The sequence below is a fragment of the Pseudomonas sp. 22072 genome, from assembly GCF_052046095.1.
GTDB lineage: Bacteria > Pseudomonadota > Gammaproteobacteria > Pseudomonadales > Pseudomonadaceae > Aquipseudomonas > Aquipseudomonas paracarnis.
On record NZ_JBQEQE010000004.1, the window covers coordinates 218,775 to 274,897 of the forward strand.

General features: G+C 61.3%; 58 protein-coding genes (1 of these 58 only partly in view). 30 read left to right on the top strand and 28 right to left on the bottom strand.

Annotated elements, in window-relative coordinates; all coding sequences use genetic code 11:
- Positions 1-132: 132 nt before the first annotated feature.
- From eat to ycaC, 9 genes are all read left to right on the top strand, one after another.
- Positions 133-1,566, top strand: coding sequence for an ethanolamine permease (gene eat, locus ACTJLA_RS06145; protein WP_003194515.1), 1,434 nt, complete (start codon positions 133-135; stop codon positions 1,564-1,566).
- 63 nt (positions 1,567-1,629) lie between these two features.
- Positions 1,630-3,024 carry an ethanolamine ammonia-lyase subunit EutB gene (locus ACTJLA_RS06150; protein WP_440840826.1) on the top strand — a complete coding sequence of 465 codons (1,395 nt, stop codon included), beginning with the start codon at positions 1,630-1,632 and terminating at the stop codon, positions 3,022-3,024.
- Positions 3,021-3,857 (top strand): ethanolamine ammonia-lyase subunit EutC, encoded by an 837-nt coding sequence (gene eutC / locus ACTJLA_RS06155; protein WP_034126894.1) that lies wholly within the window; start codon positions 3,021-3,023, stop codon positions 3,855-3,857. Before ACTJLA_RS06150 ends, eutC begins: the two co-directional genes overlap by 4 nt.
- An 89-nt stretch (positions 3,858-3,946) precedes the next feature.
- A complete protein-coding gene (locus ACTJLA_RS06160; protein WP_014720105.1) occupies positions 3,947-4,405 on the top strand; it encodes a GNAT family N-acetyltransferase in 459 nt (152 codons plus the stop codon).
- 321 nt (positions 4,406-4,726) lie between these two features.
- Positions 4,727-5,383 (top strand): DedA family protein, encoded by a 657-nt coding sequence (locus tag ACTJLA_RS06165; RefSeq protein WP_003194521.1) that lies wholly within the window; start codon positions 4,727-4,729, stop codon positions 5,381-5,383.
- A 6-nt stretch (positions 5,384-5,389) separates the two neighbouring features.
- On the top strand, positions 5,390-6,205 hold the full coding sequence (locus ACTJLA_RS06170) for a zinc-dependent peptidase (protein ID WP_054918139.1): 816 nt from the start codon (positions 5,390-5,392) through the stop codon (positions 6,203-6,205).
- 109 nt (positions 6,206-6,314) lie between these two features.
- The gene (gene ppa, locus ACTJLA_RS06175) at positions 6,315-6,842 is read left to right on the top strand and encodes an inorganic diphosphatase (RefSeq protein ID WP_003176323.1); all 528 of its coding nucleotides are present in this window, start codon (positions 6,315-6,317) and stop codon (positions 6,840-6,842) included.
- Positions 6,843-7,053: 211 nt separating this feature from the next.
- The gene (locus ACTJLA_RS06180; RefSeq protein ID WP_034126892.1) at positions 7,054-7,824 is read left to right on the top strand and encodes a LexA family transcriptional regulator; all 771 of its coding nucleotides are present in this window, start codon (positions 7,054-7,056) and stop codon (positions 7,822-7,824) included.
- A 448-nt stretch (positions 7,825-8,272) separates the two neighbouring features.
- On the top strand, positions 8,273-8,905 hold the full coding sequence (gene ycaC / locus ACTJLA_RS06185) for an isochorismate family cysteine hydrolase YcaC (protein ID WP_014720109.1): 633 nt from the start codon (positions 8,273-8,275) through the stop codon (positions 8,903-8,905).
- A 152-nt stretch (positions 8,906-9,057) separates the two neighbouring features.
- Here ycaC and ACTJLA_RS06190 read toward each other — a convergent pair whose 3' ends face one another.
- The 8 genes from ACTJLA_RS06190 to ACTJLA_RS06225 form a co-directional block, all read right to left on the bottom strand.
- Complete coding sequence (locus tag ACTJLA_RS06190; RefSeq protein WP_440840830.1) at positions 9,058-10,215, bottom strand: glutathionylspermidine synthase family protein; 1,158 nt, start codon at positions 10,213-10,215, stop codon at positions 9,058-9,060.
- A gap of 11 nt (positions 10,216-10,226) precedes the next feature.
- A complete protein-coding gene (locus tag ACTJLA_RS06195; RefSeq protein WP_032895116.1) occupies positions 10,227-10,937 on the bottom strand; it encodes a DUF1190 domain-containing protein in 711 nt (236 codons plus the stop codon).
- Positions 10,938-10,955: 18 nt separating this feature from the next.
- The gene (locus ACTJLA_RS06200) at positions 10,956-11,384 is read right to left on the bottom strand and encodes a DUF350 domain-containing protein (protein ID WP_003194539.1); all 429 of its coding nucleotides are present in this window, start codon (positions 11,382-11,384) and stop codon (positions 10,956-10,958) included.
- 15 nt (positions 11,385-11,399) lie between these two features.
- The gene (locus ACTJLA_RS06205) at positions 11,400-12,074 is read right to left on the bottom strand and encodes a DUF2491 family protein (protein ID WP_054918144.1); all 675 of its coding nucleotides are present in this window, start codon (positions 12,072-12,074) and stop codon (positions 11,400-11,402) included.
- A complete protein-coding gene (locus ACTJLA_RS06210) occupies positions 12,061-13,095 on the bottom strand; it encodes an ion channel (RefSeq protein WP_054918146.1) in 1,035 nt (344 codons plus the stop codon). The genes ACTJLA_RS06205 and ACTJLA_RS06210 overlap by 14 nt, the downstream gene beginning before the upstream one ends.
- Before the next feature lie 72 nt (positions 13,096-13,167).
- The gene (locus tag ACTJLA_RS06215) at positions 13,168-13,728 is read right to left on the bottom strand and encodes a rhomboid family intramembrane serine protease (RefSeq protein WP_054918148.1); all 561 of its coding nucleotides are present in this window, start codon (positions 13,726-13,728) and stop codon (positions 13,168-13,170) included.
- 156 nt (positions 13,729-13,884) lie between these two features.
- Positions 13,885-14,583 carry a PspA/IM30 family protein gene (locus tag ACTJLA_RS06220; protein WP_057975573.1) on the bottom strand — a complete coding sequence of 233 codons (699 nt, stop codon included), beginning with the start codon at positions 14,581-14,583 and terminating at the stop codon, positions 13,885-13,887.
- A 17-nt stretch (positions 14,584-14,600) separates the two neighbouring features.
- Complete coding sequence (locus tag ACTJLA_RS06225; protein WP_034126864.1) at positions 14,601-15,182, bottom strand: YjfI family protein; 582 nt, start codon at positions 15,180-15,182, stop codon at positions 14,601-14,603.
- Between the two features lie 560 nt (positions 15,183-15,742).
- Between ACTJLA_RS06225 and ACTJLA_RS06230 the strand changes: the two genes are divergently transcribed.
- From ACTJLA_RS06230 to ACTJLA_RS06255, 6 genes are all read left to right on the top strand, one after another.
- Entirely contained in the window at positions 15,743-16,387 is a 645-nt protein-coding gene (locus ACTJLA_RS06230) for an NAD(P)H-dependent oxidoreductase (protein ID WP_127881474.1), read from the top strand.
- Entirely contained in the window at positions 16,326-16,703 is a 378-nt protein-coding gene (locus tag ACTJLA_RS06235; RefSeq protein ID WP_089042523.1) for a MerR family transcriptional regulator, read from the top strand. Before ACTJLA_RS06230 ends, ACTJLA_RS06235 begins: the two co-directional genes overlap by 62 nt.
- A gap of 122 nt (positions 16,704-16,825) precedes the next feature.
- Positions 16,826-17,068, top strand: coding sequence for an exodeoxyribonuclease VII small subunit (locus tag ACTJLA_RS06240; protein WP_003194556.1), 243 nt, complete (start codon positions 16,826-16,828; stop codon positions 17,066-17,068).
- Positions 17,065-17,952: a (2E,6E)-farnesyl diphosphate synthase gene (gene ispA, locus ACTJLA_RS06245; protein WP_054918156.1), complete on the top strand. Its 888-nt coding sequence runs from the start codon at positions 17,065-17,067 to the stop codon at positions 17,950-17,952. Before ACTJLA_RS06240 ends, ispA begins: the two co-directional genes overlap by 4 nt.
- Positions 17,953-18,062: 110 nt before the next feature.
- Complete coding sequence (gene dxs, locus ACTJLA_RS06250) at positions 18,063-19,961, top strand: 1-deoxy-D-xylulose-5-phosphate synthase (RefSeq protein WP_057975577.1); 1,899 nt, start codon at positions 18,063-18,065, stop codon at positions 19,959-19,961.
- Between the two features lie 106 nt (positions 19,962-20,067).
- Positions 20,068-21,942: a TonB-dependent receptor domain-containing protein gene (locus tag ACTJLA_RS06255; protein ID WP_314550151.1), complete on the top strand. Its 1,875-nt coding sequence runs from the start codon at positions 20,068-20,070 to the stop codon at positions 21,940-21,942.
- Between the two features lie 90 nt (positions 21,943-22,032).
- Here the strand turns inward: ACTJLA_RS06255 and ACTJLA_RS06260 are convergent, their stop codons facing one another.
- The 11 genes from ACTJLA_RS06260 to nrdR all read right to left on the bottom strand — a co-directional run bounded on the left by ACTJLA_RS06260 (position 22,033) and on the right by nrdR (position 30,208).
- Positions 22,033-22,818, bottom strand: coding sequence for a cobalamin-binding protein (locus ACTJLA_RS06260; protein ID WP_314550148.1), 786 nt, complete (start codon positions 22,816-22,818; stop codon positions 22,033-22,035).
- Positions 22,815-23,234, bottom strand: a complete 420-nt coding sequence (locus ACTJLA_RS06265) for a hypothetical protein (RefSeq protein ID WP_034126857.1) — start codon at positions 23,232-23,234, stop codon at positions 22,815-22,817. The genes ACTJLA_RS06260 and ACTJLA_RS06265 overlap by 4 nt, the downstream gene beginning before the upstream one ends.
- Entirely contained in the window at positions 23,231-23,848 is a 618-nt protein-coding gene (gene ribA / locus ACTJLA_RS06270; protein WP_005791841.1) for a GTP cyclohydrolase II, read from the bottom strand. Before ribA ends, ACTJLA_RS06265 begins: the two co-directional genes overlap by 4 nt.
- Before the next feature lie 120 nt (positions 23,849-23,968).
- A complete protein-coding gene (locus ACTJLA_RS06275; RefSeq protein WP_262019944.1) occupies positions 23,969-24,700 on the bottom strand; it encodes a substrate-binding periplasmic protein in 732 nt (243 codons plus the stop codon).
- 54 nt (positions 24,701-24,754) lie between these two features.
- Entirely contained in the window at positions 24,755-25,720 is a 966-nt protein-coding gene (thiL, locus tag ACTJLA_RS06280; RefSeq protein ID WP_186527205.1) for a thiamine-phosphate kinase, read from the bottom strand.
- Positions 25,721-25,738: 18 nt separating this feature from the next.
- Positions 25,739-26,239, bottom strand: coding sequence for a transcription antitermination factor NusB (nusB, locus tag ACTJLA_RS06285; protein WP_044269051.1), 501 nt, complete (start codon positions 26,237-26,239; stop codon positions 25,739-25,741).
- Positions 26,236-26,712 carry a 6,7-dimethyl-8-ribityllumazine synthase gene (ribH, locus tag ACTJLA_RS06290; RefSeq protein WP_003194576.1) on the bottom strand — a complete coding sequence of 159 codons (477 nt, stop codon included), beginning with the start codon at positions 26,710-26,712 and terminating at the stop codon, positions 26,236-26,238. The genes nusB and ribH overlap by 4 nt, the downstream gene beginning before the upstream one ends.
- Positions 26,713-26,800: 88 nt before the next feature.
- Positions 26,801-27,892: a bifunctional 3,4-dihydroxy-2-butanone-4-phosphate synthase/GTP cyclohydrolase II gene (gene ribBA, locus ACTJLA_RS06295; RefSeq protein ID WP_314550128.1), complete on the bottom strand. Its 1,092-nt coding sequence runs from the start codon at positions 27,890-27,892 to the stop codon at positions 26,801-26,803.
- Positions 27,893-27,907: 15 nt separating this feature from the next.
- Positions 27,908-28,570, bottom strand: coding sequence for a riboflavin synthase (locus ACTJLA_RS06300; protein ID WP_014720128.1), 663 nt, complete (start codon positions 28,568-28,570; stop codon positions 27,908-27,910).
- Positions 28,571-28,619: 49 nt separating this feature from the next.
- The gene (gene ribD, locus ACTJLA_RS06305) at positions 28,620-29,747 is read right to left on the bottom strand and encodes a bifunctional diaminohydroxyphosphoribosylaminopyrimidine deaminase/5-amino-6-(5-phosphoribosylamino)uracil reductase RibD (RefSeq protein ID WP_019818853.1); all 1,128 of its coding nucleotides are present in this window, start codon (positions 29,745-29,747) and stop codon (positions 28,620-28,622) included.
- A complete protein-coding gene (gene nrdR / locus ACTJLA_RS06310; RefSeq protein WP_019818855.1) occupies positions 29,744-30,208 on the bottom strand; it encodes a transcriptional regulator NrdR in 465 nt (154 codons plus the stop codon). Before nrdR ends, ribD begins: the two co-directional genes overlap by 4 nt.
- Before the next feature lie 139 nt (positions 30,209-30,347).
- Between nrdR and ACTJLA_RS06315 the strand changes: the two genes are divergently transcribed.
- The 3 genes from ACTJLA_RS06315 (at position 30,348) to trxA (ending at position 32,480) form a co-directional block, all read left to right on the top strand.
- A complete protein-coding gene (locus ACTJLA_RS06315) occupies positions 30,348-30,803 on the top strand; it encodes a YbaY family lipoprotein (protein ID WP_003194586.1) in 456 nt (151 codons plus the stop codon).
- A complete protein-coding gene (locus ACTJLA_RS06320; RefSeq protein ID WP_034126854.1) occupies positions 30,800-31,456 on the top strand; it encodes a class I SAM-dependent methyltransferase in 657 nt (218 codons plus the stop codon). Before ACTJLA_RS06315 ends, ACTJLA_RS06320 begins: the two co-directional genes overlap by 4 nt.
- Positions 31,457-31,607: 151 nt before the next feature.
- Positions 31,608-32,480 (top strand): thioredoxin, encoded by an 873-nt coding sequence (trxA, locus tag ACTJLA_RS06325; protein ID WP_019818859.1) that lies wholly within the window; start codon positions 31,608-31,610, stop codon positions 32,478-32,480.
- A gap of 103 nt (positions 32,481-32,583) precedes the next feature.
- On the opposite strand, the gene ACTJLA_RS06330 is transcribed toward trxA, so the two are convergent.
- Positions 32,584-32,928, bottom strand: a complete 345-nt coding sequence (locus ACTJLA_RS06330; protein WP_054896938.1) for a hypothetical protein — start codon at positions 32,926-32,928, stop codon at positions 32,584-32,586.
- A 129-nt stretch (positions 32,929-33,057) separates the two neighbouring features.
- On the opposite strand from ACTJLA_RS06330, the gene ACTJLA_RS06335 reads away from it, so the two are divergent.
- The 5 genes from ACTJLA_RS06335 to ACTJLA_RS06355 all read left to right on the top strand — a co-directional run bounded on the left by ACTJLA_RS06335 (position 33,058) and on the right by ACTJLA_RS06355 (position 37,142).
- Positions 33,058-33,657: a DUF2796 domain-containing protein gene (locus ACTJLA_RS06335; RefSeq protein ID WP_054896939.1), complete on the top strand. Its 600-nt coding sequence runs from the start codon at positions 33,058-33,060 to the stop codon at positions 33,655-33,657.
- Between the two features lie 136 nt (positions 33,658-33,793).
- A complete protein-coding gene (locus ACTJLA_RS06340) occupies positions 33,794-34,504 on the top strand; it encodes an ABC transporter ATP-binding protein (protein WP_054896940.1) in 711 nt (236 codons plus the stop codon).
- 1 nt (position 34,505) lies between these two features.
- Entirely contained in the window at positions 34,506-35,771 is a 1,266-nt protein-coding gene (locus ACTJLA_RS06345) for an ABC transporter permease (protein ID WP_072448218.1), read from the top strand.
- A gap of 11 nt (positions 35,772-35,782) precedes the next feature.
- Positions 35,783-36,304: a DUF3299 domain-containing protein gene (locus ACTJLA_RS06350; RefSeq protein ID WP_072448216.1), complete on the top strand. Its 522-nt coding sequence runs from the start codon at positions 35,783-35,785 to the stop codon at positions 36,302-36,304.
- Between the two features lie 139 nt (positions 36,305-36,443).
- Positions 36,444-37,142, top strand: a complete 699-nt coding sequence (locus ACTJLA_RS06355) for an OmpW/AlkL family protein (RefSeq protein WP_014720136.1) — start codon at positions 36,444-36,446, stop codon at positions 37,140-37,142.
- Between the two features lie 166 nt (positions 37,143-37,308).
- Here the strand turns inward: ACTJLA_RS06355 and ACTJLA_RS06360 are convergent, their stop codons facing one another.
- On the bottom strand, positions 37,309-38,193 hold the full coding sequence (locus ACTJLA_RS06360; RefSeq protein WP_054896955.1) for a sugar nucleotide-binding protein: 885 nt from the start codon (positions 38,191-38,193) through the stop codon (positions 37,309-37,311).
- A gap of 166 nt (positions 38,194-38,359) precedes the next feature.
- Here ACTJLA_RS06360 and ACTJLA_RS06365 point away from each other — a divergent pair, with 166 nt between their 5' ends.
- On the top strand, positions 38,360-42,607 hold the full coding sequence (locus tag ACTJLA_RS06365) for a DEAD/DEAH box helicase (RefSeq protein WP_314550102.1): 4,248 nt from the start codon (positions 38,360-38,362) through the stop codon (positions 42,605-42,607).
- A 107-nt stretch (positions 42,608-42,714) separates the two neighbouring features.
- On the opposite strand, the gene ACTJLA_RS06370 is transcribed toward ACTJLA_RS06365, so the two are convergent.
- Complete coding sequence (locus tag ACTJLA_RS06370) at positions 42,715-44,805, bottom strand: mechanosensitive ion channel family protein (RefSeq protein WP_314550099.1); 2,091 nt, start codon at positions 44,803-44,805, stop codon at positions 42,715-42,717.
- Positions 44,806-44,993: 188 nt separating this feature from the next.
- Between ACTJLA_RS06370 and ACTJLA_RS06375 the strand changes: the two genes are divergently transcribed.
- Genes ACTJLA_RS06375 through ACTJLA_RS06390 form a run of 4 tightly spaced genes read left to right on the top strand, consistent with a single transcriptional unit; the run spans position 44,994 to position 48,907 of the window.
- Positions 44,994-45,920: a DUF72 domain-containing protein gene (locus tag ACTJLA_RS06375; protein WP_314550097.1), complete on the top strand. Its 927-nt coding sequence runs from the start codon at positions 44,994-44,996 to the stop codon at positions 45,918-45,920.
- Positions 45,917-46,693, top strand: a complete 777-nt coding sequence (locus tag ACTJLA_RS06380; RefSeq protein WP_314550094.1) for an endonuclease/exonuclease/phosphatase family protein — start codon at positions 45,917-45,919, stop codon at positions 46,691-46,693. The genes ACTJLA_RS06375 and ACTJLA_RS06380 overlap by 4 nt, the downstream gene beginning before the upstream one ends.
- Positions 46,690-47,952, top strand: coding sequence for a cardiolipin synthase ClsB (gene clsB / locus ACTJLA_RS06385; protein ID WP_314550091.1), 1,263 nt, complete (start codon positions 46,690-46,692; stop codon positions 47,950-47,952). Before ACTJLA_RS06380 ends, clsB begins: the two co-directional genes overlap by 4 nt.
- Positions 47,942-48,907 (top strand): lysylphosphatidylglycerol synthase domain-containing protein, encoded by a 966-nt coding sequence (locus tag ACTJLA_RS06390; protein ID WP_089042534.1) that lies wholly within the window; start codon positions 47,942-47,944, stop codon positions 48,905-48,907. The genes clsB and ACTJLA_RS06390 overlap by 11 nt, the downstream gene beginning before the upstream one ends.
- An 88-nt stretch (positions 48,908-48,995) precedes the next feature.
- Here ACTJLA_RS06390 and ACTJLA_RS06395 read toward each other — a convergent pair whose 3' ends face one another.
- From ACTJLA_RS06395 to ACTJLA_RS06405, 3 genes are all read right to left on the bottom strand, one after another.
- Entirely contained in the window at positions 48,996-49,751 is a 756-nt protein-coding gene (locus ACTJLA_RS06395; RefSeq protein ID WP_019818878.1) for an alpha/beta hydrolase family protein, read from the bottom strand.
- Positions 49,741-50,850, bottom strand: a complete 1,110-nt coding sequence (locus ACTJLA_RS06400) for a DUF3182 family protein (protein ID WP_054918189.1) — start codon at positions 50,848-50,850, stop codon at positions 49,741-49,743. The genes ACTJLA_RS06395 and ACTJLA_RS06400 overlap by 11 nt, the downstream gene beginning before the upstream one ends.
- A gap of 169 nt (positions 50,851-51,019) precedes the next feature.
- Entirely contained in the window at positions 51,020-51,991 is a 972-nt protein-coding gene (locus ACTJLA_RS06405; protein WP_054918190.1) for a GlxA family transcriptional regulator, read from the bottom strand.
- A 96-nt stretch (positions 51,992-52,087) separates the two neighbouring features.
- Here ACTJLA_RS06405 and ACTJLA_RS06410 point away from each other — a divergent pair, with 96 nt between their 5' ends.
- Positions 52,088-52,651, top strand: coding sequence for a cysteine hydrolase family protein (locus tag ACTJLA_RS06410; protein ID WP_057975594.1), 564 nt, complete (start codon positions 52,088-52,090; stop codon positions 52,649-52,651).
- 21 nt (positions 52,652-52,672) lie between these two features.
- Here ACTJLA_RS06410 and tam read toward each other — a convergent pair whose 3' ends face one another.
- The 3 genes from tam to ACTJLA_RS06425 all read right to left on the bottom strand — a co-directional run bounded on the left by tam (position 52,673) and on the right by ACTJLA_RS06425 (position 55,539).
- A complete protein-coding gene (gene tam / locus ACTJLA_RS06415; RefSeq protein WP_054896951.1) occupies positions 52,673-53,434 on the bottom strand; it encodes a trans-aconitate 2-methyltransferase in 762 nt (253 codons plus the stop codon).
- Positions 53,435-53,619: 185 nt separating this feature from the next.
- Entirely contained in the window at positions 53,620-54,135 is a 516-nt protein-coding gene (locus ACTJLA_RS06420; protein WP_003232445.1) for a single-stranded DNA-binding protein, read from the bottom strand.
- A 9-nt stretch (positions 54,136-54,144) separates the two neighbouring features.
- Positions 54,145-55,539: an MFS transporter gene (locus ACTJLA_RS06425; protein ID WP_314550073.1), complete on the bottom strand. Its 1,395-nt coding sequence runs from the start codon at positions 55,537-55,539 to the stop codon at positions 54,145-54,147.
- A gap of 178 nt (positions 55,540-55,717) precedes the next feature.
- Between ACTJLA_RS06425 and uvrA the strand changes: the two genes are divergently transcribed.
- Positions 55,718-56,123, top strand: partial view of an excinuclease ABC subunit UvrA gene (gene uvrA, locus ACTJLA_RS06430; RefSeq protein ID WP_003194630.1) — the 5' end (the start) only. It continues 2,429 nt past the right edge of the window; only the first 406 of its 2,835 coding nucleotides appear in the window; its start codon is at positions 55,718-55,720; the stop codon falls past the right edge of the window.

Sequence of the window (56,123 nt, forward strand, 5' to 3'; positions counted from 1 at the left end):
GCCAAATAAGGGGTAGCAGACAGGCCGCTATCGCAGGCAAGCCAGCTCCCACATTTGATATCACGCGCAATTGCTACCTCGTTCGGCACACAGACGCCGAGTCAAAAACAATAAGAATGGAAGGTACTTCCCATGCCTAGCGAACCCACTGGTTCTTCTGTCGACTTCGAAAAAGTCGGCACCGATTATTTTCAACAACGCGAACTGAAAAAAGGCGCCGCCGGCTGGGTACTACTGGTTGGCCTTGGCGTCGCCTATGTTATTTCCGGCGATTACGCCGGCTGGAACTTCGGCCTGGCCCAAGGCGGCTGGGGCGGCATGTTCCTCGCCACTTTGCTGATGGCCACCATGTACCTGTGCATGTGCTTTTCCCTGGCCGAGCTGTCCTCCATGATCCCCACTGCTGGCGGTGGCTACGGTTTTGCCCGCAGCGCATTCGGCCCTTGGGGCGGGTTCCTCACGGGTACTGCCATCCTTATCGAATACGCCATCGCCCCCGCCGCCATCGCGGTGTTTATCGGCGCCTATTGCGAGTCGTTGTTCGGCATTGGCGGCTGGATGATCTACCTGGCGTTCTACATCATCTTTATCGGCATCCACATCTTTGGTGTGGGCGAAGCCTTGAAGCTGATGTTCGTGATCACCGCTGTCGCCGCGATTGCCCTGGGCGTGTTCCTGGTGTCGATGGTGCCGCATTTCAACGTCGCCAATCTGCTGGATATACCCGTGACCGAGGCCAAGGGCGCCAGCAGCTTCCTGCCGTTCGGCTACGTCGGCGTGTGGGCCGCGATCCCTTATGCCATCTGGTTTTTCCTGGCGGTGGAAGGCGTGCCGCTGGCCGCTGAAGAAACCAAGAACCCCAAGCGCGACCTCCCTCGCGGGCTGATCGGCGCGATTGTGGTGCTGACCAGTTTTGCCCTGCTGATCCTGGTGATCGCGCCGGGTGGTGCAGGGACTTACGCGCTGATCAAATCCGGCAACCCGCTGGTTGAAGCCTTGGCGTTGTCCTACGGCGGTTCCACCTGGATGGGCAGCTTCGTCAACCTGGTCGGCCTGGCCGGTTTGATCGCGAGCTTTTTCTCGATTATCTACGCCTATTCGCGGCAGATCTTTGCCTTGTCCCGTGCCGGTTACCTGCCGCGCAAATTGTCCGAGACTAACAAGAGCAAGGCGCCAGTATTGGCACTGGTGATCCCCGGGATTATCGGCTTTGGCCTGTCGCTGACCGGCCAGGGTGACTTGCTGATCCTGGTGGCGGTGTTTGGCGCCACGATTTCCTACGTATTGATGATGGCCGCCCACATCACCCTGCGCATCCGTCGCCCTAAAATGGAGCGGCCATACCGCACGCCGGGGGGCATTTTCACTTCAGGCGTGGCACTGGTACTGGCTTGCGTGGCCGTGGTGGCGGGCTTTCTGGTGGACCCGCGCGTGGTGATTGGCGCGGCGATCATCTATGGAGTATTAATTGCTTACTTTGCTTTCTACAGCCGGCATCACTTGGTAGCGGGCACGCCGGAAGAGGAATTCGCGGCGATCCAGGCCGCAGAGGCCGCTCTGCACTAACTGCCGAAAACCTCGACGCGGCGCCTTGCCCACGCCAGGCCCGCGTCATCAAGGAGACACTGTATGGCAAGCTTTTCCCACGCGGTGGGTGCTCAAACCTACCGCTTCGACAGCCTCAAGGACGTGATGGCCAGGGCCAGCCCCGCACGCTCCGGGGACTTCCTCGCCGGTGTCGCCGCCCAGAATGACGGCGAACGTGTGGCGGCGCAGATGGCGCTGGCGAATATCCCGCTCAAGCACTTCCTGCAAGAAGCACTGATTCCTTATGAAAGCGATGAAGTCACCCGGCTGATCATCGACACCCACGATAAACAGGCGTTTGCAGCGGTCAGCCACCTCACCGTCGGCGGCCTGCGCGACTGGCTGCTCAGCGATGCGGCTGATGAACATACCCTACGCGCATTGGCGCCAGGGCTGACACCGGAAATGGCCGCGGCCGTGTCCAAGATCATGCGCGTGCAAGACCTGGTGCTGGTGGCGCAGAAGATCCGCGTGGTCACCCAGTTTCGCGGCACCCTTGGCCTGCGCGGGCGCTTGTCCACGCGCTTGCAGCCCAACCACCCCACCGACGAACCGGCCGGCATCGCCGCGAGCATTCTCGACGGTCTGCTATATGGCAACGGCGACGCCATGATCGGCATCAACCCGGCCACCGACAGCATCGCCTCAATCTGCGCCATGCTGGAGATGCTGGACGCGATCATCCAGCGCTACGAAATCCCCACCCAGGCCTGCGTGCTCACCCACGTCACCACCTCCATCGAAGCGATCAACCGCGGCGTACCGCTGGACCTGGTGTTTCAGTCAATTGCCGGTACCGAAGCGGCCAATGCCAGTTTCGGGATCAACCTGAACGTGCTGCAGGAAGGTTACGACGCTGGCTTGAGCCTCAAGCGCGGCACCCTGGGCCAGAACCTGATGTACTTCGAAACCGGCCAGGGCAGCGCCTTGTCGGCCAATGCGCACTTTGGCGTCGACCAGCAAACCTGTGAAACCCGTGCCTACGCCGTGGCGCGGCACTTCAAGCCGTTTCTGGTGAACACCGTGGTCGGTTTTATCGGCCCGGAGTACCTGTACAACGGCAAGCAGATTATCCGCGCCGGCCTGGAAGACCACTTCTGCGGCAAACTGCTCGGCGTACCCATGGGTTGCGATATCTGCTACACCAACCACGCCGAAGCCGACCAGGACGACATGGACACCCTGCTGACCCTGCTCGGTGTGGCCGGCATCAACTTCATCATGGGCATCCCCGGCTCCGACGACATCATGCTCAACTACCAGACCACCTCGTTCCACGACGCTCTGTACGCGCGGCAAACATTGGGTTTAAAACCGGCGCCGGAGTTCGAGCAGTGGCTGGCGAAAATGGGCATCTTCACGCAGGCCGATGGCAAGGTGCACTTTGGCAACAGCCTGCCACCGGCCTTTCGTCACGCCTTGGCGCAATTGGGATGAAGGAGCCGACTGTGCAACCAGAATTGCCTGACAACCCGTGGCTGGAACTGCGCCGCCTGACCCCGGCGCGTATTGCCCTGGGCCGCACCGGCACCAGCCTTCCCACCAGCGCCCAACTGGACTTCCAGTTTGCCCACGCCCAGGCGCGGGACGCGGTGCACCTGCCCTTCGATCACGCCGGGCTCAGCCACCAACTGGCCGAACGTGGCCGAGACAGCCTGTTGTTGCACAGCGCCGCCACGGACCGGCACATCTACCTGCAACGCCCGGACCTTGGGCGACGCCTGAGCGATGAGTCGGCGCAAACGCTGCGCGACTACGCCCTGGCCCAGCCCGGTGGTGTGGACTTGGCCATCGTGGTGGCCGATGGTCTGTCGGCACTGGCCGTGCATAAACATACAGCACCGTTTCTGGCGCGCCTGGAAGAACAGACCCACGCCGAAGGCTGGTCCTTGTCACCGGTGATCCTGGTGGAGCAAGGCCGCGTGGCGGTGGCCGATGAAATCGGGCAGCTACTGGGCGCCAAGATGGTGGTGATCCTGATCGGCGAACGGCCGGGGCTCAGCTCGCCGGACAGCCTGGGCCTGTATTTCACCTACAACCCCAAGGTCGGCCTCACCGATGCCTATCGCAACTGCATCTCCAATGTGCGGCTGGAGGGCTTGAGTTATGGCATGGCGGCCCATCGCCTGCTGTACTTGATGCGAGAAGCGTGTCGCCGGCAGTTGTCGGGGGTCAATCTCAAAGATGAGGCGCAGGTTCAGACCCTCGAATCCGACGACCCGGACCTGATGAAAGGCAATTTCCTGCTCAGCCCGGCGGATGACCGATAGCGGCACGATTGCGCTTTTTGGCGTCATTAGGCAGCATCGAGTCACGGCCGCTCGTGTGGTCATACCCCATTTGGAAGTTGAGGCCTGGCATGCGGATTACTCAAGCGACCCTGGAACACCTGGACCTGTTGACCCCGTTGTTCGTCAAATACCGCGAGTTCTACGGGGCCTTGCCGTTCCCGGACTCGTCACGGGCCTTCCTGGAGAAGCGCCTGCGACGCAAGGAGTCGGTGATCTACCTGGCCCTGGCCGACGATGACGACAAGCGGCTGCTGGGGTTTTGCCAGCTGTACCCGAGCTTTTCTTCGCTGTCGCTCAAGCGGGTGTGGATCCTCAACGACATCTATGTGGCCGAGGATGCGCGCCGGCAACTGGTGGCGGACAACCTGATGCGCACGGCCAAGAAAATGGCCAAGGACACCCACGCGGTGCGCCTGCGGGTATCGACCAGCAGCGATAACGACGTGGCGCAGAAGACCTACGAGTCGATTGGGTTTCGCGAAGACACCGAATTCAAAAACTACGTGTTGCCGATCAACGAAGACTGAAAACCGGTAAGCCAAACACCGCAATATCCTTGTGGGAGCTGGCTTGCCTGCGATGGCGGAGTGTCAGCGAGCACTTCTCATACTGACCCACCGCTATCGCAGGCAAGCCAGCTCCCACATTGGATCCGGCGACTGGCTTGAAGCCTCACCCCTTCACAATTTCGCGACACTCCCCGCTACAAAAGCCACACGCTTTTCACCTCTCAATCCGTATAATGCCGACCTTTCAGGGTTGTAAGAACCGCGACAATTACTTGTAGCCTTATTGCCCGAGCTTCCGCACAAGCCCGCTGAGTCGGACTATTCACACAGGTGCCATCCATGGATTTCAACCCGCTCGACCTTATCCTGCATCTCGACGTCTACCTCGACATGCTGGTAACCAATTACGGTCCGTGGATCTACGCCATTCTGTTCCTGGTGATTTTTTGCGAAACCGGCCTGGTGGTCATGCCTTTCCTGCCGGGCGACTCCTTGCTGTTCATCGCCGGTGCTGTAGCGGCTGGCGGCGGTATGGACCCAGTCCTGCTGGCCGGCCTGCTGATGCTGGCGGCCATCCTCGGCGATAGCACCAACTACGTGATCGGACGAACGGCGGGCGAGCGCTTGTTCAGCAACCCGAACTCCAAGATCTTCCGCCGCGACTACCTGCAAAAAACCCACGACTTCTACGACAAGCACGGCGGCAAGACCGTGACCCTGGCGCGCTTCCTGCCGATCCTGCGCACCTTCGCGCCGTTCGTCGCGGGCGTGGCCAAGATGCCGTATCCGCGCTTCTTCGGCTTCAGCGTACTGGGCACCATCCTGTGGGTCGGTGGCCTGGTGACCTTGGGTTACTTCTTCGGCAACGTGCCTTTTATCAAGAAGAACCTGTCGCTGCTGGTGGTGTTCATCATCCTGCTGTCACTGGTGCCGATGATTATTGGCGTAGTGCGCAGCCGCTTTGGCCGCACGTCCTCCGAAGCCAACCCGCACTGACCCCCCGTGTGGTCCCTCAGCGCCTGGCGTCGCCGGCGCCTGCTGGCCAAGCACCCGATTGCCGATGACACCTGGCAACGGGTGCGCCACCACCTGACCTTCCTCGACGGCATCACGCCGGAGCAAGACCAGTGGCTGCGCGAAGCCTGCGTGGTGTTCCTCAGCGAAAAACACCTCACCGCCCTGCCCGGCGTCGAACTGCACCAGGAACAACGCCTGGTGCTCGCCGCCCAGGCGCAATTGCCGCTGATGAACCTGGGCGACCTCGACTGGTACCAGGGTTTCCATGAGATCGTGCTGTACCCCGACGACTTCCTCAGCCCGCAACGCCATCGCGATGCCAGTGGCGTGGAGCACGAATGGGACGGCGAACACAGCGGCGAAGCCTGGCAACAGGGCCCGGTGATTCTCGCCTGGCCTGGTGTGCTCGCCAGCGGCCAATGGGAAGGCTACAACCTGGTCATCCACGAACTGGCGCACAAGCTGGACATGCTCAACGGCGACGCCAACGGCTTGCCGCCTCTGCACCATGACATGCGCGTGAAGGACTGGGCCAGCGTCATGCAAGGCGCCTTCGATGACCTCAACCGCCAGTTGGACGCCAACCCGGACGCCGAGACCGAGATAGACCCTTACGCTGCGGAAAACCCGGCGGAGTTCTTTGCCGTCACCAGCGAGTATTTCTTCAGCGCCCCGGATTTACTGGTCAACAGTTATCCACAGGTGTACGCCCAACTCAGCCGCTTTTATCGCCAGGATCCCCTGGCCCGCCTGACTCAACTGCAAGCCAGCGACCCACGTTATCAGCCACAAGGCGAATGACCGTACGACGCTTGGCGCATGGCATCGGCGTCAGAATATGCCTATAATCGCCGCCACTTTTAGGCCAATCCGGCCATGTCATATGGCCAACTAACGGGGGCAACGCCCAATGAGCTACAGCAAGATTCCGGCTGGCAAAGACCTGCCGAACGACATCTACGTCGCCATCGAAATTCCGGCCAACCACGCGCCGATCAAATACGAAATCGACAAAGACAGCGACTGCCTGTTCGTTGACCGTTTCATGGCCACCCCGATGTTCTACCCGGCCAACTACGGTTTCATCCCCAACACCCTGGCTGACGACGGTGACCCGCTCGACGTGCTGGTCGTGACCCCTTACCCGGTCACCCCAGGCTCGGTTATCCGCGCCCGCCCAGTCGGCATCCTGAACATGACCGACGACGGCGGCGGCGATGCCAAAGTCATCGCAGTGCCACACGACAAGCTGTCCCAGCTGTATGTGGACGTGAAGGAATACACCGACCTGCCGCCACTGCTGCTGGAACAGATCAAGCACTTCTTCGAGAACTACAAAGACCTCGAAAAAGGCAAATGGGTGAAGATCGACGGTTGGGGCAACGCAGACGCCGCCCGCGCCGAGATCATGAAGTCGGTTGCTGCCTACAAAGGCTGACACCCGCACCTCATTGCCACGGCAAATAAAAAGCCCCGTTAATTCGGGGCTTTTTTATGGGCCAGACTAAACATCAAGTTCAATGTTTAGTTGCAGCGTTTAACCAAGTTGCACATATGAAAGATCAAGCCATAACTAAGCCAGATCCTACAACTGCAAATCAACGCATGGTTTATTTGATGGGACTTTCCGGCCAGTAAACTCTGCGTTTATGAATACATCAGGTGATCGTTTAAAAGCACTACTACGGGAAGTTCATCTTTCCGCCTCCGACTTCGCCAAGAACCGCGGCGTCACGCCTCAGCACGTGAACAACTGGTTCAAACGCGGCGTCCCCATGGGCCGACTCAACGAGATCGCAGAATTGCTGTGCGTCTCAAGTCGCTGGTTAAGCGACGGTAAAGGCCCCAAGCACCCGCCTGCCAACTACCTGTTGGAAGGCCCCATCGCAAGGATTGCAACTACCCGCGAAGACACAGGCAAATACCTCACAGGCCCCGCCTGCCGCCCGGAAAAAACCGACGTGGAGATTCCTCTCCACCCCACCTTTACCTCAACCGAACGCATCCGCGTCTCCCTGCACAATTTGGAAACCCTCAACGTCAACCCCGACCGCGCGATAGGCGCCTACATGGTCGACAACAGCATGATCGACATCATCCAACAAGGCGCCACCCTCGCCATCGACCGAGGCCGCACCCAAATCATCGACGGTGAAATCTACGCCGTCGAACACGACGGCATGCTGCGCATCAAATACCTCTACAACCGTCCTGGCGGCGGCCTGCGCATGCGCAGCCACAACGCCAGCGAACACCCGGACGAATACCTCAACCATGAGGAGCGCTTCGAACAAAGCTTCAAGATCGTCGGCTGGGTATTCTGGTGGTCCACCCTCAACAACCGCCGCCCACCGGTGCCACTGGATGAACACCTGCTGGGCTGGGAAGGCTCTAAATCGGAACCGGAGGTGGGCAACTGAGGTGAATGTGGGTATCATGCGCCGCACATTTGGCAGGGGTCGCTTTTAGCTGATTTCCTGCCGGCGAAGCGGAGGAGTTCCCGCGGATGCCCCTACTATTCAGCCTGACGCAATGTGGGCTGAGCGATTTGAAGGCTGGTGAGGTTTGTCAAAAACAAGCTGAGGCAGTCCCCGAGAAGCCGGCCACAAGCCGGCTTTTTAATGCCCGTAAAACACAGTTCAATTACCCAACAGCTGCTGGCCCACCCTTCAATCAATGTCATTGAGGCAGACAATTCATTCCTGTTCTGCGCAGCGACCTGAGGCCTGAAATCGCGCCTTAACCATTGTCCACCTTGAGTTGACAGTAAGACTCCTCCCACCCGATTTATCCCTCGTCACCCACCCATTAATCTGTGCCCATGTTGAACGCAACGCCCAACCAACCTAAACAAAAAAGGATTCAACCATGAGCACTGCAACCTACAACCGCTTGAACAAAGACGACGCCATTGTTCTGCTGGTCGATCACCAGACCGGCCTGATCTCCCTGGTGCAGGACTTCTCGCCCAACGAGTTCAAGAACAACGTGCTGGCCCTGGCTGACCTGGCCAAGTTCTTCAACTTGCCGACCATCCTCACTACCAGTTTCGAGCAAGGCCCTAACGGCCCGCTGGTGCCGGAGTTGAAGGAGATGTTCCCGGACGCGCCGTATATCGCTCGCCCTGGTCAGATCAATGCCTGGGACAACGAGGATTTCGTCAAGGCGATCAAGGCCACCGGGCGTAAGCAGATCATCATTGCCGGTGTGGTGACGGATGTGTGTGTGGCGTTCCCGACATTGTCGGCGCTGGCAGAAGGGTTTGAGGTGTTTGTGGTGACGGATGCGTCGGGCACGTTCAACACCACGGTGCAGCAGGCGGCGTGGAGCCGGATGACACAGGCCGGTGCACAGTTGATGAACTGGTTCTCGGTGGCGTGTGAGTTGCACCGCGACTGGCGCAACGACATCGAAGGGCTGGGGAATCTGTTGTCCCAGCGGATTCCTAACTATCGCAATTTGATGAACAGCTACTCGGCCCTGTCTGCTCGCCAGAGCTAAGACTGCCATGCTCCGTATTGAGCCTGCCTGAAAAGGCAGGCTTTTTTATGGGTGTAGATTGAGATGCGTGTGGGTGACGCGGAGCGTCACTGGATGCATTACCACGCGGAGCGTGGGAACGATCAAGCGGAGCGTGGGAACGATCAACTTCCTTAATCCAGGATCAAGTGCGGCAGAAACCGGCTTGAGTCCTTGGTGATCAAGCTATTGTCCTCTCGCACCCCAATCCCCGCCGCCTGGTCGCCAATGACCCAGGAGCCGATCAGCGTGTAGCTGTCCCCAAATTTTGGCAGCGGTGCGAACTCCTGAAGGATGAATGGCGCATCCGTGTAGGGGCCGTCTTCTTTTACGATCAGGCCGTCGGCGGTTTGTAGTTCGATGTTGGCGCCTTCCCGGGAGAAGAACGGTTTGCGCACCCAACCTTTTGGTACGGCCTTGCCTGGGTCGGTGTCTAGGTGGCACGCGAGCAGGTTGGGGTGGCCTTGGTTGAATTCCCACAGCAGCGGCAGGATGCCTTTGTTGGAGAGGATCGATTTCCACGCGGGTTCGAAGAACTGCGTGTCGCTCTGGGCAATCGCGGCTCCAAAGGGCTCGTGGAAGATGAACTCCCAGGCGTGCAGTTTGAACAGGTGGGGGATCCAGCGATCTTCAAGGTCGACGAAGCGGCCTTCGCTGGTCAGGCCGATGTCTTCGACGTCGATGTGGCGCGATTCGATGCCGACTTTTTCGGCAACCAGACGCAGGTAGTCGGTGGTGCCTTTGTCTTCGATGGAGTCTTTCATCGAGGCGAAGTAGAACGGCTGTTTGACCTGCAGTTGGGCGAAGGCCTGGTGCAGTTTGGTGTCGATGCTATTGAACTGGTCGGCGTGCTTGGGCAGCAGGCCGCGCTCGATGCATTGTTCCAGCCAGCCCCACTGAAACGCGGCTGCTTCATAGAGGCTGGTGGGGGTGTCGTAGTTGAGCTCCAGCAACTTGGCGGGCCCGCTGCCGTTGTAGGAGAAGTCCATGCGCCCGTACAGGTGCGGGTGACCTTCGAGCCATGAGGTTCGGATCATGTCGTAGAAAGGCGCGGGGATGCTCAGGCGTTCAAGCAGTTCTTCGCTGTGGACCACGCGGGCGACGAGGTCCATGCACATGTCATGGAGCTCGGCGGTCGGGTCTTCGAGGTCGCGCTCGATTTGCTTGAGCGTGAACTGGTAGTACGCGCTTTCGTCCCAGTAAGGTTCGCCGTCAATGGTATGGAACAGGAAGCCAAGACTCTCGGCTGTATGTTTCCAGTCATGACGCTCTGCGCATTGGATCTTCTTCATGGCCGGTTTCCTTAGCTGCTCGACCCGCCGCCCCAGCCGCTGCGTGCGCTGGCTTTGCTGCCGAAGCCGCCGCGAGAGGTGGCCGATGAAACCGAGCTCGACTTAGGTGAAGAGCGCAGCGTGCTGGTGTAATTGCTGCTGCCGTAGCGGGCCTGGTTGGAACGGCCAAAGGTCGCGCCATTGGACACGCGCTGGTTGAGCGTCGAATTACCGTAGTTGCCGCGATCATCGCGATAGCGGTACACCGGTTCCGAACGGTAGCTGTTGCGGTTGTTGCTAAGCATGTTGCCGATCAGCAAGCCGGTCAGCAGGCTGCTGGTGGAGAAGCCTGAGCCGCCGCCGCTGGCCTGAGCGTTGGCCGCTTGCGCATTGGCAGCGTCGACCTGGGATTGGGTCACCTGGCCTTCGGCGGTGAGTTCGAAACCGCCCAAGCGCGGGATGAATTTGCCGGTGGAGTCTTGCTGGCACCAATCAGCAACAAAGTCGGCGTCGCAATCGGCCTGGCTGTCATACACCGGCGCAATGCGGCGATGCTCGGCCATGGCCGTCATGTAGGCGTCCGAGCAGACGTCCACCGGAAGTTTTTCATCGGCGCATTGCTGTACCGACTGGAAGTTGTACTTCTTTTGCAGGTCGTAGGTTTTTTCCGTTGGGCCACAGCCGGATATCGCCATGGCGACCGACGCTGCCAGCGACAGCTGGACGTACTTGCTTCGTTTCATCGGGAGCTCCGTGGGCAATCAGTTCGAGGTGGGCGTCATGCACGCGGCATTCAGCATGCCGACGCTGATGGCCACCGCGGCCACGTAGATACCGGCCGCCAGTTCGCCCTTCTTGATGCGCTCGGACGTGCCTTTGAGCACCAGGCTGGTCAGCAGGAACGCCAGCAGTTGGACGACGGCGGCGATCACGGCCCAGACGATGAAGTCGAGAACGTTGATCGAGTAGGCAATCACGTTGCTGGCCGGAATGGCGAAACCGACGATGGCACCGCCCAGGGCGACCGCTGCGGAGGTGTTGCCCGCACGGATCAGTTCGAACTCCTTGTGCGGGGTGATGCGGGTGTAGATGAACTGGAACAGCGCGAACAGTACCGCAGCCCCCAGGATGTAGAGGACAAAGCCGAGCACCGCAGCTTTGTTGAGGGAGATGGAGAGTGCTTCTAGCATGGACGGCTTCCTTTTTTAGAGCGTAGTCAGGTCGGTGGTGTACAGCGAAATGCCCAGGGATGTGCTCAGGCTGATGGTGCCTTCGGCATCTTCTTCGACGGAGAACAGCAGGAACTCTCGACGGTCGGTCAGGCCGGTGTCGCGGGCGTATAGCATCGAACGGTGCTCGACGCTGTAGGTGGCTTCTGGGCTGGTGACCTGTTCGCTCATCGCCACCAATTCGGTCTGGCCGTCCTCGCTGCCCCACTCCCGGAAGTACTCAACGCCGTCGTGGGTGTAGGTCGGCAGCCCGATCAGGCTCTGTGGGCCCGCCAGCCTGCGCAGTTCCGCTTCACTGCTGATGGTGACGTAGCTGAGGTAGTTGAACAGAATCACTGACTCGACCTGGCCCGCTATCTGGCCGGTGGTGTGCACCTGCAACCAATAATCTTCGTCGTTCATGTAATAGCGCGACAGCCAGGTGGACTGGCCAAGATCGATGGTGCCATTGCTCCAGATTTCCTGGGAGCCGGGGATCACCACGTTGGTTTTTTCATCGAGCAGCAATTTGAGGGTGGTGTCGAACATCACGCCCTTGCCCGGCGCCAGGCCCAAAGGACCGGTAGCAGGCAGGCTTGGGCTGGCGGTTCGGCTCGAGTCGGTAGTGGCTTTTGGGGCCTCAAGCCCCATCAACTGTTTAAGCCATCCCATGGGAGATTTCCTTAAGGCGAGTGGAAGCGATGTAGAAGAGTTCGCCGCCTTTGACCTCTGTGGCACTGGGCGGGTTGATCGATGGCTGCTGAACACCTTTGGCGCGATAGCCGATGAGGGTGGCGTTGTGGCGCTCCTTCATCTGCGTGTACAGCTCGCCGAATGTTGCCTCAAAGGCTTCGGGCAATTTCATCAGGTACTGGGTGGCGCCCTGCCCCACGCACAGCAACTCATTGATGACCACCGACGAGCCCGGATCCTGAGAGGCGCGCACCAGCATTTCGATCGCCATGCTGGACGTGCATTCCAGGCGCGGGGCGTAGGAGCTGGCCAGTGCAGCGATTTCACTTTCGTTGAAGTGGGCGACCACATGCCCGACGGGGCTCAGTTGGTTCACCGCCAGCACGGTGGCCAGCGTCAGGTCATCAGACAGGGTTCGCACCAGCACACGCTCGGCACCGGGCACACCGGCACGCAGCAACAGTGCGGTGGAAGACAGGCTTTCGCCGCGGATGAACGCTGCTTTGCCCGGCATCGGGTTTTCTTCAAGGCTGCAATCGCAGATCACGATCAGGTTGTCGTTCGAGGTTTCGTCTTGCAGCAACAATTCAATCACCCGCTCGCTGGACGCGCCCTCCCAGCCGATCAGCACGGTATGGCCGACCTTGCCGGTGAAATCACCTTTGCCCTTCATGCCTTTTCTCCATGCATCGATAACACTGCTGGTGGTTTTGCCGATGGCGGCCGTGAGCAGCGCAATGCCCCCGAGCATGACCCAGGTCGCCACGAAAATTCGTCCCGCCGAGGTCTGCGGCGCGAGGTCGCCATAGCCGACGGTGAGTGTGGTGGTGAGGTAGAAGTAGATAAACGTGGCGGGAGCGGTGAGGTGTTGTTCGCCCAGCAACACCAGGCCCATGTAAGCCGTGCTCAGGTGGACACCCAAGGCAACGATCAGCCCTGCCCAACCGAAGCGGTGAAAGAGGGACGAGGCGTACATGCGTAACAGTAGGAAAATCGACATTTGGCCCCTGGCTCCCTGGGTACTTGAATCCTGACGACAGCATCGCCTCGGCGTCTGGATGCTCAAGTGCGGTCACCCGGCATTAAACCCGCTGCGCGGCGTGGATAGAAGTACCTTGGCTGCAATAAATCCGGCGAGCGCACCAAACAGATGCCCTTCGAAGGAAACGCCCTGCCGCGGAAAGAAGCCCACGACCAGTCCGCCATACAGCAAAGCCACGACAGCGGCTGTTAGCAGGTTGCCCCAGCTTCTATGGAACCAGGCGCGAGACAGCAGATAAGCCCATAGCCCGAACACCCAGCCGCTGGCGCCGACGTGTACGCCTGAAAAACCAAACAGCCAGACCAACAAGCCGCCCAGCAGAATGATGATGGCGCTGACGGCGATGAACCGGTTGACCCCTTCGATGATGACCAGAGAACCCAGGATCACAAAGGCAATCAGGTTGGCGCTCAGGTGGGCGAAGGAGGCGTGCAAAAACGGCGAGGAGAGGATGCCGAACAGACCCTGCACCGTTCTCGGGATTAGCCCGAATGCCATGAGGCTGTAACCGGTCGCCACATTGAGCAGTTGCAGCGCGACCATGAAGAGGGCCAGGCCTGCGATTGTCTTGAAACCCTTCAAGGCGTTCATCCTGACCTCAACATACAAAAGAAAGGCACTGCGACTGTGGCGAGGGAGCTTGCTCCCGCTGGGGCGCAAAGCGGCCCCAAAAACAGGACTGCTGCGCAGCCCAGCGGGAGCAAGCTCCCTCCCCACAGAGTTGCAGGCTTAACTGACCTGCGTTGATTACTCAGCCGACTTTTGCTTCAGACGCTCCAGAATCGCATTGGCACTGCCTTCGTTCGGCGTGATGCCGGCATCGCGCAGTTTGCGCTCCAGGTCCGTGCCCGTTGACGCATCAGCCAGCTCATCCTGAGCTTGCAGCTCAGCGGCACGTTGCTGCTGCTTGGCCTGCAAGCGGTTGAGCGTACCGACGGCGGTTTCCAGCTTGCCGTTGGCACCACCGCTGGCAATGGAGGCACTGACCTGGGCCTTTTGCACGCTGTCGCGAGCCTTGGCCATGTCCACTTGCTGGCGCAGGCTTTTGATGCGGCTCTCGGCCTTGGTGATGTCTTTGCGCATGCTTTCAGCGTACCCACCGAACTCGGTGGTCTGCTTTTGCTCCACGTCCCGCTCGTTGGTCAGGGTCGAAATGGCTTCGGCCACTTCCAGGGCGAGGTCTTCACGGTTGGCCTGGATAGCGGCCATCGCCTTGGATTCCAGGTCTTTGATCTTGGCGTCGTACTCGCCAACGCGATCAGCCGCCAGTTTGTGCTTGGCCATGATGCTTACCAATTCACGCTTGGCGTTGGCCAAGGCGCTGTCGGCATCGCGAATTTCCTGGTCTAGGATGCGCAGGGCCTGTTGGTCGACGATCGATTCGCCGACTTCGCTGGCACCGCCACGCAACGCGGTGAACAATTTGCTCCAGATGGACTGAGTCATTGGATTTTCCCGAATAATTAAATGAAGAAACGTTCGAAGGCTTCGCTGGCGCGCTGCACGTTATCAACCAGGGTTTTCACCTCGGTCACGATGTTGGTCAGGCTGGAGTCGGAGCTGAGCGCACCGAACATGTTGTAAACCACCTGCCCGTTCGGCATGGACTCGATACCGATGGACGACAACGGGAACATCTCCCGGCTGCGCAGCACGGCGTCGTTGAATTTCGCGACATCGTTGATGGACTCGGCGTCGACCAGGACGGTATCCACGATGATTTGCTCGCCCACCACCGCGATGTAAATCGGCAAGCCACCAAAGTCGTTCATCTCCAGCTTGATGCTGGACTCGGAGCCTTGGACGAGAGAAAGCGTAATGTCATTGGACGTCACGTCATCCAGCGCCTGAAGAGCACTGAAGAGGCGATCGATATTCCAGTTGGTACCTGCGCTCATGAAATTCTCCGACATGAATGAGCCAGCCAGGATCGGTTGGCGTAGCTGTTTCTCCATTTGCTTGAGCAGGCTTCGGTTTTCGGGAAGCACCCAAGTCTCGTGTTTCACATAACCGGCCGCCGCCAGCCCCGCACGCATCTGCTTCATGTAAAAGCTCGACGGCTTTTTTGCGGACGGCTTCAAGCGCTCTCCCTTGAGGCTTGTTGAATCGGTATCGGGCCCAGTTGATGGGCTCGATGGAGAGCTGCTGTTCATGGTACTGACCTCGCTGTGAAAAACTCACGCGTGAGAAAATCTACAGGCAATCCGCAAGGTACTCAATAGCTCACGCGTGAGATTTTTCCTTACATTTTTCAACCACCGAAAAGCCCCTGGCTACCCCGCCAACTCTCGCTCGATTTGCTCGTCTGCCGGGAAGTTTGTCCAAAAGCGCGACTTGATGGCACCAAGACAATTGTGCAGCAGCCTGTTGCACAATTTTCCGAATCCGACCACGCCTTAGCAAAAGCACGCCTGTACTTGAAATCGCGCGGCGAAGAACCCTGATGTCAGGGAAGGCAGGCTAGCCAGCCCACAGTACCGTCACAAGCATTCGAGAACAGTTCAGGAAGGGGCCCGCGTACCTCACAGAAAGGTCCTGCTGGCACTTGACTCTCCCCTATACGGCACCCCCTACCCTGAATGCCCTTTTCTCAGAACTTATCACCATGAGTCAGCGCATTCTGGTCATTCTCGGCCACCCGTCCTCCGATAGCTTTTGTTCCGCCCTCGCGCGCACCTATATCCACGCTGCGAAAACGGCCGGCCACGAAGTCCGCGTCCTGCGCCTGGGTGATCTCAGGTTCGACCCCATCCTTAATCATGGCTATACCCAGGCACAGACGCTGGAGCCCGACTTGCTCAGCGCCCAGTCCGACATCCTTTGGGCCGAGCACCTGGCGTGGGTGTTCCCTGTCTGGTGGGGCGGTGTCCCGGCACTGATGAAGGGCTTTATCGACCGCGTTTTCCTACCCGGCTTTGCCTTCAAATACCGCGCAGGCAAGGCATTCCCAGACAAGTTATTAAAGGGCAGAACCGCGCACTTGTTAGTGACCCTGGACACGCCGTCGTGGTATTACCGCTGGGTTTATCGCATGCCGGCCATCTACCAGATGCGGCGCACCACGCTGGCGCTGTGCGGCATCGCGACGAGCAAGACGCTGCTGTTGGGGCCGGTGCTGGGCTCTTCGCTGACGCAGCGGGCCAAGTGGCTGAAACAGGCCGGCGCACTATTTGAAAAAGGGAATTTTCATGTACATCGGCAAAGCCGCGCAGTTGTCCGGCACGACCATCAAGGCGATTCGTCACTATGAGGCGATCGGGCTGATGCCAGCGCCTGCGCGTCGGGGCGGTTATCGCGTTTATACCGAGCAGAGTGTCGAGCGGCTCATGTTTATAAAGTGCGCGCAACAACTGGGGTTCAAGCTCAAGGAATTACAGGAGATTTTGCAGGGGTACGAGGGTGATGCACTTCCTTGGGACAAGGCTGATCAAGCCATCGCCAATAAGAAGCAAGCGTTAGCCATGCAAATTGTGGCATTGCAGAATATGCATCGGGGTTTATTGGTCTTCGAGGCCCAATTGAAAGCGGCGCAGGGGGAGTGCTCGGTGGCCACGAAGGCAAGCTGAGACTCGGTGAGCCGAATAAACCCATCAATCGGCTCACATCACCGTGTGTGCGCCACTCATTTGCCCCAATCCCCCATGTCTGCTAGTGTCGCGCCGGTTTACCGTCTACCGGAATTGCCGCCATGGCCCGCAAAAAAGTTGCACTCGATTTCGAACAATCCCTCGCCGACCTGCAAGCCCTGGTCGAGCGTCTGGAGAACGGCGAGTTGTCGCTGGAAGACTCGTTGACAGCGTTTGAGCAAGGCATCGGCCTGACCCGCGACTGTCAGAGCGCGTTGGCGCAGGCGGAGCAGAAGGTCCAGGTGTTGCTGGAGCGTGACGGGGAGTTGGCCGAAGAGCCTTTCGATGCGGAACAGCCGGAATGATCAGCGCATACCAGGCCAGTAGCCAAGCCCGGGTGAATGCCGCGCTGGAGCCCCTGTTTGTTGCGCCAAGCCCGGAAATGACGCGCCTCTATGAGGCCATGCGCTACAGCGTGATGAATGGCGGCAAGCGTGTGCGCCCGTTGCTGGCCTATGCCGCCTGCGAAGCTCTCGGGGCGCCGGCAGCCGAGGCGAATGGCGCGGCGTGTGCGGTGGAGTTGATCCACGCTTATTCTCTGGTGCATGACGATTTGCCAGCCATGGACGATGATGATTTGCGTCGCGGCCAGCCCACCACCCATAAAGCCTTTGATGAAGCCTATGCGATCCTGGCCGGTGACGGCTTGCAGAGCCTGGCGTTCAGCGCATTGCTGGACCCGCGCTTGAGCAGCGTCAACGCCGAGATCCGCCTGCGCATGGTCACCGCCCTGGCCCACGCCGCAGGCCCGGCTGGCATGGTCGGCGGGCAAGCCATCGACATGGGCTCGGTCAGCCTCAAGCTGGATCAAAAAGCCCTGGAACACATGCATCGCCACAAGACCGGCGCGCTGATTGAGGCGGCCGTGCAGTTGGGCGCCCTGGCCAGTGGCCGCGCCGGCGCCGAGCAATTGGCGGCCCTGCAGACCTACTCCCGCGCTATCGGCCTGGCCTTCCAGGTGCAGGACGATATTCTCGACGTGGAAAGTGATACCGCCACCCTCGGCAAACGCCAAGGCGCCGATATCGCACGGGACAAGCCGACTTATCCTGCCTTGCTGGGGCTGCAAGCCGCCAAGGCGTATGCCATCGAGTTGCGCGACCAGGCCCTGGATGCCCTGCGACCTTTCGACGCGGCGGCCGAGCCACTGCGTGACCTGGCGCGGTATATCGTCGAACGTCGCCACTGACAGCCGCGGCCATTTGCGCCGCATATCGGCCAAGTTAGGCCCTCTGCGTGGGCAGTTTGCACGGCTTGAGGTAAACTGCCGCCTCTTCTATACCTATAACGATTCGCCTGATGCCCACGACGTTCCAAGAGATTCCCCGCAAACGCCCGTCTACGCCCCTGCTCGACCGTGCTGCCACGCCGGACGGCCTGCGTCGACTGGGTGAAGCCGAGCTGGAAACCCTGGCCGATGAGCTGCGCCTGGAATTGCTCTACACGGTCGGCCAGACCGGTGGGCATTTTGGCGCCGGGCTGGGCGTGATCGAGCTGACCATCGCCTTGCATTACGTGTTCGACACCCCGGACGACCGGCTGGTGTGGGACGTGGGCCACCAGGCGTATCCGCATAAAATCCTCACCGGCCGTCGCGAGCGCATGGCCAGCCTGCGCCAGAAGGACGGCCTGGCCGCCTTCCCGCGCCGTTCCGAGAGCGAGTACGACACCTTTGGCGTCGGCCACTCCAGCACGTCCATCAGTGCAGCGCTGGGCATGGCGATTGCCGCCCGCCTGCAAGGCAGTGAGCGCAAGGCGATTGCGGTGATTGGTGATGGCGCGCTGACCGCAGGCATGGCCTTCGAAGCGCTGAACCATGCGCCGGAAGTGGACGCCAACATGTTGGTGATCCTCAACGACAACGACATGTCGATTTCGCGCAACGTGGGTGGCCTGTCCAATTACCTGGCGAAGATCCTCTCCAGCCGTACCTACGCCAGCATGCGCGAAGGCAGCAAGAAAGTGCTGTCGCGCCTGCCTGGCGCGTGGGAAATCGCGCGTCGCACCGAAGAATACGCCAAGGGCATGCTGGTACCCGGCACCCTGTTCGAAGAGCTGGGCTGGAATTACATCGGCCCTATCGACGGCCACGACCTGCCCACCCTGATCGCCACGTTGCGCAACATGCGCGACCTCAAGGGCCCGCAATTCCTGCATATTGTCACCAAAAAAGGCAAAGGTTTCGCTCCGGCGGAAGTCGACCCGATTGGTTACCACGCGATCACCAAGCTCGAACCCCTCGATGCCCCCGCCGCCGCGCCGAAAAAAGCCAGCGGGCCGAAGTATTCCGGGGTGTTTGGCGAATGGCTGTGCGACATGGCCGCCGCCGACCCGCGTCTGGTAGGGGTTACCCCGGCGATGAAGGAAGGCTCCGATCTGGTGGCGTTCAGCGAGCGTTTCCCGCTGCGTTACTTCGACGTGGCGATTGCCGAGCAACACGCCGTTACCTTCGCGGCCGGCATGGCCTGCGAAGGCGCCAAGCCAGTAGTGGCGATCTACTCCACCTTCCTGCAACGCGGTTATGACCAGCTGGTTCACGATGTGGCGGTGCAGAACCTCGATGTGCTGTTCGCCATCGATCGCGCCGGCCTGGTAGGCGAAGACGGCCCGACCCATGCCGGCAGTTTCGACCTCTCGTACCTGCGCTGCATCCCCGGCATGCTGGTGATGACTCCGAGCGACGAGAACGAACTGCGCAAGATGCTCAGCACCGGCCACCTGTACAACGGCCCGGCCGCTGTGCGGTACCCGCGCGGCACCGGCCCGAACGCCGTGATCGAAAAAGACCTGGAGCCGATTGAAATCGGTAAAGGCATCGTACGTCGCCAAGGCAGCAAAACCGCGTTCCTGGTGTTTGGCGTACAACTGGCCGAAGCCTTGAAAGTCGCTGAGAAGATCGACGCTACCGTGGTCGACATGCGGTTCGTCAAGCCACTGGATGACGCGTTGGTGCGCGAGATCGCCGCTGGCCATGAGCTGCTGGTGACCGTCGAAGAGAACGCCATCATGGGCGGCGCCGGTGCGGCGGTCAGCGAGTTCCTGGCGCGGGAGAATATCCTCAAGTCGGTGCTGCACCTGGGCTTGCCGGATGTATACGTTGAGCACGCCAAGCCGGCGCAGATGCTGGCTGAATGCGGGTTGGATGAGGCGGGTATCGAGGCGTCCGTTCGCGAGCGCCTGGCGCTACTGAATCTGTAATCTGCCCCAAATGTGGGAGCTGGCTTGCCTGCGATGACGGCGGCACATNCAGGCAAGCCAGCTCCCACAGTGGTTTTGCATGACCTTCGAATGCTATGGACAGCCCATGAAACGCCTGTGCCTTGCCCTGCTGCTGCTACCCTGCGCTGACCTGCTCGCCGACACCCGCGACCAGGCCCTGAAGCTCTCCGACGTGGTCATCAGCGCCAACCGCCAAGTCCAGGCGCGTAATGACAGCAGCGCCGCCAACACCGTATTCACCCGCGCCGACATCGACCGCCTTCAGCCCACCAGTGTCACCGACCTGCTCAGCCGCGTGCCGGGCGTGCAAGTTGCGCCAACCGGTGGGCGTGGCAGTTTGCCGGGGATTTTCATTCGCGGCACCAAGTCGGCGCAGAGCCTGGTGCTGGTGGACGGCCAACGCATCGCCAACACCACCTCCGGCGACAGCGGCTTGCAATACCTCAACGTCGATCAGATTGAACGGGTGGAAGTGCTGCGCGGTTCACGTTCGGTGATTTACGGCAGCGATGCGATTGGCGGGGTGATTCAGGTGTTCACCCGGCGCAATGCCGAGCAAGGCTTGCAGCCGCGCTTGAAACTTGGCTTTGGCAGCAACCAGACCTGGGAGCGCAGCCTGGGCCTGTCGGGCGGCGATGAACACACGCGTTTCAACCTGGGCGCGAGCCTGGATGAAACCACCGGTATCAACGCGAGCCACGCGTCGTTTCCCAGTGACGGCGACCATGATGCCTACCGCAACCAGTCCATCAGCCTGAACCTCAGCCATTCGTTCAGCGATGAGCTGGAGGCGGGCTTCAACCTGTTGGATAACCGTGGCAAGTCGGAGTACGACAACAGTTATGGCCGCTACGACGGCGCCACCGGGCAGAGCCTGGGCCAGAAACCCTACACCGACTACACCGTGAGCAGCGCCAGCGGCTATCTCGATGCCAAGCTCAATGACAACTGGCAGTCGCGCCTGGAGCTGGGCCACAGTGAAAACCGCGACACCAAGCGCGATACCCTCAGCGATGATTACAGTGCATTCAACACCTACCGCGACTCGGTCAATTGGCAGAACGACCTGACCCTGGATGAGCAAAACAGCCTGATCGTCGGCGGCGACTGGTACGAAGACCGTTTCCAAGGTTCTACCACCTTTACCGAGAACAGCCGCTGGAACCGGGCAGCTTTCGTGCAGCATCGCTTCCATAGCCAGTGGTTTTCCACCGAGCTGGGCCTGCGCCGCGACCAGAACCAGCAGTTCGGCGGCCAGAACAGTTGGAGCGGCACCCTGACCTTGCCGGTCAACCCTGACAATGACCTGCTCTTGAGCTACAGCGAAGGCTTTCGCGCGCCGACCTTCAACGACCTCTATTACCCCGACACCCAGTACAGCAACCCCAACCTGCAGCCCGAGACATCAAAGAGCTACGAGCTGCAATGGCGCAGCCAACTGAGCGACAGCACGCGCCTGGAAGCCTCGCTGTATCGCACCGACCTGAGCGACGCGATTATCCTTGACGCTGGCAAGCCGCAAAACGTGGCGTCGGCGCGGATCAACGGCTTTGAAGCGGCGCTCAAGCAGGAACTGTTTGGCTGGCAGGGCAACCTGGGCCTGTCGCTTATCGACCCGCGTGACCGTGACAACGGCCACACCCTGGCACGTCGCGCCCGGCGAACGGTGAACCTGGATCTGGACCGGCAATTTGATCAACTCGGTCTCGGCGCCAGCTGGCAAGCGATCAGCAGCAGCTACGACGATGAAGCCAACCGCAACCGTCTGGGCGGTTATGCCTTGTTGGGGCTGCGCAGTAGTTGGGCGTTGAACCGGGAGGTGTCGTTGTCGTTGAAGGTGGATAACGTGCTGGACAAGTCTTACGCACGGGCGAAGTACAGCTACCTCGGGGAAAGCCAGAATTATCGTGAAGAAGGTCGGGTGTGGATGCTTGGGGTGACGTGGACACCTGAGATCTGAGTAACCTGAACAGTCGTCATCGCAGGCAAGCCAGCTCCCACAGTTGAAATGCATTCCCCAGTGGGAGCTGGCTTGCCTGCGATAGCGTTGTCACAGGTTCGGCGCAATCACCTGGCACAACCGCGCTACCGCCTCCAACATCTGCCCGCTGGGCCGTTCCAGGCCCTTGTCCGGCACTAACCGCACCCGAGCAGCCATCGCCGGCCATGCCTTCCAGGCCTCCTTCTGAGCCTGATCCCCCACCAGGATCACCTCGGGATCACGCGCCAGCACCGATTCGATATTCACCTGCGGCGCCGGCAACTTCAGGTCATCAAACACATTGCGCGCCCCGCACACGCTGAGGGCATCGCTGATGATCTGCCCACCGCCCACGGTGTACAGCGGCTGGTTCCACACTTGGTAAAACACCCGCAGCGGCTCGGCCCGCTGGTAGCGCTGGCGCAACTCGGCCAAGCGCTGACGCAGTTGTACCGCGAGCTGGCGCCCCGCCTCAGCGCGGCCCAATTGCTCGGCAATGGCCTGCACCTGGGCGGTCAGTTGTTCAAGGCTGTGGGGTTCGGCGACGTACACCGGGATATTCAACCGCTGGAGCTGCTCGCGCTGGGCCGGGCCGACGCTGCCAGGCCACAGCAGGATCAAGTCGGGCTTGAGGCTGAGCAGGCGCTCCATGTCCAACTGGCCGTAGTGCCCGACCGAAGGCACCGTCGCCAACGCCGCCGGGCGGTCACCACCGTCAAGCACGCCGACCAGCAAGTCCTCGGCGCCCAGTTCAAGCACGATCTCAGACAGTGACGGCGCCAGGCTGACGACGCGTTCGACCGCCAACGCCTGGGCACTGAATACCAGCAGCAGCGCCAGCCAATAGCGCTTCATCCCAACTGGCGCGGTATGCGATAGAGATAGAACAACACCAGCGTCGACAGCGCCAACAGAAACAGCGGCACCGCCTCCAGGCCGACGAATACCGCCAGCGCGCCAATCCAGGCCGGTAACGCTGCAACCAGCAACGCCGTGCGCCGACGCGCCGCCAGGGTGATCCAGGCCGCGGGTTCGTCAGCAGTATCAAGGGCTTTGGAGGTGGCGATCAGCGCGTGTTTGTAGGCGTGAAAATAACGCAGGCTGAGAAACATCGAGGCCACGCCGGCGATGAAGAACGGCATGGCCAATACGGGCAACAAGGATTCAGCACGGCCAAACAGCAGGTTGATCACGAACAAGGGCAGCAACGCCAGGGCCAGGTACTGCCACCAGTTGAAGGACAGTCGCCGTTTCACCTGGCCACGGGTCACGCGCGGTCGACCTCGCCCTGGTGCTCGTTGCCCATCATGTGGTCGAGCTTGCTGGCTTTGGTGGCCAGGTAGAGTTTGTTGTGCGGGTTATGCCCGGTGTGCAGTGGTACGCGCTCGGCCACGGTGATGCCCATCTCGGTCAAGGCTTTGACCTTGCGGGGGTTGTTGGTCATCAGGCGCAGGGATTTGACCCCCAGGTGCTCGAGCATCGGCAGGCAGATGGCGTAGTCGCGCTGGTCGGCAGCAAAGCCCAGGCGCTCGTTGGCCTCCACGGTGTCGGCGCCGCCATCTTGCAGTTCGTAGGCGCGGATCTTGTTCAACAGGCCAATGCCCCGGCCTTCCTGGCGCAAGTACAGCAGCACGCCACGCCCTTCACGGGCGATGGCCTGCAGTGCGGCCTCCAGTTGCGAGCCGCAGTCACAGCGCTGGCTGAACAGCGCATCGCCGGTCAGGCACTCGGAATGCACACGCCCCAGCACCGGCGCGCCATCGGTGATGTCGCCGAGGCTGAGCACAACGTGCTCGCGCCCGGTGGCTTCTTCAAGAAAGCCGTTCATGGTGAACGTGGCAAAAGGGGTAGGCAGCTTGGAAGCGGCGACGAAAACGACGGGCACCGTGTGCTCCTGATTTCAGATTTCACAGAGGCGGGCATTGTAACAGCACGTTCCTACAGACGCTTAAGCTGAATTATCGCTGATAAAGATCAATAGGTTCGATTGGCCTTTGAGTCAGTTCTATGGGCGCCAGAACGGATACGGCTGTTTCCAGCGTTCGAATATCGCTTTCAACTCACCGGTCTGGACCAGGATACCCAAACGCTGGTCATACACGGCCATCAATGCCCTGCCGCGCTCGGTGTCGGCAAAGCCTACGTAGAGCGGTAATTCAGCTATATGGGTGAGTTTGAACAGCGCCGGGTCTTGCGCCTGGCTGAGCACGTATTTGGCTTCGGTGAGGGCGTCGATATAAAAATCGGCACGGCCGTGTTGCAGCATTGGCAGAATGCCGCTGCGCCGCTCGATCTGGTTGAAGCGGCGCACGGTGGGCAGGTATTCCTCGTATTTATAGCCGCGCACCCAGGCCAGGCGGTAGTTGCCCAGGGTCGCCAACGTCGGCGTGGGTGAAGTTGCCAGCCCGAGAGCGTAGACATGATCGGCGTCGAAGTTCCAGCGCGGGTACAGCACTGCGCTGACCTCATCGCGGTAGGTGCCGACACAACCATCCGCCTCACCACGCTGGGCCAGGCCGACCGATCGGGTATAGGGCACGCTGCGAGTTTCCAGGGTAATGCCTGCTGGCTCGAAGACGCGGCGCAGCAGGTCCCAGGCCAGGCCGCTACCATCTCTGTTGGTGTAGTCGTTCCACTCCTCACTGGCCAGCACGATTTTACCGGGCACGGGAGTGTCCGCCTGGGCCAGGGAAACGAAGGTACACAGCACGATCAGCAGCCAGCGGCATGCAGCCATAGTCACGGCCTCTTACTCGGGATAATCGTCTAAAGGGTAGCGCAGACCGCCGGCTCAGGGCGTCTGGCGAAAATGCTGGTAGCCGCGCACGGCCGGGGTGATGTCCTGGCCGTCGCCGTCGAGCAGCGTCACGCCGTGCCCCGTTTCGACCCGACCGACCACATGCACCGGCCAGCCATCCGCCTGCAACGGCGCCAACTCGGACGGTGGCAAGGTGAACGCCAACACATAGTCGTCGCCCCCGCTCAACGCCGCTACTTGAGCCTGGTCTTCACCGACAAACGCCAGCAAGGCCTCGGACAACGGCAACCGCTGGCGCTCAACCACCAGGCGCACCGCTGACGCCTTGGCGATATGCCCACAGTCAGCCAACAGCCCATCGGAGATATCCATCGCCGCTGTCGCCTTGCCCCGCAGCGCCAGCCCCAGGGCCAGCTGCGGTTGCGGCGACCAGTAATGCGCCAGCAGCGGCTCGGCGATTGCTACGTCAGCCGTGCGTTGCCCCAATACCAGCGGCAAGGCGCCAGCGGCATTGCCTAACTCGCCGCCCACACACAGCAAATCACCCGGCTGTGCACCGCTGCGCGTCAAGGCCTGGCCAGCCGGCACACGGCCGAACACGGTCAGGGTCAGGCTCAGCGGCCCACGGGTGGTATCGCCGCCCACCAAGCCTACGCCGCAGCTTTGCGCCATGGCGTTCAAGCCTTGGGCATAGCGTTGCAGCCAATCGGCTTCGACGCTCGGCGTGGTCAGGGCAAGGGTAAAGGCGAGGGGGTGGGCGCCCATGGCGGCCAGGTCGCTCACCGCCACGGCCAGCGAGCGCTGGCCGAGCAGGAACGGGTCACAGGGGTCGGCAAAATGCACGCCAGCCACCAGCGTATCGGTGGAGACTGCCAGTTGCTCCCCGGCGGGAAGCGCCAGCAAGGCGCAGTCGTCGCCGATCCCCAGGGCAATGCCTTCGCCGCCTTGCGCACAAGGCGCGGCGGCGAAGTATGTGCGGATCAGCTCAAACTCACCCATTGAGGAATCAAGCGCAGATTAGCGCTTGTGTTCCTTCACTTCGGCTTCACGCAGGCGCGGGGCCAGCTTGTCGAGCACACCGTTGACGAATTTGTGGCCGTCGGTCGAACCGTAGACTTTCGCCAGTTCGATGCCTTCGTTGATCACGACGCGGTACGGCACGTCGACGCGCTTGAGCAGCTCCCAGGTGGACAGACGCATCACGCACAGTTCAACCGGGTCGAGTTCTTCGATGGTCAGGTCCAGGCATGGCGCCAAGGCTGTGTCGATCTCGGTCAGGTTGGCGTGCACACCATGAAGGATGTCGTGGAAGTAGCTCTGGTCGGCGAAGGTGAAATCGTTATCGACGCGAAACTGTGCCTCGATTTCGTTCAGCGAAGCGCCCGCCAGGTGTCGCTGGTACAGCGCCTGGGTCGCAAGTTGACGCGCCTTGCGACGCTTCTCGCTCTTGGACGGCTTGCCCGCATCGGCAGGACGAGGCTCCTGAGGGTTGAACTGATCGCTTTCGTCGGAAATCACTTGGCCTCCAACTGCGACAGCAGGCTGACCATTTCCAGGGCGGACAAGGCAGCTTCAGCGCCTTTGTTACCGGCCTTGGTGCCGGAACGCTCGATGGCTTGCTCGATGGAATCCACGGTCAGTACGCCGAAAGCGACTGGCACGCCGAACTCCATGGACACCTGGGCCAGGCCCTTGGTGCATTCGCCGGCTACGTATTCGAAGTGCGGGGTGCCGCCACGAATGACCGCGCCCAGGGCGATGATCGCCGCGTATTCACCCTGCTGAGCAACTTTTTGCGCAACCAGTGGAATTTCGAAGGCGCCAGGGGCACGGATAAGGGTGATATCGCTCTCGCTCACACCGTGGCGAACCAGGGCGTCAACCGCACCGCTTACCAGGCTTTCAACCACGAAGCTGTTGAAGCGGCCAACCACCAGGGCATAGCGGCCTTTGGGGGCGATGAAGGTACCTTCGATGGTCTTCAGGGTCATTCGACAAATCTCTTAAAGAGCCGGGACGCGAAAAGTGCGTCCCTCAGTGATGATTTAACCGCGAACAAGGGGCAAAAATCGCCAGCCTTTATTCGGAGGGCACGTATTCTACAACTTCCAGGTCGAATCCGGATATCGCATTAAATTTCATCGGTGCGCTCATCAGGCGCATTTTGCGCACGCCCAGGTCGCGCAGGATCTGCGAACCGGCACCGACGATGCTGTAGGTGGTCGGTTTTTTCACCGGCACGGCGTCGGCGGTTTCGCGGATGTGCGCCAGCAGCACATCACCATCGAGCGGGTGACCGAGCAACAGCACCACACCGCTGCCGGCCTCGGAAACCGCAGCCATGGCGGCGCGCAGGCTCCAGCGGCCCGGCTGCTTGACCATCAACAGGTCACGTAGTGGGTCCATGTTGTGTACGCGTACCAGGGTCGGTTCTTCTGCGCAAATGTTGCCCAGGGTCAGGGCCATATGCACGTCGCCTTCCACTGAATCACGGTAGGTCACCAAATTGAATTGGCCCAGCTCGCTGTCCAGTGGCTGCTCGGCAATCCGCTGAACGGTACGTTCGTGGATCATCCGGTAGTGAATCAGGTCGGCGATGGTGCCGATCTTGAGGTTGTGCTCTGCGGCAAAGGCCTCGAGTTCAGTACGACGGGCCATGGTGCCATCGTCGTTCATCACTTCGCAGATCACCCCGCTTGGCTCGAAACCGGCCATGCGCGCCAGGTCGCAGGCGGCTTCGGTGTGACCAGCGCGGGCCAGGGTACCGCCCGGTTGGGCCATCAGCGGGAAGATGTGGCCGGGGCTGACGATGTCTTCGGCCTTGGCGTCTTTCGCCGCCGCAGCTTGCACGGTGCGGGCGCGGTCAGCGGCGGAAATGCCTGTAGTGACGCCCGTGGTGGCTTCAATCGATACGGTGAACTTGGTGCCGAAACCCGAGCCATTGCGCGGCGCCATCAAGGGCAGCTTGAGCAGTTCGCAGCGTTCACGGCTCATGGGCATGCAGATCAGCCCCCGGGCGTGCTTGGCCATGAAGTTGATGTGCTCGGGCTTGCACGCCTCGGCGGCCATGATGATGTCGCCTTCGTTCTCGCGATCTTCGTCATCCATAAGGATGACCATCTTGCCTTGGTGGATGTCTTCAACCAGTTCTTCGATGCTATTGAGCGCCACGCGGCACCCCCTTGGTCAGGATTTCAGGTAGCCGTTAGCGGCCAGAAAACTTTCGGTGATGTTGCCTGATGCAGGCTCTGCGGCCTTTTCGCCCAACAACAGGCGCTCCAGGTAACGGGCAAGCAAGTCCACTTCCAGGTTCACCCGGCGACCCGGCTGGTACGAGGCCATGATGGTTTCGCTGAGGGTGTGGGGAATGATGGTCAGTTCAAATTCAGCGCCATTCACAGCGTTCACGGTCAGGCTGGTGCCATCGACGGTGATCGAGCCTTTGTGAGCGATGTACTTGGCCAGCTCTTTTGGCGCGCGGATACGGAATTCCACGGCGCGGGCGTTTTCGCTGCGGGCCACCACTTCGCCGACACCGTCGACATGACCGCTGACCAGGTGACCGCCCAGGCGGGTGGTGGGCGTCAGGGCTTTTTCCAGGTTGACCGGGCTGCCGGCCGCAAGATCGTTCATCGCGGTGCAGTCCAGGGTTTCCCGGCTGACATCGGCAGCAAAGCCGTTGCCCGGCAGCTCGATGACGGTCAGGCACACGCCGCTGACGGCGATGCTGTCGCCCAGCTTGACGTCGCCGAGGTCCAGCTTGCCGGTTTCAACCAGCAGGCGGACATCCCCGCCTTTGGGGGTCATTGCACGGATGCTGCCGATGGATTCGATAATGCCGGTGAACATTTCGTTCTCCTGAAAACGAGGGGGCTGACGCTCAAGCGCAGGCCGGGAATTATACGCTCACTGCTGGGACGGGGATGGCAGTGACTCGCCAGTCGTCGCCCACAGCGCGCATTTCGGTGATCTTGAGTTGGGGAGCATCGGCCAACTTATCAAGCGGCCAGTCCAGCAACGGGCGGGCAGCGGAGCCGAGGAACTTGCCGGCGATGAATATCACGTATTCATCCACCAGGCCTTGTTGGGCAAACGCGCCGGCCAGGCTTGGGCCGGCTTCCACCAACACATCGTTGACGCCACGGGCGGCCAGGGCGACCAATGCCGAGCGCAGGTCAACCTGGCCCTCCACACCTGGAACCACAAGGCACTCAGGGCCCCGGGGGAACTGGTTCTCCGGAGTCACGCAGGTGATGACCAATGCCGGGCCGGCCTTGAAGAACGGTGCGTTGAGCGGCACCCGCAGGCGGCCATCGATCAGCACGCGCAACGGCGGGCGCGACATGGCCAGGGCGGTGGTTGCGTCGTCCAGGCCCAGTTCGGCAGCGCGTACGGTCAAGCGGGCACCGTCGGCCAGTACCGTGTCGGCACCGGTCAGCACCACGCTGGCCTCGGCACGCAAGCGTTGCACCGCAGCACGGGCGGCGGGGCCGGTGATCCATTGGCTTTCGCCGCTGGCCATCGCCGTGCGGCCGTCCAGGCTCATCGCCAGCTTGACCCGCACAAACGGCAGACCGTGCTCCATGCGCTTGAGGAAGCCGGGGTTAAGCGCCCGCGCTTCGGTTTCCAGCACACCGCTGCGCACCTCGATACCCGCCTGGGCCAGGCGCTGCATACCTCGGCCAGCCACTTCGGGGTTCGGGTCCTGCATGCCGGCCACCACCCGGGCGACACCGGCTGTCACCAGCGCATCGGCACAGGGCGGCGTACGGCCATGATGGCTGCACGGTTCAAGGGTCACGTATACCGTCGCGCCACGGGCCTTGTCGCCAGCGGCGCGCAGGGCATTGGGCTCGGCATGGGGCTCGCCGGTGCGCTCATGCCAGCCTTCGCCGACAATCTGCCCGTCACGCACTATCACGCAGCCGACCCGCGGGTTGGGGTGGGTGGTGTACAGGCCCTTGCGCGCCAATTCGAGGGCGCGGGCCATGTAGTGGGCGTCGAGCACAGCCTGTTCAGATGTCATTGTTTGGAGGGCTCACGGGCCAGGCGGTCGATCTCTTCGCGGAACTCATTGAGGTCCTGGAAGCGTCGATACACCGAGGCAAAACGGATATAGGCGACTTCGTCGAGCTTTTGCAGCTCGCCCATCACCAACTCGCCGACCACCAGGCTCTTGACCTCGCGCTCGCCGGTCGCTCGCAGCTTGTGCTTGATATGCACCAGCGCCGCTTCCAGGCGCTCGACACTCACCGGGCGTTTTTCCAGGGCGCGCTGCATACCGGCGCGCAGTTTTTCTTCGTCGAAAGGCTGGCGGCTGCCGTCGGACTTGATCAGACGCGGCAACACCAGTTCGGCGGTTTCGAAGGTGGTGAAACGTTCACCACAGGCCAGGCATTCGCGCCGGCGACGCACTTGGTCGCCCTCGGCGACCAGACGCGAGTCGATGACCTTGGTGTCGTTGGCACCGCAGAAGGGACAGTGCATGGTTGGCAGGCAACAAAAAATGGGAGGGCCATGGTAGCGCATCCCTGTGGCAAGACAAGCCATAGCCTTTACGGTATATAGGCAGGCTTATATGTTTCATATTTTTAAGCCACGGATTTTGTCCTTTCTGGAGCCGTACATGCAGTTACGACCACTCGTTCTACTCAGCCTGTTCAGTTTTCTGGTCGCCTGCAGCAGCGAAGCCCCCAAGCCGGCCGCGCCTCAACCGACACCCGCGCAAGAGAAAAAAGTCCCGGGCATTGAAGACCTCGGCCCCCTGCCCGCCTATCAGCGCGAAATCAGCGGCAGCCTGACCAACGTGCCCGCCGGTGCCGAAGTCGAGATGGCGCTCTTGGTGATCGACGACCGTTCGCGCCCGCAGCAACTGCTCGCCAGCAGCGTACTGAGCGGCAACGGCAAGCCCCTGGCCTTCCGCCTGCGCTTCAACCCTGAAGCCTTCCCGGCCGGTGCCCGCGTGGAATTGCGCGGCCGCGCCAGCCAGTCCGGCCAGTTGATCCTGCATCTGCCTGCCGTGCGCGTCACCCAGGCGATCACCCAGAGCACCGGCCCCTTGCAACTCGTCAAGGCACCATGACACCACCGCTGCACCTGCAGCGTGCCTTGAGCGAACTGATCGGCGACGCGCAATTAGTGCCCTGCCCACTGCCGGGCACCGAATTATCGCTGTGGCTGCTGGACGCCGACAACATGGACCGCGCCTTCAGCCAGGAAGAAACCCGGCGCATCCTGCATGAGCCGCCCTACTGGAGCTTTTGCTGGGCCAGCGGCCTGGCGTTGGCCCGCTACCTGGCAGCGCATCCTGAGTGGGTCGCCGGCAAACGCGTGCTGGATTTCGGCGCAGGTTCGGGAGTAGCCGGGATCGCCGCCGTCAAGGCTGGGGCCCTGGAGGTGGTGGCCTGCGACCTGGACCCACTGGCCTTGGCCGCTTGCCGTGCGAATGCCGAGCTCAACCAGGTGTCATTGAGTTATTCGGCAGACTTTTTTGCCGAAGCCGACCGCTTCGACCTGATCCTGGTGGCCGACGTACTCTACGACCGCGCCAACCTGCCGTTGCTGGATCAGTTCCTCACCCGCGGCCGCGAAGCGCTGGTAGCGGATTCACGGGTACGGGACTTCCAGCATCCGGATTACCAGCGGTTGGAGATCCTCGAGGCTTTGACCCTGCCGGACCTGGCCGAGCCTTGGGAGTTTCGCAAGGTAAGCCTGTACCATTCGCGGCGCGCTTGAGGCCATCGCGGGCAAGCCCGCTCCCACAGGGGAATGCATTTCAAGGTGAGAGCTGGTTTGCCTGCGATAGCGGTCTTGAATCCAGGATGCTTTCAGCCAACCTCGCCAGCCCTTATAGTTGCCCCCATTCCCGCTTTATTCGAGACGCCCCATGAGTGAGCCCACGCCGTACATCTTCGACGTCACCACCGCCAACTTCGACCAGGCCGTTATCCAGAACTCCTTTGAAAAGCCCGTATTGGTCGATTTCTGGGCCGAGTGGTGCGCCCCCTGCAAAGCACTGATGCCAATGCTGGCGAAGATTGCCGAGAGTTATCAGGGTGAGTTGCTGCTGGCCAAGATCGACTGCGAAGCCGAACAGGACATCGTGGCGCGTTTTGGCATTCAAAGCCTGCCGACGGTGGTGCTGTTCAAGGATGGCCAACCGGTGGACGGTTTTGCCGGTGCACAGCCGGAGTCGGCAGTGCGGGCGATGCTGGAGCCCCATGTGCAAATGCCACCGCCGGCTGCGGCGGATCCGTTGGAGCAGGCTCAGGCGCTGTTCAGCGAAGGGCGTATCAGCGAGGCCGAAGCGTTGCTGGTGCAATTGTTGGGCGAGGACAATACCAACGCCGCCGCTCTGATCCTGTATGCACGCTGCCTGGCCGAACGCGGTGAATTGGGTGAAGCCCAGGCCGTGCTCGACGCGGTCAAGAGCGACGACCACAAGGCCGCCCTGGCCGGGGCCAAGGCGCAAATCACCTTCCTTCGCCAGGCTGCGGATTTGCCGGACGCTGCCGAGCTGAAAAGCCGCCTGGCGCAAAACCCGCAGGATGACGAAGCGGCCTATCAGTTGGCGATCCAGCAACTGGCGCGCCAGCAATACGACGCGGCACTGGAAGGTTTGCTCAAGTTGTTTATCCGCAACCGCAGCTACAGCGAAGGCCTGCCCCACAAGACCTTGCTGCAGGTGTTCGAATTGCTGGGCAATGATCACCCGCTGGTCACGGTGTACCGCCGCAAGTTGTTTGCCGCGTTGTATTAACCCAACCTTGTAGGAGCGAGCTTGCTCGCGAAAAACGACAACGATAACGCGGGCATCCTGAATGAACGCGGAGCCTGAGGTTTTTTCGCGAGCGAGCTCGCTCCTACAAAGGGCCAATCCATGTGTAGAGCGGTGTGTCGCCGCCGCTGGCCACCTTCACGTTCGCGCTGTGGCGCAGACGCACCAACAGGCGCTTGCCCGCCCCGGCATCGCCAGCCAAGCCTTCGAGTTGGTCGAGCAATTCCAGGCCATTGAGTTGCCCGGCCTTGCGTAGCAAATCCTGGGCGTTCTGCCACAGGTCTTCGTTCTGTTTGACCGGCGCCGCAGCCGGTGCGCTGGGCGTTGGAGCGGCCTGCAGTTGAGCGCCTAATCGCGCCCAATCGCCGTCGTCCAGCTCCAGGGTCAAGTCCACCGGCAACTCACCGATGGTTCCACGAATTCGCAACATCGTCCTTACTCCTGCATTTTTCTGACGGGCATGCTCCCATGCAGCTTGCGCAACACCAAGCGGGCGGTCAAACTCTCGGATCAATTGTTATAAGATCACATAACAAAACTTTCATCCTGGAGCCCTCTCATGCGCCGTTTGCTGCTTGCTTTGCCGTTTGCCCTGCTGCCACTGGCTGTCGCTCATGCTCACGAAGACCACGACCACGAGCACGGCAGCCTCGGCGCCCATGAACATGGCGTCGGGCGCCTGAATGCCGTACTGGACGGCCAGGCCCTGGAGCTGGAACTGGACAGCCCGGCCATGAACCTGGTGGGTTTCGAACATGCCGCCACCAGCGCCGCCGACAAAGCCAAGGTCGCCGCCGTACGCAAGCAGCTGGAAAATCCATCGGCACTGTTCAACCTGCCCAAGGCCGCAGGTTGCGTGGTCAGCAGCCAGGAACTCAACAGCCCGTTGTTCGGTGACAAACCAGAAGCCGAGCATGACGACGATGACCACGCCACCGATGGCAAGGGCGCAGCCGCCCACAAGCATGATCACGACCACAGTGAAATCCACGCCCATTACCAGTTCACCTGCGCCACGCCGGCGGCCCTGGGCAACCTGGACTTGAGCCAAGTGTTCAAGACCTTCCCCGCCACGCAGAAAATTCAGGTACAACTGATCGGCCCTAGCGGTCAGCAAGGTGTTGAAGCGACGGCCACCGCCGCCACCCTGAAGTTCTGACTTGAAAGCACAGTCCCTGTGGGAGCTGGCTTGCCTGCGATACAGGCGANGCACACCGTAGCGATGCCATCGCAGGCAAGCCAGCTCCCACAGTGGATCGGCGCCATTTTCGACTACCAGGCGACACTAACTTCCCATGACTCAAGCGTTAATCGAACTGTCCGACCTGGGCTTCAACTGGCCCGGTCACCCGCAGTTGCTGGACATTCCCGCGTTCCGCCTGGAACCAGGGGAAACCCTGTTCCTCAAGGGCCCGAGCGGCAGTGGCAAGACCACTCTGCTCGGGCTGTTGGGAGGCGTGCAGAAGCCCAGCCAGGGCAGCATCCGCCTGCTCGGCCAGGAGTTGACCGAACTGTCGGCCGGTGCTCGTGACCGTTTCCGTGTGGACCACACCGGCTATATCTTCCAGCAGTTCAACCTGCTGCCGTTTCTGTCGGTGCGCGAGAACGTCGAGCTGCCATGCCACTTTTCCAAGCTGCGCGCGCAACGGGCCAAACAGCGCCACGGCAGTGTCGACCAGGCCGCGGCGACCTTGCTCGCACATTTGGGTTTGAAGGACCAGAGCCTGCTGGAACGCCGTGCCGATTCGCTGTCCATCGGCCAGCAACAAAGGGTGGCCGCTGCCCGCGCGCTGATCGGCCAGCCAGAACTGGTGATTGCCGACGAACCCACCTCGGCCCTGGACTACGACGCCCGCGAAGCCTTCCTGCAGTTGCTGTTCGCAGAATGCCGCGAAGCGGGCGCCAGCCTGTTGTTTGTCAGCCATGACCAGAGCCTGGCGTCGCTGTTCGACCGCAACCTGTCGCTGGCCGAACTCAATCGCGCCGCCATGCCCGCAGAGGTTTGAGATGTATCTGTTCCGTCTAGCCATGGCCAGCCTGGCTAACCGCCGCTTCACCGCGATCCTCACCGCGTTTGCCATCGCGCTTTCCGTCTGCTTGCTGCTCGCGGTGGAGCGTGTGCGCGTCGAGGCGCGCAACAGTTTCGCCAGCACCATCAGCGGTACCGACCTGATCGTCGGTGCCCGCTCCGGCTCGGTCAACCTGCTGCTGTACTCGGTGTTCCGCATTGGCAACGCCACCAACAACATCCGTTGGGACAGCTACGAGCACTTCGCCGCCAGCCCTCAAGTGAAATGGGCGATTCCCATTTCCCTCGGCGACTCCCATCGCGGCTACCGGGTAATGGGCACCAACGAATCCTATTTCGAGCACTACCAGTACGGGCGTAAGCAAAACCTCGCGCTGGCCAGCGGCCGCGCCTTCGCCACCGACCCATTCGAAGTGGTGCTCGGCGCCGAAGTGGCCGACGCCCTGCATTACAAACTCGGTGACAAGCTGGTGCTGGCCCACGGCGTGGCGGTGGTCAGCCTGGTCAAGCATGACGACAAGCCGTTTACGGTGGTGGGCATTCTCAAGCGTACCGGCACGCCGGTGGACCGCACGTTGCATATCAGCCTCGGCGGCATGGAAGCGATCCATATCGACTGGCACAACGGCGTGCCGGCCCAGGGCAAAGGACGCATCAGTGCCGACCAGGCGCGCAATATGGACCTGACGCCGCAGGCCATTACCGCGTTCATGCTCGGCCTGAACAACAAGATTTCCACCTTTGCCTTGCAACGGGAAATCAATGAATTCCGTGGCGAGCCAATGCTGGCGATCCTGCCCGGTGTCGCGCTGCAAGAACTCTGGAGCATGATGGGCACTGCCGAAAAAGCCTTGTTTGTGATCTCGCTGTTCGTAGTACTGACCGGTTTGATCGGCATGCTCACCGCGATCCTCACTAGCCTTAACGAGCGTCGCCGCGAGATGGCGATCCTGCGGTCGGTGGGCGCGCGGCCTTGGCACATCGCAACGCTGCTGATCTTCGAAGCCTTCGCCTTGGCCTTGTCTGGCGTGGTGGCGGGCCTGGGGTTGCTGTACCTGTGCATCGCCGCCTCGCGGGGTTATTTGCAGGCCAACTACGGTCTGGACCTGCCGATGTCGTGGCCGAGCGAATATGAATGGACGTTGCTCGCCGGTATCCTGGCAGCCGCCCTGTTGATGGGCAGCGTGCCCGCGTGGCGCGCCTACCGCCAATCTTTGGCCGATGGCCTGTCCATCCGTTTATGAGGAAGGCTTCGATGTGTCGTGCCCTGTTTGCCCTGTTGTTGTTGATGGCCGTGCCTGCCTGGGCGCAGGAACAGCCCAAGGATCTGTCCTGGCAGGAGATGATCCCGCCGGATGCGCCACCTGAAGTGCCCAATATGAAGCCGCTGCACGACCTGTCGAACATGGCCGATGCCTTGTCCGTCGAAGCCGCGCCGGCGGCCAAGCAGGACATGCCTAACGCGCCAGTAGTACAGAGCCTGGACGGCCAGCACATTCGCCTGCCGGGGTATATCGTGCCCCTGGAAGTCAGCGAAGAAGGCCGCACCACGGAGTTTCTGCTGGTGCCGTATTTCGGCGCATGCATACACGTGCCCCCACCGCCATCGAACCAGATCGTGCATGTGAAAAGTGAAGTCGGGGTGAAGCTCGATGAGCTGTATCAACCGTACTGGATCGAGGGCGCGATGCAGGTCAAGCCATCGTCCAGCGAATTGGCGGACGCTGGTTACCAGATGGATGCCCAGAAGATTTACATGTACGAGCTTGAGGAATAACTCCACACACCGAAGCTCCCACAGGTTTAGATCAGTGGCGCAAGTGACTGATCACCCTTTCATTGAGCTGAGTCAAAAGACCGTACGGAACGATCTTTACCATTGGACGTACAACTTTTAAACGTCCTTTGGAGCTCCCATGAACAAGTCTCTGCTCGGCGCGTCCCTCTTCGCGCTCGCCCTCGTCGCCCCCGTCGCTCACGCTCACCAGGCGGGCGATATTCTGGTTCGCGCCGGTGCAATTACCGTGAACCCGAAGGCCGACAGCAGCAGCGTCAAGGTTGACCAGGGCCCATTGGCCGGCACCAATCTGGGCGGCAAGGCGACCATGAGCAGCGACACCCAACTGGGCTTGAACTTCGCCTACATGATCACCGACCACGTCGGCATCGAATTGCTCGCGGCCACACCGTTCGAGCATGACGTGAAGATCAAGAACACCGCCCTGGGCGCCGCCAATGGCAAGCTCGGCACGCTGAAGCACCTGCCGCCGACCTTGAGCGTCGTGTACTACCCGCTGGATCACAAATCCGCGTTCCAACCGTATGTGGGCGCCGGTATCAACTACACCTGGATCTACGACGAGCACGTGGGCAGTCGCGCCGAGCAGGCTGGTTTCAGCAACTTCAAGGCCGAGAACTCCTGGGGCTGGGCTGCACAGATCGGCGCCGACTACATGATCAACGACAAGTGGATGATCAACGCCCAGGCGCGCTATATCGACATCAGCACCAAAGCGACTGTGGATAACAACGCGCTGGGCCAGGGCACTCGGGCCAAGGTCAATGTGGATGTAGACCCGATGGTTTACATGGTGGGTATCGGCTACAAGTTCTGAGTTCGGTTTAAGCCACACCGCATAACCCCTGTGGGAGGGGGCTTATGTGGGAGCCGGGCTTGCCCGCGATGCAGACACCACGGTGTATCAGTGATGCCCAGGTGATGCTATCGCAGGCAAGCCAGCTCCCACATAAGTCCCCTCCCACATTTTGGTTTTGAGGGTGTCAGCTATGGCGGTAGAAGCGATCCAGTAGCGCCGGCAAACCTGCCCGCCATGCCCGTGGTTTGATGCCAAAGGTGTGGAGGATTTTCTTGCAGGCCAACACCGCATGCTGCGGTTCATCCGCCGCATCCGGCCGCGCTGCGTGAGCCTGGGCGGTGGGGGACTCGATGGCCAACGGATGGAAGTTGCGCGCTTCAGTCAGAATCGCCTGCCCCAGCGCCAACGGGGTAGTCGCCTCGTGGCCGGCGTAGTGGTAGGTGCCCCACAGCGGCGCAGCGCAATCGAGTTGCTTGAGCACCGAGATGATCACCCGCGCCGCATCGTCCACCGGCGTCGGGTTGCCCCGGCGGTCGTCGGCCATCAGTAGCTCGTCGGCGTTCTCGGCCCGGGCCAGGAAGCGCCCGAGCGTGCCGTCGACGCTGTCATCGAGCAACCAGCCAAACCGCAGCAGCACATGCTGCGGGCACGTAGCGCGCACGCTTTGTTCGATACGCCACAACGCCTGGCCGCGCAGGCCCAGGGGCACCGGCTCGTCTTTCTCGCTGTAGGCCGTGGCGCGGGAGCCATCGAATACGCGGTAGCTGGACGGTTGCAGCAGGGTGATGCTGTGATGCTGGCACAGCTCGGCCAGGCGTTCGATGGCGAACTCCTGGGCGGCCAAGCGGGTTTCGCTCACGGCTTCGGCCTGGAACCAGTCGAAATAGTAGGCGAGGTTGATCAAGGCATCGGGACGGGTGTCGTCGAGCAATTGGGTGAGGCTTGCGGCATCCCAGCCGTCTTGGGGCGGTTTGGGGGCGAGGAAACCGATGTCTTCCTCCGCACCGAGGCGAATCAGCGCCTGCCCGAGGGCATTCCCGCCGCCCAGTAACATAAGGCGCATTCGCATAGATTGAGCAGGCCCGGTCTGTTTGGAACGATGGTTATTATCGACAGGCATGTGCGCCTTGCCGTAGGTAGTTGCCAGAATCGTTGCATTTTGCGGGTTTGTAGCGCAACCGTCACGGATAAAGTGCGGGGTTGCAACTTGGCCCCGCCGGTTGCATATAGGGTGAATGAACCTTCCCGAATCAACGGACAAGGGTTTGCACGGCTTTCACCCCGCCGTCAGCACTTGGTTCCGTAGTACCTTTCCTTCGGTGACCAACGCCCAGGCCCAGGCGTGGCCGTTGATCCGCCAGCGCCGCTCGACGCTGATCGCCGCGCCCACCGGCTCCGGCAAGACGCTGACGGCCTTCCTGGCGGTGCTGGACGACCTGGTGCACCAAGGCCTGGCCAACGGCGGCGAACTGCCGGACCAAACCCTGGTGGTGTATGTGTCGCCGCTCAAGGCGCTATCCAACGATATCCAGATCAACCTGCAAAACCCGCTGGCCGGCATTACCGAACATCTAGAGAAGCGGGGGCTGCCGCCGCTGGTAATCCGCACCGCTGTGCGCACCGGCGACACCCCGCAAAAAGACCGCGCCCAGATGCGCAAACGCGCACCGCATATCCTGGTAACCACTCCTGAATCGCTCTACGTGCTGCTCGGCTCGGATTCCGGCCGGCACATGCTCGCCAGCACACGTACGGTGATCGTCGATGAGATCCACGCCATCGCCGCTGGCAAGCGCGGCAGCCACTTGGCCTTGAGCCTGGAGCGCCTGCAAGGGCTGTGTGCCGAGCCATTGACCCGTATCGGCTTGTCGGCCACGCAAAAACCCATCGAAGCCGTCGCACGCTTTTTAGTTGGCACCGAACGTGATTGCGCCATTGTGGATATCGGCCACGCCCGCCCCCGTGACCTGGCGATCGAAGTGCCGCTGGTGCCGCTCTCGGCGGTGATGGCCAACGACGTGTGGGAGTTGGTCTACGATCGCCTCGCGCAATTGGCCCGTGAACACCGCACCACCCTGGTATTCGTCAACACCCGACGCCTGGCCGAACGCCTGGCCCGGCACTTGAGCGAGCGCCTGGGCAAGACCGCCGTGGCCGCTCACCACGGCAGTCTGGCCAAGGAGATGCGCCTGGATGCCGAACAGCGCCTCAAGGCCGGCGAACTGCAAGTGTTGATCGCCACGGCGTCCCTGGAGCTGGGGATTGATATCGGCGAAGTGGACCTGGTGTGCCAGATCGGCTCACCCGGTTCCATCAACGGCTTCCTGCAACGGGTCGGCCGTTCCGGGCACCAGGTCGGTGGCACGCCCAAGGGGCGCCTGTTTGCCACCACCCGCGACGACCTGATCGAGTGCGCCGCGCTGCTCGACTGCGTGCGCCGTGGCGAGCTGGATACCTTGCATATTCCGGTGGCACCGCTCGATGTACTGGCCCAGCAGATCATCGCCGAGGTCAGCGCCCAGGAATGGCCGGAACAGGCGCTGCTGGCGCTTATCCACCGCGCCGCGCCTTACGCCGAACTGGATGAACGCCACTACCAGGCCCTTTTGCAGATGCTCAGCGAGGGCTACAACGGCCGCCAGGGCATGCGCAGCGCCTACCTGCACCGCGACGCTGTGGCCCACACCCTGCGTGGCCGCCGTGGCGCCAGGCTCACGGCGGTAACCAGCGGCGGCACGATCCCCGACAACGCCGACTACAGCGTGTTGCTGGAGCCGCAAAGCCTGAATATCGGCAGCGTCAACGAAGACTTTGCGGTGGAAAGCATCGCCGGGGATATCTTCCAGCTCGGCAATACCTCCTATCGCATCCTGCGTGTCGAAGCCGGCAAGGTGCGGGTCGAAGACGCCCAGGGCCAACCCCCGACCATTCCGTTCTGGTTGGGTGAAGCGCCCGGGCGCAGCAACGAGTTATCGGTGGCCGTGGCCCGCTTGCAAGGGCAATTGGACAGCTTGCTCGGCGCCACGCCCGGCGACCTGCAACCGGCCCTCGACTGGCTTACCGGCACCCTGGGTCTCAATGTCGCCAGCGCCGACCAACTGTTGGATTACCTCGCCCGGTCGCGCCAGGCCCTGAGCGCCTTGCCGTCCCAGGACACATTGATCATGGAACGGTTTTTCGATGCGTCCGGCGGCACCCAACTGATCATCCACACGCCGTTTGGCAGCCGCATCAACCGCGCCTGGGGCCTGGCCTTGCGCAAGCGCTTTTGCCGTACCTTCAATTTCGAGTTGCAAGCGGCGGCCAGTGAAAATGCCATCGTGCTGTCGTTGTCCACCAGTCACAGCTTCGCGCTGGATGAGGTGTGGCGTTACCTCAACAGCAACAGTGCCGAGCACATCCTGATCCAGGCCGTGCTGGATGCGCCACTGTTCGGTGTGCGCTGGCGCTGGAATGCCGGCGTGGCCCTGGCGCTGCCGCGTTATACCGGCGGGCGCAAGGTGGCGCCGCAGATCCAGCGCATGAAGAGCGAAGACCTGATCGCCAGCGTATTTCCCGACCAGATCGCCTGCCTGGAAAACCTCTCCGGCGAACGCGAAATCCCCAACCACCCGCTGGTGGAGCAAACCCTCGACGACTGCCTGCACGAGGCCATGGACAGCGACGCCTGGCTGGCGCTGCTGCGGCGCATGGAACGCGGCGACGTGCGGTTGATCAGCCGCGACCTGCCCGCGCCCTCGCCCATGGCCGCAGAAATCCTCAGCGCTAAACCCTATACCTTCCTCGACGACGCCCCCCTGGAAGAGCGCCGCACCCAGGCCGTGCTCAACCGACGCTGGAGCGACCCGCAGAGCACCGACGACTTGGGCGCCCTGGATGCCGACGCCATCGCCGGTGTACGCGAAGAAGCCTGGCCGGCGCCCAATGGCCTGGATGAAATGCATGAAGCGTTGATGAGCCTGGCGTGCATCGCAGCGGGCGAAGTTACGCCGCAATGGGCCCAATGGTTGCAGGCCTTGCGCAAGGCCGGGCGGGCCTATCAGTTGCCCAATGGAATGTGGGGCGCCGTAGAGCGCTTGAATTGTTTGCAGGCGCTGTATCCCAACGATCTGCCGTTGCTGCCGGGGTTCGATGAGCCCTGGTCCTTTGATGAAGCGCTGGTGGAAGTGCTGCGTGCGCGCCTGAGTGGTTTTGGCCCACTGACCCTGGTCGAGATCGCAGCGCCCCTGGCATTACCGGTGGTGGCGCTTACCCAGGCCCTGGCACGCCTGGAACAAGAAGGCTACGTGCTGCGCGGTCACTTCAGCCCCGGCGTGGGTGAAGAACAATGGTGCGAACGTCATTTGCTCGCGCGCATTCATCGCTACACGGTCAAGCGCCTGCGCCGGGAAATCGAGCCGGTGGCATTGCAGGATTTCATGCGCTTTCTGTTCGATTGGCAACACCTGTCCGACAGCACCCGCGGCCAGGGCAGCGCCGTGTTGCCGCAAATCGTCGGCCAGTTCGAAGGCTATGCCGCCGCCACGTCAGCCTGGGACACAGACCTGCTCAGCGCCCGCATCAAGGATTACTCATCGACCTGGCTCGATGACCTGTGCCGCAGCGGCAAGCTGGTCTGGACGCGCCTGAGCAACAAGGCCGGCGCCATGGCATTGCGCAGCACCCCGGTGGTTTTGCTCCCCCGTAGCCAGGTAGCGTTGTGGAGCGGGCTGACCGAGCCTACCGACAGCACCACGTTGTCGCCCAAGACGCAGAAGGTCCACCTGGCCCTGCGCGAGCATGGCGCGCTGTTTTTCGATGAACTGGTACACGAAGCCCATTTGCTGCCCAGCGAGTTGGAGACAGCCTTGCAGGAATTGGTAGGCGCAGGCTTGGTGAATGCTGACAGCTTTGCCGGCCTGCGCGCCTTGACCACCCCCGCGAGCAAACGCCAGGCGCGCAGCAGTCGACGTGGGCGCGGGGCGTTTGTCGGCGGTATGGACGAAGCCGGGCGTTGGGCCTTGGTTCGCCGCTCGGCGACCGCCGCCGGCGCGCATACGGCCGAGACCCTGGAGCATGTAGCGATGACCCTGCTGCGCCGCTATGGCGTGGTGTTCTGGCGGCTGCTGGAGCGCGAGGCGGATTGGTTACCGAGTTGGCGCGAGTTGCTGCGCACCTTCCATCGGTTGGAGGCGCGAGGCGAGATCCGTGGCGGGCGGTTTGTCAGTGGGTTGGCGGGAGAGCAGTTTGCATTGCCGGAGGCGATACCGTTGCTGCGCGAGGTGCGGCGGCGGCCCCATGATGGCAGTTTAATTGCGGTGTGTGGGGCGGATCCGTTGAATCTTGTCGGCACGCTGTTGCCGGGAGCCAAGGTGCCAGCGGTAAGCGGTAACCGGGTTGTGTACCGTGATGGGGTGCCGGCGGCGGTGATGGTAGGGGGCAAGCAGCAGGTTTTGTTGGAGGTGGATCAGCAGGCGGTGCAGGAGAAGTTGATCAGGCGCTGACCTTGAGGGCCTCATCGGAAGCAAGCCCCCTCCCACACTTGAAACGTGTTCACAAATCTCAATGTGGGAGGGGCTTGCTCCCGATGGGGCCAGAACAGCCACCCTCATCATTGAGACCTGGGCTGCTCCGTCAACACCACCGCATCCTGCTCATGCTCCTGCGCCACACGCTTAGGCAACAACACCTGCTGTGGATAAGTTTGCGCAAAATGCACCTCATCACAGTTATCCACAAGCTTTTTCAAGCGCTGATTAAACGCACGGCTGACTGCGTATTGGCCACCCGAAACCGTGCGGAACTGCGCGGTGAGCACCACGCCATTGAGGTCCATCTTGTCCACGCCAAATACTTCAAGCGGCCCTTGCAGGTTGTACTTGAGGAACACGTCGTCGCGGATCGACTGGCCGGCCTCGCGGATCAGCTCCACGGCCCTGTCCACGTCAGTGTCGTAGGTGAACTGCACCGAGAAGAAGGCATAGGCGAATTGACGGGACTGGTTGGTGACCGCCTTGATCTGCCCGAACGGCACCGAATGCACAAACCCCTTGCCATCACGCAGGCGCAGGGTGCGGATGGTCAGGCCCTCCACGGTGCCGGCGTGACCAGAGTCGAGCACCACCCAATCGCCGATGGACAGGGTGTCTTCGATAATGATGAACAGGCCAGTAATCACGTCCTGCACCAGTTGCTGGGAACCGAAACCGATCGCCAGTCCCACCACCCCGGCGCCCGCCAGCAACGGCGCGACATTGATGCCCAGGTTGGCCATGGTGGTGATCGCGCAGATCACCACCAGGATGATCTTCACTGCATTGCGCAGCAGCGGCAGGATGGTTTTGACCCGGGTACTGGGCTGGCGACTGGAGCGCTTATTCACGGGTGGTTTGAGGGCTTCCTGGATCGCGGTGTCGAGCACCACCCAGAACAGCCAGGTCACCAACAGGATCAGGCCGATACTGCTGAGGGAATCACTGATGGCCCGGCCCACCGAGTTGCGCTGGGCGAATTCGAACAGCGAAACGCCCCAGATACGCCCGAGTATCTCGATAAACGCGATGGCCATGACGATACGCAAAATTGCGTGCAGCAAACTCAGGAAGCGTTCCTTGTAGGCACTGCTGCGCTGGATCGATACCTGGCTGCGGGACTTGAACAGGTGTTGCAGCACGGTGCTGAGAAACACCGTGCCGATCAGTAACAAGGTGGTGAGCAACGCGCAGCGCAGGGCCTCTTGGTTGTCGTCACCGGCACCAATCAGGTTGACCGCCGACACCAGCACCATCAACAGAATCGGCCAGTACCAGAGCCCGGAAAACACCCGCAGCGACTGTTGCAATGCTGGATGTTTGAGACGCTGGGCCAACGGCCGATTGCGGATCAAATGGGCCACCGGCCGCCGCAGGCGTACCACCAGCACGCCAAAGATGACCGCGGCAAACAGGCCGGTAAACACGGCGATGCTGCTGGTGATATTGCCGCCCAACTGACGAGCGATTTGCGGGCTGGTCAGCGCATCGCTGAGGGCCGCGAGAAAGCCGATCAGGAACAGCGGCTTGGGGCAATAGTCACGAATGATCTGCACGGCAGGTCGCTTGTGGCCGACGTTGAACATGACAATGACGCACAGCAACAGCGAGGTGGAAAAGATGCCACTGCTGGTGGCGTAGGCGAAACACAGTGCCAGGGCTCGGCCGACAGACACAGGTAAAAAGTGACTGACATAAAGGGTCAGCGGCAGGCAGATCAGCGCTGGAATCGTGTAGGGCACCACATAGCTCAGCAAGCCTTGCAGCCGTTGACGCCGCGCAAGGAACGGGCGGCGGCTCGATCGTTGCACAACCAGGCGCCCAAGCATCGTCAACAGGGCAAAGGCACCGGCCCACACGCCGGACAACAGCAGGAAATCGCCGGCCACGCTCCAGGGCGAGCGTGCGGCTGTCTGGTCTACCAGGCGCCCTACTTCGTCTGCGGCGCGATCAGCACGCAGGCGCCAGGCGTCGATGAGGTTCTGGTCGAGGTCGAGCTTGTTCTGCACGTCGTCGATGCTGGAGCTGATGGCCCCGAGCAACCCGCCTTCTACCAGCAGTTCCGGCTTGGCCGGCGTTTCGGCAGCGGGCGCCGTTGCCGCGGCTTGCAGCGCGCCATTGCCGCAGAGCAGCAGCGCGCCGAGCAGTAATGCAGTCTTTAAATTCAGCAAAACAGCAAGCTCCTTCAGCAGGGTCTGTAAGGAACTGACGAGCTTGGGCCTTTATCGTTCCCTGCATTTGCGATGCCCCTCCCGCATTTCACCCCTATTACCGCCTGTAGGAATGTGGAAACTTTCAGCCAAATAGCGCAGTCATCCCATAACGGAGGTCACCTCACCCACCATCCACGGGAGTAAACATGGCGGCGATTCACATCGGCATTTCCGGCTGGCGCTACACGCCCTGGCGCGGGGACTTTTACCCCGAAGGGCTGACCCAGAAACGCGAGTTGCAGTTTGCGTCACGCGCCGTCAACAGCATCGAAATCAACGGCTCGTTCTACGCGCTGCAAACCCCCAAGCGCTACGCCGAGTGGTATGCCGATACGCCCGAAGGTTTCCTGTTCAGTGTCAAGGCGCCCCGTTTCATCACGCATATCCTGCGCCTGCGGGACGTGCACAAGCCGATGGCGAATTTCTTCGCTTCCGGCGTGCTGGAACTCAAAGAAAAACTCGGCCCCATCCTCTGGCAGTTTCCGCCCAGCTTCAAATTCGACGCCACGCTGTTCGAAACCTTTTTGGCCCAATTACCCACCGATACCCAACAGGCGGCCGCCCTCGCCCGCCAGCATGAGCCACGCCTGAACGGCAAGGCGAGCATGAAGGCCTATGCCAAGAAACCTTTGCGCCATGCCGTGGAGATTCGCAACAAGACTTTTGCCGTGCCGGAGTTCATCCAACTGCTGGATAAGCACGGTGTGGCGCTGGTGGTCGCGGACACCGCCGGCAAGTGGCCGTACGTGGAAGACGTGACCGCCAACTTCATGTACCTGCGCTTGCACGGCGACAAGCAGTTATACGCCAGCGGTTATAGCGCCGAAGCGCTCCAGCGCTGGGGTGACCGAATCGAACGCTGGGCCCAAGGCAAGCAGCCTGCCGATGCACACCTAATCGACCCTCACCACACACCCCGCAGGCGTAAACAGCGCGATGTGTTCTGCTTTTTCGACAACGACATCAAAGTTCGCGCCCCCTTCGATGCACGCCAATTGCTGCAACGTTTCGGGCTGGACCAACACCTGCTCACCGAACCTGGCCGGCTGCCGGAACCAGGAGTATTGCCATGACGCATCCAGAGCTAATCCCCACCCCGCCGACCACCGCCATCACCCGTTTCACGGTGCTGACGGTTAATATCCACAAGGGTTTCACCGCACTGAATCGCCGTTTCATCTTGCCCGAGCTGCGTGAAGCGGTGCGCAGCGTGGGCGCAGACATGGTGTTCTTGCAGGAGATCCATGGCACTCACGAACGCCATCCCCAGCGCTACAGCGACTGGCCAAAAATGCCGCAGTATGAATTCCTCGCCGACAGCATCTGGCCGCAGTTTGCCTATGGGCGCAATGCGGTGTACCCCCATGGCGATCATGGCAATGCACTGCTGTCGAAATTCCAGATCATCCGCTACGACAACCTCGATATTTCGCAAAGCGGCCATGAAAACCGCGGCCTGCTGCATTGCGTGTTGCGCCTGCCGGGCAGCGGCCAGCAGGTGCACGCGATCTGCATCCACCTGGGCTTGCGCGAGGTGCATCGCCAACAACAATTGCGCTTGCTGGAACAACGTATCAGCGAGATTCCCGCCGATGCGCCGTTGGTGGTCGCTGGCGATTTCAACGACTGGCGGCAAAAAGCCGACCTGAGCCAAAGCGGCCTGCAGGAAGTGTTCATGCACACCCTCGGCAAACCGGCGCGCACCTTCCCGGCACGCCTGCCGTTGCTGCCGCTGGACCGCATTTATGTGCGTAACTTGACGGTGCACAACCCGTGCGTACTCACCACTCGCCCTTGGTCCCATCTTTCAGACCATGTGCCGCTGTCGGTGGAGGTTGAGCTATGAACGTCGCGGTAGACCATATCGCCACAGACCAACCGCCAGATGACAGCAAAGCGCGGGATCTGGATTACGGCTGGCAGAGCGGCAACCGCGTGGAGTTGCTGGAGAATGGCGAGGCGTACTTTCCTGCCGTATTCGAAGCGTTGCGCAGCGCCGAGCGCGAGATCCTGCTGGAGACCTTCATCCTTTTTGAAGACAAGGTCGGCTTTGAGCTGCACAGCATCCTCATCGAGGCGGCCAAGCGTGGGGTAAAGGTGGTGGTCAGCCTCGACGGTTTTGGTTGCGGCGAGCTGAGCCCGGGCTTCCTGCGGGAGTTGGCCGAAGCCGGGGTGATGGTGCAGATGTTCGACCCGGCGCCCAAGACCCTGGGCATACGCACTAACTGGTTTCGCCGCCTGCACCGCAAGATTGTGGTGGTGGATGCCCGCGTGGCGTTTATCGGCGGGATCAATTTTTCTGCTGACCACTTGGCGGATTTCGGCCCCGAAGCCAAGCAGGATTACGCCGTGCAGGTGATCGGCCCGGCCGTGGCCGACCTGCACCATTTCGCCCTTGCCCAAAGTGGCCGCCAGGTGCGCAGCCGTCGCGGTTGGCGGCGGCGCCAGCAGCGGCCTTCACCCTGGACGAACGAGCCAGGCGACGGCCTGGTACGCCTGATCTATCGCGATAACATCCAGCATCGTGACGACATCGAAGACGCGTATATCCACGCCTTGAGCCAGGCCCGGCAGCGGGTGGTAATCGCCAACGCGTACTTCTTCCCCGGCTACCGCCTGCTTCGCGAGATCCGTAACGCGGCGCGCCGTGGCGTGCAGGTGCAGTTGATCATGCAGGGCCAGCCCGACGTGCTGTTGGCGAAACTGGCCGCGCGCATGCTCTATGACTACTTGCTCAAGGATGGCGTGGTGATTCACGAATACTGCCAACGCCCATTGCACGGCAAGGTGGCGCTGGTGGATGACGAATGGAGCACCGTCGGTTCGAGCAACCTGGACCCACTCAGCCTGGCATTGAACCTGGAGGCCAATGTGCTGATTCGCGACCGGGCTTTCAATCAGCATCTCTACGAACGCCTGGAAGCCCTCGCCCACAATCATTGCCAGACCATGCCGGAAAAGCGCAAGCCACGCCTGTGGCTCTGGCGCTTGACCGTGGGTTTCCTGGTGTTTCATGTGATGCGCCATTTCCCGGTACTGGCCAGTTGGTTACCGGCCCACAAACCGCGCTTGAAACCTTTTGAGGCCACGCCCCATGACGTCTGAAGCCCGCCCCCAAACGCAAGCCTCGGGGTTCAAGCGCTGGAAGAAACCGCTGACGATTGCGTTCTTCGTGCTGCTGATCGTGTTGTTTACCCTGCTCGCCCGGCGCATCGACTGGAGCGAAGTGTTCCAGACCCTGAGCGAGTTCAAGCTACGCACATTGTTCATCGCCGGCGCGCTGACGCTGTGCAGTTTTATCGTCTATGCCTGCTTCGATTTGATCGGCCGCACCTACATTCGCCAGCCGTTGCGTTGGAAGCAGATATTGCCGGTGGGCATCATCAGCTACGCGTTCAACCTCAACCTCAGCGCCTGGGTCGGCGGCATCGCCATGCGGTATCGGCTGTATTCACGCCTGGGCGTGAGCACCAGCAATATCGCCAAGATCCTCGGCCTGAGCCTGGCCACCAATTGGTTCGGCTATATGGTGTTGGCCGGGGTGGTGTTCAGCAGCGGGTTGGTGACCCTGCCGCCAGGCTGGAAGCTCAGCACCGGCGCCTTGCAAGGCGTCGGGGTGTTATTGGTGATCGCGAGCCTGGGCTACCTGGCGGCGTGCCGGTTTTCGAAAAAGCGTGCGTGGTCGATTCGCGGTATCGAGATCAACTTGCCGTCGTTGCGCATGGCCTGTTTGCAGTTGGCCCTGGGTGCGTTGAACTGGTCATTGATGGCCGCGGTGATCTTTACCTTGCTGCCGGCCAAACTGGATTACCCACTGGTGCTGGGCGTGCTGTTGATCAGTGCGATTGCCGGGGTGGTCACCCATATCCCCGCCGGGTTGGGGGTGTTGGAGGCGGTGTTCATTGCGCTGTTGCAGCATGAGGCGTCGCGGGGGAGTTTGCTGGCCGGGCTGATCGCGTACAGGGCGATTTATTTTATCTGCCCGTTGTTGATTGCACTGGTGATGTATTTGGGGGTGGAGGCCAAGGCCAAAGCGTTGCGGGTTAAGAAAACTGCCTGATGAGACGGTGGTGACGGTGGAATCGCTATCGCGGGCAAGCCCGGCTCCCACAGGGGAATNCCCGCGATAGCGATCACAAGGGCAACGACTATCGAGCCTGAATGATGCTCAACCGCTCCCCCACCACCATCTCGGTAATCCAGTCCACCAGGATCGAGGTGTAGGCCTGTTGCGACACCGGGTCGCTCAAGGAATGGTCGGCGCCGTCGATGATGCGGTGGGTCAGGGAGTGGGTTTGCTGGCACGCCGCGCGGTAACTCATGATGGTGGCGTGGGGTACATGGTCGTCGGTTTCCGATTCGACAATCAGCACATCGCCGGTAAATTGCGCGCAGGCATGCAGGGCACGGTTGGTTTCGGCGTGCACGAGGGTGCCGCGGTAATCCATCAGGTCGGCTTTATCCAAGTCGCGCTTGGGCTTGAGCCATTCCTGGTCGCGGTACAGCGCCGGCACTCGCAGCGCCAGCCAACGTACCGGGCGCAATGAGGTGAGGATCGCCGCGAGGTACCCGCCATAACTGGTGCCCACCACTGCCACAGCCGAGGTGTCGATAGCCGGGTGGGACAGCAGGCGATCGTAAGCGGCCAACAGGTCGCGCAGGTTGTCTTCGCGGGTGACGCGGGACAAGGGGATGCCGGTGCCAGCATGGCCACGCAGGTCGAAGGTCAGGCATACACATCCAAGGCCTGCGATGCCTTTGGCCCGCTCCAGGTCGCGCTCCTGGCTGCCGCCCCAGCCGTGCACGAACAATACGCCGGGCACTTTGGACTTGGGACTGAGGAACGTCCCGCTCATCTGTTCGTCGTCTATATCGATGGTGATGCTCTCGCTTCTAGCCGTCATAAGTCTTGACCGTCACATACTTGAGTAGAAAGTCGCTGTTTTCGGCCGGGCCTCGGTATACCTCGATGGCATCCGCCGGCAGCGCCTGGTCTACATAGGTTTCTACCGAGGACACACGGATGGCTTTAAGGCCCGGATGGTTGATAAAACTCTGCAACGCCGCGACTTCCGCGCTGCTGGCCCCGCCCATGCGCCAGGATTGTTCGAGCACACCACTGCGGCGCTGGCCTGTGCTGTCCAGGCCTTGGGCGATGTCGTAGTTGCGGCGCGAGGCGAAGAAGCCTGGGTAGGCCTCATTCGCAGCACGGTCGAAAACCAGCGCCTGTTCGATGGCCTCACGCACGTCTTCAGGCAGATCCAGTTTGAGCAGGGCAGCGTAATCACCGGGGACGACCAGCAGATCGGAACCGCCGTAGACCTCTTCCCCCTGCCCGTCTTGCGTCAGGTGCTGCTCGCCGCAGTAGCTGAAGAGGTGAGCGCCGATAAAGCTCTGGCCCACACTGTGGGTGACCACCGCGTGCAGGTCTTGTTCCAGCACCACACCTTCATTGAACATTCGGGCCGCTTCCGGGCGCGCCACTATCGCGTCGAACTCATCCAGGCTGTGGATAACTTCCTGCCCCCGCCCTGCACAGGCATTTACGGGTTTCAGACGAATCGGGCCGCTGTAGAGCAAGCGGGTCGCGGCAGGCCGTGCATCCTCAAGGGCGAACACACTCACACCGTCCAACACCACGTCACGCACACGCTCGCAGAATGACGGCGACCAGCCTTCGGGCGCCTTGGCCTCGGGACTCAGCAGCCCGTGACTGATGGCTTTGGTGCAGATGAACGCGTGATCGACATAGCCGCCCCACAGATCTTGTGGCCCCTTGATATTGAGCTGGTGCGCTTGGGCTGGCCCGACCAGGGTTTGCGTGGGCAGCAGATACAATTCCCGACCCGCATGCAGGGCCGGGTCGTAACTGCCACCGAACTTGAGCCCCAGGATCTGCGCGAGCCAGCGTGCGAGGGCGCGGTTGGTCTCAATTTCATGCAGGGGCGCACCCTCTCGCATGGAGTGGGCGACCACCAACTTCTTGCGACTTATGGGGGTCATGCGGTCCCCTTTTCTATCAACCTTTGTGTAGCAGTGAGGTTGCATGGATCAGGCCAACGCTGGGATTGAGGGAAGAGCTGTTAAATCAATCAGTTGCGCAAAAAGTGATGGCCGTTAGCCTGTTTTATTCTGCACGACCCGGGGAGAAGCCTGCGGCGTTCTGCACGATTCAAACCCCGAAGCGGTTGCGGTAATCGCTGGGGGACAGGCCGGTGATTTTCTTGAAGATGGCGCGAAAGGCGCTGGGGTCCTGATAGCCCACGGTCCAGGCAATGTGATCGATCGTGCCATTGGTGAACTCCAGCATCTGCCGCGCCTTGCCGACTCGCAGATGCTGACAGTACTCGGTGGGTTTCAGCCCGGTGGCGTTGCGAAAGCGGCGCAAGAACGTGCGCTCCTCCAGGTTCGCCTCCTGCGCCATCGCCGCCACGGACACATCCACCGCGCCACTGGCCTGCAGCCAATGCTGGACCTTGAGGACCGCACCATCACCATGCCTGAGAATCGGCGCAAAGTTGCTACCGCACTGGCTGGCACTGGCGCTGTGCTCGATCACCAGAAAGCGCGCAGTGTCAGCTGCAATGCTCGGCCCCATAAGCCGATCGACCAGGCGCAGGCCCAGCTCCGACCAGGCCATCAGCCCAGCGGAGGTGATCAGGTCGCCGTCATCGACAATAGGTTTATCCGCTTCCAGTCGCACCGCCGGGTAACAGGCCGCAAAAGACTTCGCGGAGGACCAGTGGGTGGTGGCACTGCGGCCATCCAACAGGCCGCTGCGCGCCAGCATGATCGAGCCGATGCACACGCCGCCCAGCACGGTGCCGCCCGCATGTTGCAGGCGCAGCCATTCCAGCAGCGCAGGCGGCGCCTGGTCTTCGGTGAACTCTGCAATCGAGGGCGGCACCAACACGGCCATCATCGGTTGCTCGGGGCCTGGGTGGCTGTCGAACGTGCGCGCGGGCGTGCCGTGGGCATCTACCTGCCAGTGGCTGACCCGCAGCAGCGGTAACTGCGCAGATTCATGCTCGGCGGCGATGCGGTTAGCGACCCCGAACAGGTCGGTCAGCCCGTGGACTGCGGCGAGTTGCGCGCCCTGGTAGATCAACACACCCAGCTCGACAGTGCTGCGTTGCGCGGCCATTGTCAGTTTTCCCCCTGTTATTGTCGGTGCAGCCAATTCTCGGTGTGATCGCCAGCTAAGATACTAGGCCCATCAACCCATCACGAGGCAACACACATGGCCAAGCAGGCGCTCATCCTAATCGATATCCAGAACGACTACTTCCCCCAGGGCAAGTGGCCGCTTGACGGCGTGGAAGCCGCAGCGGACAAGGCGGCGCAGGTGCTCCAGGCGTTTCGGCAGGCAGGCGATGCGGTGATTCATGTACGGCATGAGTTCGCTGGCGACGACGCACCGTTCTTCACACCGGGCTCCGAAGGCGCGCATTTGCATGCCAAGGTGCTCAACGAGGGCGATGAACCGGTGGTGCTCAAACACTTCGTGAATGCGTTTCGCCAAACCAACCTGCGCGAACTGCTGGAACAGCGCAGCATCACCGAGGTGGTGGTGGTGGGTAGCATGAGCCATATGTGCGTTGACGCCGTGGTGCGGGCGGCAGCGGACCTGGGCTACAAGGTTACGGTGATCCATGACGCCTGCGCGACCCGCGACCAGGAATTCAACGGCCAGGTGATTCCGGCGGCACAGGTGCACGGGGCGTACATGGCCTCCCTGGCATTTGGCTATGCGGGTGTAGTGTCGGCAGAGGAATATCTGAAAGCCCAAGCAGCGGCTGCGTGACCGCCACCTGGGCTGATCGCTTTAGCGTGTGGCAATGATGAACAGCCGCGGAAAGGGCAACAACACCGTGCCATCGGCCAGGGCTGGATAAGCCTGGGTAATTCGCGCCTGGTATTGCTGCAGGAAGGCGGCTTTTTCATCGTCCGTCAACGGCGCAAGAAAAGGCCGCAATGCCGAAGCCTTGAACCACTCCACCACCGCCGCGTGGTCCGCCAAGGGGTGTTGATAGGTGGTGCGCCACACGTCCACGGTACTGCAATGCTTGCTCAGCAGTTCGTAGTAGTAACTGGCGGTGTGCCGTTCATTGTGTTTGACCGCCCCTATCTTTGCCGACCATGGGCCATCGGCCGCGACTTCTCGGGCCAGGCGATGAGCGGGCTCGTCAAGGTTGTCCGGGGTTTGCACCGCCAGCGTACCGCCTGGGTTCAGTTGGTGGACCAAATGCGGGTAGAGCGTGGCGTGGTCGGGCAGCCATTGCAGCGAGGCATTGGCCAGAATCACATCCAAGCGTTGCGCAGGATGCCAGGCGCCGATGTCCGCCAGCTCGAAGTTCAACCTGGGCAGGCGCTTGCGGGCGTCTGCCAACATGTCATCGGAGCTGTCCATGCCAGTGACGTGCGCTTGGGGGAAACGCTCGGCCAGCACTTCAGTGGAGTTTCCCGGCCCGCACCCCAGGTCGACTGCGGTGCCCACGTCGGTGTTGGGAATTGCCGCAACCAGGTCACGGACGGGGCGAGTGCGCTGCTGTTCGAACATCGTGTACTGCTTGGCGGACCAGGTCATCACAGCCTTCCTTCTTTGTTAGAGGTGGCGCCAGCCTAAATCTTGTGAGCCATGAGAACAAATGCTGGGGTTGGTGTGCTGCCTGTACAAAGGCACCCCGCGCGCGACGCCTGCACGTCGACCATAAAAAACCCCCGATGCTTTCGCTATCGGGGGTTTTGTTTGTTCAGGGTCGGTCTTGGACCTTAGAACGGGATATCGTCATCAAAGCTGTCGAAATCCGGAGCCGGTTGCGGAGCAGCCTGTTGTGGTGCTGGGCGCGACTCACGCTGTGGCTGCTGGCTTGGCTGCGGACGCGACTGCTGTGGGCGCGGTGCCGAGTTGGACATGCCGCCCTGGCCCTGTTGGTCGCCCTGTGGACGGCCGCCCAGCAGTTGCATGGTGCCTTGCATGTCGACCACGATTTCGGTGGTGTAACGCTTGATGCCGTCTTTTTCCCACTCGCGGGTTTGCAGTTTGCCTTCGATGTACACCTGCGAACCTTTGCGCAGGTATTCACCGGCGATCTCCGCAACCTTGCCGAACATCGACACGCGGTGCCATTCGGTCTTCTCGACCTTCTGGCCGGTCTGCTTGTCGGTCCACTGTTCGCTGGTCGCCAGGCTCAGGTTGGTCACGGCGTTACCGTTAGGCAAGTAGCGAACTTCGGGATCCTGGCCGCAAGTACCGACCAATATGACTTTGTTAACCCCACGGGCCATAACGTTCTCCTAGGCTGGGCGCGCTGTCGGCACTGGGTTGACCAGTTGCTCGAGCGTCGCGCGATCCAATAATTCGGTGTCCAATTTGATGTAAATGGCCGTCTCTTCAGCGACCACGACTGCATCCGTTACCCCTACGACAGCCTTCAGGCGCTCTACCAGGCCGGCTTCGCGGATCGCCTCGGGCGATAGCGGCAAACGCAGACTGGTGACGTAGGGAGGTTCGCGCATGGTAACAGCAAAGACCAGCCAAAGTGCAGCCAGCCCGGCGCATCCGAGGAACACAACCGACAAACCGCCATGCTGGAACATCCAGCCGCCCATGATGCCGCCCAACGCGGAACCCAGGAACTGGCTGGTGGAATACACCCCCATGGCCGTGCCCTTGCCGCCTGCCGGTGAAACTTTACTGATCAATGACGGCAACGACGCTTCGAGCAGGTTGAAGGCGGTGAAAAACACCACCGTACCGATCACCAATGCTCGCAGGCTGTCGCCGAACTGCCAGAAGAATAGTTCAGTGAGCATCAATGTCGCGACGGCGCCGAGTAAAACTCGTTTCATTTTGCGTTTCTTCTCGCCATAGATGATGAACGGGATCATGGCGAAGAACGAAATCAACAGCGCAGTGAGGTAGACCCACCAGTGCTGTTCCTTGGGCAGGCCGGCTTTTTCCACCAGGGCCAGGGGCAAGGCGACGAAGCTGCACATCAGCATGGCGTGTAATACGAAGATACCTAAATCCAGGCGCAGCAAGTCCGGGTGCTTGAGCGTGGGAAGCAACGCCTTGCGTGCGACGCCCGATTCACGATGCTGCAGGGTACCGGTGGAGCGCGGCACCATAAAGGCAACGATCAGGATGCCAAACAACGCCATGCCGCCCGTGGCCAGGAACAGCCCATGCAAGCCGAACGCGCGCGTGAGCAAGGGCCCGACCACCATGGCCACGGCAAACGACAGGCCGATGGTCATGCCGATCATCGCCATGGCCTTGGTGCGGTGTTGTTCGCGGGTCAGGTCCGACAGCAGCGCCATCACGGCGGCGGAAATCGCACCGGCGCCCTGCAGGATGCGGCCGGCGATCACGCCCCAGATCGAATCGGATTGGGCCGCTAGCACACTGCCAAGGGCGAATACGATCAGCCCGAGATAGATCACCGGGCGACGGCCAATGCGGTCGGAAATAATCCCGAACGGGATCTGGAAAATCGCCTGGGTCAGGCCATAGGCACCAATCGCCAGGCCGATCAAGGCGGGGGTCGCACCTGCGAGATCCATCCCATAGGTGGCCAGCACTGGCAACACCATAAACATGCCCAGCATACGGAAGGCGAACACCAAGGCCAGCCCGCTTGCCGCTCGGGTCTCGCCGCTACTCATGCGTTCGCTGTGGGGATCGTGCATGGAAAAACCTCGTGTGAACCGGCGGCGATTCTACCAGTCCCATCGATTGAGAGGGTATATGCGGCGCTTTGCCGCGCAGCTTTCATGTGAGGCTGCAGGCGGCGTTTTGACAGTGTATATTCATCCAGTCTTTAGCCGTATACTCCGGCATCATTTACGCCCGCCGTGCGAGGCCATCTTGGACAAGATCCTGATTCGTGGGGCTAGAACCCACAACCTGAAGAACATCGACCTGACCCTGCCCCGGGACAAACTGATCGTCATCACCGGCTTGTCCGGCTCCGGCAAATCGTCCCTGGCGTTCGACACGCTGTATGCCGAAGGTCAGCGCCGCTATGTGGAATCCCTGTCGGCCTACGCCCGGCAGTTCCTGTCGATGATGGAAAAGCCCGATGTCGACACCATTGAAGGCCTGTCGCCGGCTATTTCCATCGAGCAGAAATCCACGTCCCACAACCCGCGCTCCACCGTGGGTACCATTACCGAGATCTACGACTACCTGCGCCTGCTCTACGCACGCGTGGGTATCCCCCGCTGCCCGGACCACGATATCCCCCTGGAAGCTCAGACCGTCAGCCAGATGG

Coding starts and splice junctions, on each gene's coding strand:
- ACTJLA_RS06205 (WP_054918144.1), bottom strand. CDS start 12,074: ATGGGATGGCTTAAACAGTTGATGGGGCTTGAGGCCCCAAAAGCCACT.
- ACTJLA_RS06160 (WP_014720105.1), top strand. CDS start 3,947: ATGCGGATTACTCAAGCGACCCTGGAACACCTGGACCTGTTGACCCCG.
- ycaC (WP_014720109.1), top strand. CDS start 8,273: ATGAGCACTGCAACCTACAACCGCTTGAACAAAGACGACGCCATTGTT.
- tam (WP_054896951.1), bottom strand. CDS start 53,434: ATGACCTGGTCCGCCAAGCAGTACACGATGTTCGAACAGCAGCGCACT.
- dxs (WP_057975577.1), top strand. CDS start 18,063: ATGCCCACGACGTTCCAAGAGATTCCCCGCAAACGCCCGTCTACGCCC.
- ACTJLA_RS06150 (WP_440840826.1), top strand. CDS start 1,630: ATGGCAAGCTTTTCCCACGCGGTGGGTGCTCAAACCTACCGCTTCGAC.
- ppa (WP_003176323.1), top strand. CDS start 6,315: ATGAGCTACAGCAAGATTCCGGCTGGCAAAGACCTGCCGAACGACATC.
- ACTJLA_RS06195 (WP_032895116.1), bottom strand. CDS start 10,937: ATGAAACGAAGCAAGTACGTCCAGCTGTCGCTGGCAGCGTCGGTCGCC.
- ACTJLA_RS06360 (WP_054896955.1), bottom strand. CDS start 38,193: ATGCGAATGCGCCTTATGTTACTGGGCGGCGGGAATGCCCTCGGGCAG.
- ACTJLA_RS06410 (WP_057975594.1), top strand. CDS start 52,088: ATGGCCAAGCAGGCGCTCATCCTAATCGATATCCAGAACGACTACTTC.
- ACTJLA_RS06390 (WP_089042534.1), top strand. CDS start 47,942: ATGACGTCTGAAGCCCGCCCCCAAACGCAAGCCTCGGGGTTCAAGCGC.
- ACTJLA_RS06255 (WP_314550151.1), top strand. CDS start 20,068: ATGAAACGCCTGTGCCTTGCCCTGCTGCTGCTACCCTGCGCTGACCTG.
- clsB (WP_314550091.1), top strand. CDS start 46,690: ATGAACGTCGCGGTAGACCATATCGCCACAGACCAACCGCCAGATGAC.
- ACTJLA_RS06235 (WP_089042523.1), top strand. CDS start 16,326: ATGTACATCGGCAAAGCCGCGCAGTTGTCCGGCACGACCATCAAGGCG.
- ACTJLA_RS06335 (WP_054896939.1), top strand. CDS start 33,058: ATGCGCCGTTTGCTGCTTGCTTTGCCGTTTGCCCTGCTGCCACTGGCT.
- ribD (WP_019818853.1), bottom strand. CDS start 29,747: ATGACATCTGAACAGGCTGTGCTCGACGCCCACTACATGGCCCGCGCC.
- ACTJLA_RS06400 (WP_054918189.1), bottom strand. CDS start 50,850: ATGACCCCCATAAGTCGCAAGAAGTTGGTGGTCGCCCACTCCATGCGA.
- eutC (WP_034126894.1), top strand. CDS start 3,021: ATGAAGGAGCCGACTGTGCAACCAGAATTGCCTGACAACCCGTGGCTG.
- ACTJLA_RS06405 (WP_054918190.1), bottom strand. CDS start 51,991: ATGGCCGCGCAACGCAGCACTGTCGAGCTGGGTGTGTTGATCTACCAG.
- ACTJLA_RS06315 (WP_003194586.1), top strand. CDS start 30,348: ATGCAGTTACGACCACTCGTTCTACTCAGCCTGTTCAGTTTTCTGGTC.
- ACTJLA_RS06225 (WP_034126864.1), bottom strand. CDS start 15,182: ATGAAGCAGATGCGTGCGGGGCTGGCGGCGGCCGGTTATGTGAAACAC.
- ACTJLA_RS06220 (WP_057975573.1), bottom strand. CDS start 14,583: ATGACTCAGTCCATCTGGAGCAAATTGTTCACCGCGTTGCGTGGCGGT.
- ACTJLA_RS06260 (WP_314550148.1), bottom strand. CDS start 22,818: ATGAAGCGCTATTGGCTGGCGCTGCTGCTGGTATTCAGTGCCCAGGCG.
- ACTJLA_RS06200 (WP_003194539.1), bottom strand. CDS start 11,384: ATGCTAGAAGCACTCTCCATCTCCCTCAACAAAGCTGCGGTGCTCGGC.
- ACTJLA_RS06420 (WP_003232445.1), bottom strand. CDS start 54,135: ATGGCCCGTGGGGTTAACAAAGTCATATTGGTCGGTACTTGCGGCCAG.
- ACTJLA_RS06300 (WP_014720128.1), bottom strand. CDS start 28,570: ATGTTCACCGGCATTATCGAATCCATCGGCAGCATCCGTGCAATGACC.
- ACTJLA_RS06380 (WP_314550094.1), top strand. CDS start 45,917: ATGACGCATCCAGAGCTAATCCCCACCCCGCCGACCACCGCCATCACC.
- ACTJLA_RS06165 (WP_003194521.1), top strand. CDS start 4,727: ATGGATTTCAACCCGCTCGACCTTATCCTGCATCTCGACGTCTACCTC.
- ACTJLA_RS06330 (WP_054896938.1), bottom strand. CDS start 32,928: ATGTTGCGAATTCGTGGAACCATCGGTGAGTTGCCGGTGGACTTGACC.
- ACTJLA_RS06215 (WP_054918148.1), bottom strand. CDS start 13,728: ATGAACGCCTTGAAGGGTTTCAAGACAATCGCAGGCCTGGCCCTCTTC.
- ACTJLA_RS06190 (WP_440840830.1), bottom strand. CDS start 10,215: ATGAAGAAGATCCAATGCGCAGAGCGTCATGACTGGAAACATACAGCC.
- ACTJLA_RS06240 (WP_003194556.1), top strand. CDS start 16,826: ATGGCCCGCAAAAAAGTTGCACTCGATTTCGAACAATCCCTCGCCGAC.
- ispA (WP_054918156.1), top strand. CDS start 17,065: ATGATCAGCGCATACCAGGCCAGTAGCCAAGCCCGGGTGAATGCCGCG.
- ACTJLA_RS06230 (WP_127881474.1), top strand. CDS start 15,743: ATGAGTCAGCGCATTCTGGTCATTCTCGGCCACCCGTCCTCCGATAGC.
- nrdR (WP_019818855.1), bottom strand. CDS start 30,208: ATGCACTGTCCCTTCTGCGGTGCCAACGACACCAAGGTCATCGACTCG.
- thiL (WP_186527205.1), bottom strand. CDS start 25,720: ATGGGTGAGTTTGAGCTGATCCGCACATACTTCGCCGCCGCGCCTTGT.
- ACTJLA_RS06345 (WP_072448218.1), top strand. CDS start 34,506: ATGTATCTGTTCCGTCTAGCCATGGCCAGCCTGGCTAACCGCCGCTTC.
- eat (WP_003194515.1), top strand. CDS start 133: ATGCCTAGCGAACCCACTGGTTCTTCTGTCGACTTCGAAAAAGTCGGC.
- ACTJLA_RS06425 (WP_314550073.1), bottom strand. CDS start 55,539: ATGCACGATCCCCACAGCGAACGCATGAGTAGCGGCGAGACCCGAGCG.
- ACTJLA_RS06180 (WP_034126892.1), top strand. CDS start 7,054: ATGAATACATCAGGTGATCGTTTAAAAGCACTACTACGGGAAGTTCAT.
- ACTJLA_RS06340 (WP_054896940.1), top strand. CDS start 33,794: ATGACTCAAGCGTTAATCGAACTGTCCGACCTGGGCTTCAACTGGCCC.
- ACTJLA_RS06275 (WP_262019944.1), bottom strand. CDS start 24,700: ATGGCTGCATGCCGCTGGCTGCTGATCGTGCTGTGTACCTTCGTTTCC.
- ACTJLA_RS06320 (WP_034126854.1), top strand. CDS start 30,800: ATGACACCACCGCTGCACCTGCAGCGTGCCTTGAGCGAACTGATCGGC.
- ACTJLA_RS06210 (WP_054918146.1), bottom strand. CDS start 13,095: ATGTCGATTTTCCTACTGTTACGCATGTACGCCTCGTCCCTCTTTCAC.
- ACTJLA_RS06395 (WP_019818878.1), bottom strand. CDS start 49,751: ATGACGGCTAGAAGCGAGAGCATCACCATCGATATAGACGACGAACAG.
- ACTJLA_RS06375 (WP_314550097.1), top strand. CDS start 44,994: ATGGCGGCGATTCACATCGGCATTTCCGGCTGGCGCTACACGCCCTGG.
- ACTJLA_RS06350 (WP_072448216.1), top strand. CDS start 35,783: ATGTGTCGTGCCCTGTTTGCCCTGTTGTTGTTGATGGCCGTGCCTGCC.
- ribH (WP_003194576.1), bottom strand. CDS start 26,712: ATGACCCTGAAGACCATCGAAGGTACCTTCATCGCCCCCAAAGGCCGC.
- ACTJLA_RS06355 (WP_014720136.1), top strand. CDS start 36,444: ATGAACAAGTCTCTGCTCGGCGCGTCCCTCTTCGCGCTCGCCCTCGTC.
- ACTJLA_RS06365 (WP_314550102.1), top strand. CDS start 38,360: ATGAACCTTCCCGAATCAACGGACAAGGGTTTGCACGGCTTTCACCCC.
- trxA (WP_019818859.1), top strand. CDS start 31,608: ATGAGTGAGCCCACGCCGTACATCTTCGACGTCACCACCGCCAACTTC.